Annotated in this window: 71 protein-coding genes and 2 riboswitches (1 of these 73 running past the window's edge); of the genes, 27 read left to right on the top strand and 44 right to left on the bottom strand. The window is 43.5% G+C overall.

Annotated elements, in window-relative coordinates:
• Together menD and CRO17_RS05270 are read right to left on the bottom strand one after the other, a co-directional pair.
• Positions 1–216 carry the 5' portion of a 2-succinyl-5-enolpyruvyl-6-hydroxy-3-cyclohexene-1-carboxylic-acid synthase gene (menD, locus tag CRO17_RS05275; protein ID WP_097039943.1) on the bottom strand. Its footprint begins 1,530 nt before the window's first position, so 216 of the gene's 1,746 nt are visible here — the first part of the coding sequence; its start codon is at positions 214–216; its stop codon lies beyond the left edge, outside the window.
• Complete coding sequence (locus tag CRO17_RS05270) at positions 213–1,565, bottom strand: isochorismate synthase (RefSeq protein ID WP_179636846.1); 1,353 nt, start codon at positions 1,563–1,565, stop codon at positions 213–215. Before CRO17_RS05270 ends, menD begins: the two co-directional genes overlap by 4 nt.
• A gap of 211 nt (positions 1,566–1,776) precedes the next feature.
• Between CRO17_RS05270 and CRO17_RS05265 the strand changes: the two genes are divergently transcribed.
• The 3 genes from CRO17_RS05265 (at position 1,777) to CRO17_RS05255 (ending at position 3,604) form a co-directional block, all read left to right on the top strand.
• The gene (locus CRO17_RS05265) at positions 1,777–2,724 is read left to right on the top strand and encodes a 1,4-dihydroxy-2-naphthoate polyprenyltransferase (RefSeq protein WP_097039939.1); all 948 of its coding nucleotides are present in this window, start codon (positions 1,777–1,779) and stop codon (positions 2,722–2,724) included.
• Between the two features lie 92 nt (positions 2,725–2,816).
• The gene (locus CRO17_RS05260) at positions 2,817–3,203 is read left to right on the top strand and encodes a hotdog fold thioesterase (protein ID WP_097039937.1); all 387 of its coding nucleotides are present in this window, start codon (positions 2,817–2,819) and stop codon (positions 3,201–3,203) included.
• Between the two features lie 17 nt (positions 3,204–3,220).
• Positions 3,221–3,604 (top strand): TraR/DksA C4-type zinc finger protein, encoded by a 384-nt coding sequence (locus CRO17_RS05255; RefSeq protein WP_245864618.1) that lies wholly within the window; start codon positions 3,221–3,223, stop codon positions 3,602–3,604.
• Positions 3,605–3,809: 205 nt separating this feature from the next.
• On the opposite strand, the gene CRO17_RS05250 is transcribed toward CRO17_RS05255, so the two are convergent.
• Together CRO17_RS05250 and CRO17_RS05245 are read right to left on the bottom strand one after the other, a co-directional pair.
• Positions 3,810–4,394 (bottom strand): ECF transporter S component, encoded by a 585-nt coding sequence (locus tag CRO17_RS05250; RefSeq protein WP_097039933.1) that lies wholly within the window; start codon positions 4,392–4,394, stop codon positions 3,810–3,812.
• A 192-nt stretch (positions 4,395–4,586) separates the two neighbouring features.
• Positions 4,587–4,733: riboswitch (FMN riboswitch) on the bottom strand.
• Positions 4,734–4,791: 58 nt separating this feature from the next.
• Positions 4,792–5,850, bottom strand: coding sequence for a M20/M25/M40 family metallo-hydrolase (locus CRO17_RS05245; RefSeq protein ID WP_097039931.1), 1,059 nt, complete (start codon positions 5,848–5,850; stop codon positions 4,792–4,794).
• Positions 5,851–5,960: 110 nt separating this feature from the next.
• On the opposite strand from CRO17_RS05245, the gene CRO17_RS05240 reads away from it, so the two are divergent.
• Positions 5,961–6,518: a thioredoxin family protein gene (locus CRO17_RS05240; protein WP_097039929.1), complete on the top strand. Its 558-nt coding sequence runs from the start codon at positions 5,961–5,963 to the stop codon at positions 6,516–6,518.
• A gap of 42 nt (positions 6,519–6,560) precedes the next feature.
• Here the strand turns inward: CRO17_RS05240 and CRO17_RS05235 are convergent, their stop codons facing one another.
• Positions 6,561–7,361, bottom strand: a complete 801-nt coding sequence (locus CRO17_RS05235; RefSeq protein ID WP_179636844.1) for a phosphotransferase — start codon at positions 7,359–7,361, stop codon at positions 6,561–6,563.
• 68 nt (positions 7,362–7,429) lie between these two features.
• Between CRO17_RS05235 and CRO17_RS05230 the strand changes: the two genes are divergently transcribed.
• Positions 7,430–8,431: a potassium channel family protein gene (locus CRO17_RS05230; RefSeq protein ID WP_097039924.1), complete on the top strand. Its 1,002-nt coding sequence runs from the start codon at positions 7,430–7,432 to the stop codon at positions 8,429–8,431.
• 41 nt (positions 8,432–8,472) lie between these two features.
• On the opposite strand, the gene CRO17_RS05225 is transcribed toward CRO17_RS05230, so the two are convergent.
• A complete protein-coding gene (locus tag CRO17_RS05225; protein WP_097039922.1) occupies positions 8,473–9,819 on the bottom strand; it encodes a glucose-6-phosphate isomerase in 1,347 nt (448 codons plus the stop codon).
• 144 nt (positions 9,820–9,963) lie between these two features.
• On the opposite strand from CRO17_RS05225, the gene CRO17_RS05220 reads away from it, so the two are divergent.
• Entirely contained in the window at positions 9,964–10,197 is a 234-nt protein-coding gene (locus CRO17_RS05220) for a DUF378 domain-containing protein (RefSeq protein WP_077307895.1), read from the top strand.
• Between the two features lie 52 nt (positions 10,198–10,249).
• Here the strand turns inward: CRO17_RS05220 and yugI are convergent, their stop codons facing one another.
• Positions 10,250–10,621 carry a S1 domain-containing post-transcriptional regulator GSP13 gene (gene yugI, locus CRO17_RS05215; protein WP_097039920.1) on the bottom strand — a complete coding sequence of 124 codons (372 nt, stop codon included), beginning with the start codon at positions 10,619–10,621 and terminating at the stop codon, positions 10,250–10,252.
• Positions 10,622–10,876: 255 nt separating this feature from the next.
• Here yugI and CRO17_RS05210 point away from each other — a divergent pair, with 255 nt between their 5' ends.
• The 3 genes from CRO17_RS05210 to kapB all read left to right on the top strand — a co-directional run bounded on the left by CRO17_RS05210 (position 10,877) and on the right by kapB (position 13,312).
• Positions 10,877–11,689, top strand: a complete 813-nt coding sequence (locus CRO17_RS05210; RefSeq protein WP_097039918.1) for an alpha/beta fold hydrolase — start codon at positions 10,877–10,879, stop codon at positions 11,687–11,689.
• A 70-nt stretch (positions 11,690–11,759) separates the two neighbouring features.
• A complete protein-coding gene (locus CRO17_RS05205; RefSeq protein WP_097039915.1) occupies positions 11,760–12,938 on the top strand; it encodes a MalY/PatB family protein in 1,179 nt (392 codons plus the stop codon).
• A complete protein-coding gene (kapB, locus tag CRO17_RS05200; protein ID WP_097039913.1) occupies positions 12,935–13,312 on the top strand; it encodes a kinase-associated lipoprotein KapB in 378 nt (125 codons plus the stop codon). Before CRO17_RS05205 ends, kapB begins: the two co-directional genes overlap by 4 nt.
• A 142-nt stretch (positions 13,313–13,454) precedes the next feature.
• Here the strand turns inward: kapB and CRO17_RS05195 are convergent, their stop codons facing one another.
• Positions 13,455–13,715: a phosphocarrier protein HPr gene (locus CRO17_RS05195; protein ID WP_097039911.1), complete on the bottom strand. Its 261-nt coding sequence runs from the start codon at positions 13,713–13,715 to the stop codon at positions 13,455–13,457.
• A gap of 193 nt (positions 13,716–13,908) precedes the next feature.
• On the opposite strand from CRO17_RS05195, the gene deoD reads away from it, so the two are divergent.
• The 3 genes from deoD to CRO17_RS05180 all read left to right on the top strand — a co-directional run bounded on the left by deoD (position 13,909) and on the right by CRO17_RS05180 (position 15,867).
• Positions 13,909–14,619, top strand: a complete 711-nt coding sequence (gene deoD / locus CRO17_RS05190; RefSeq protein WP_097039909.1) for a purine-nucleoside phosphorylase — start codon at positions 13,909–13,911, stop codon at positions 14,617–14,619.
• A gap of 107 nt (positions 14,620–14,726) precedes the next feature.
• Positions 14,727–15,317 (top strand): biotin transporter BioY, encoded by a 591-nt coding sequence (locus CRO17_RS05185; protein WP_097039907.1) that lies wholly within the window; start codon positions 14,727–14,729, stop codon positions 15,315–15,317.
• 76 nt (positions 15,318–15,393) lie between these two features.
• Positions 15,394–15,867, top strand: coding sequence for a divergent PAP2 family protein (locus tag CRO17_RS05180; protein ID WP_097039905.1), 474 nt, complete (start codon positions 15,394–15,396; stop codon positions 15,865–15,867).
• 297 nt (positions 15,868–16,164) lie between these two features.
• Here CRO17_RS05180 and CRO17_RS05175 read toward each other — a convergent pair whose 3' ends face one another.
• Positions 16,165–16,563 (bottom strand): hypothetical protein, encoded by a 399-nt coding sequence (locus tag CRO17_RS05175; RefSeq protein WP_245864616.1) that lies wholly within the window; start codon positions 16,561–16,563, stop codon positions 16,165–16,167.
• A gap of 180 nt (positions 16,564–16,743) precedes the next feature.
• The gene (locus tag CRO17_RS05170; RefSeq protein ID WP_097039903.1) at positions 16,744–17,961 is read right to left on the bottom strand and encodes an NAD(P)/FAD-dependent oxidoreductase; all 1,218 of its coding nucleotides are present in this window, start codon (positions 17,959–17,961) and stop codon (positions 16,744–16,746) included.
• Positions 17,962–18,260: 299 nt separating this feature from the next.
• On the opposite strand from CRO17_RS05170, the gene CRO17_RS05165 reads away from it, so the two are divergent.
• Both CRO17_RS05165 and CRO17_RS05160 read left to right on the top strand, forming a co-directional pair.
• Positions 18,261–19,244 carry an NAD(P)/FAD-dependent oxidoreductase gene (locus CRO17_RS05165; protein ID WP_097039901.1) on the top strand — a complete coding sequence of 328 codons (984 nt, stop codon included), beginning with the start codon at positions 18,261–18,263 and terminating at the stop codon, positions 19,242–19,244.
• A gap of 102 nt (positions 19,245–19,346) precedes the next feature.
• Positions 19,347–20,144, top strand: a complete 798-nt coding sequence (locus CRO17_RS05160; protein WP_097039898.1) for an MBL fold metallo-hydrolase — start codon at positions 19,347–19,349, stop codon at positions 20,142–20,144.
• Between the two features lie 25 nt (positions 20,145–20,169).
• Here the strand turns inward: CRO17_RS05160 and CRO17_RS05155 are convergent, their stop codons facing one another.
• The gene (locus CRO17_RS05155; protein WP_097039897.1) at positions 20,170–20,643 is read right to left on the bottom strand and encodes a GNAT family N-acetyltransferase; all 474 of its coding nucleotides are present in this window, start codon (positions 20,641–20,643) and stop codon (positions 20,170–20,172) included.
• Between the two features lie 198 nt (positions 20,644–20,841).
• On the opposite strand from CRO17_RS05155, the gene CRO17_RS05150 reads away from it, so the two are divergent.
• The gene (locus CRO17_RS05150; RefSeq protein WP_097039895.1) at positions 20,842–21,447 is read left to right on the top strand and encodes an esterase/lipase family protein; all 606 of its coding nucleotides are present in this window, start codon (positions 20,842–20,844) and stop codon (positions 21,445–21,447) included.
• A 101-nt stretch (positions 21,448–21,548) separates the two neighbouring features.
• Here the strand turns inward: CRO17_RS05150 and CRO17_RS05145 are convergent, their stop codons facing one another.
• The 4 genes from CRO17_RS05145 to CRO17_RS05130 form a co-directional block, all read right to left on the bottom strand.
• Positions 21,549–21,908, bottom strand: coding sequence for a HesB/IscA family protein (locus tag CRO17_RS05145; protein ID WP_097039892.1), 360 nt, complete (start codon positions 21,906–21,908; stop codon positions 21,549–21,551).
• Between the two features lie 57 nt (positions 21,909–21,965).
• Positions 21,966–22,829: a diaminopimelate epimerase gene (gene dapF, locus CRO17_RS05140; RefSeq protein WP_097039891.1), complete on the bottom strand. Its 864-nt coding sequence runs from the start codon at positions 22,827–22,829 to the stop codon at positions 21,966–21,968.
• Between the two features lie 68 nt (positions 22,830–22,897).
• Complete coding sequence (locus tag CRO17_RS05135; protein WP_097039889.1) at positions 22,898–23,134, bottom strand: YuzB family protein; 237 nt, start codon at positions 23,132–23,134, stop codon at positions 22,898–22,900.
• 72 nt (positions 23,135–23,206) lie between these two features.
• Positions 23,207–23,521, bottom strand: a complete 315-nt coding sequence (locus tag CRO17_RS05130; RefSeq protein WP_097039887.1) for a YuzD family protein — start codon at positions 23,519–23,521, stop codon at positions 23,207–23,209.
• A 157-nt stretch (positions 23,522–23,678) separates the two neighbouring features.
• Between CRO17_RS05130 and CRO17_RS05125 the strand changes: the two genes are divergently transcribed.
• Positions 23,679–23,903, top strand: a complete 225-nt coding sequence (locus tag CRO17_RS05125) for a NifU family protein (RefSeq protein WP_038564952.1) — start codon at positions 23,679–23,681, stop codon at positions 23,901–23,903.
• Between the two features lie 103 nt (positions 23,904–24,006).
• Here CRO17_RS05125 and thrB read toward each other — a convergent pair whose 3' ends face one another.
• From thrB to CRO17_RS05105, 4 genes are all read right to left on the bottom strand, one after another.
• Positions 24,007–24,909: a homoserine kinase gene (gene thrB / locus CRO17_RS05120; protein ID WP_097039886.1), complete on the bottom strand. Its 903-nt coding sequence runs from the start codon at positions 24,907–24,909 to the stop codon at positions 24,007–24,009.
• On the bottom strand, positions 24,910–25,965 hold the full coding sequence (thrC, locus tag CRO17_RS05115) for a threonine synthase (protein WP_097039884.1): 1,056 nt from the start codon (positions 25,963–25,965) through the stop codon (positions 24,910–24,912).
• 5 nt (positions 25,966–25,970) lie between these two features.
• Entirely contained in the window at positions 25,971–27,266 is a 1,296-nt protein-coding gene (locus CRO17_RS05110) for a homoserine dehydrogenase (protein ID WP_097040115.1), read from the bottom strand.
• Positions 27,267–27,353: 87 nt separating this feature from the next.
• Positions 27,354–28,313 (bottom strand): protein kinase family protein, encoded by a 960-nt coding sequence (locus tag CRO17_RS05105; RefSeq protein WP_097039881.1) that lies wholly within the window; start codon positions 28,311–28,313, stop codon positions 27,354–27,356.
• Positions 28,314–28,437: 124 nt separating this feature from the next.
• Here CRO17_RS05105 and CRO17_RS05100 point away from each other — a divergent pair, with 124 nt between their 5' ends.
• Together CRO17_RS05100 and CRO17_RS05095 are read left to right on the top strand one after the other, a co-directional pair.
• Positions 28,438–28,935 carry a phosphatidylglycerophosphatase A family protein gene (locus tag CRO17_RS05100; RefSeq protein WP_077307851.1) on the top strand — a complete coding sequence of 166 codons (498 nt, stop codon included), beginning with the start codon at positions 28,438–28,440 and terminating at the stop codon, positions 28,933–28,935.
• Positions 28,936–29,066: 131 nt separating this feature from the next.
• A complete protein-coding gene (locus CRO17_RS05095; RefSeq protein ID WP_245864613.1) occupies positions 29,067–29,570 on the top strand; it encodes a spore coat protein in 504 nt (167 codons plus the stop codon).
• A gap of 50 nt (positions 29,571–29,620) precedes the next feature.
• Here the strand turns inward: CRO17_RS05095 and CRO17_RS05090 are convergent, their stop codons facing one another.
• From CRO17_RS05090 to CRO17_RS05080, 3 genes are read right to left on the bottom strand one after another with little or no spacing between them, the layout of a single operon-like run.
• Positions 29,621–30,388 (bottom strand): TIGR01457 family HAD-type hydrolase, encoded by a 768-nt coding sequence (locus tag CRO17_RS05090; protein WP_097039880.1) that lies wholly within the window; start codon positions 30,386–30,388, stop codon positions 29,621–29,623.
• A complete protein-coding gene (locus CRO17_RS05085; protein WP_097039878.1) occupies positions 30,388–30,831 on the bottom strand; it encodes a DUF86 domain-containing protein in 444 nt (147 codons plus the stop codon). The genes CRO17_RS05090 and CRO17_RS05085 overlap by 1 nt, the downstream gene beginning before the upstream one ends.
• Positions 30,832–30,856: 25 nt before the next feature.
• A complete protein-coding gene (locus CRO17_RS05080; RefSeq protein ID WP_245864611.1) occupies positions 30,857–31,138 on the bottom strand; it encodes a YutD family protein in 282 nt (93 codons plus the stop codon).
• 146 nt (positions 31,139–31,284) lie between these two features.
• On the opposite strand from CRO17_RS05080, the gene CRO17_RS05075 reads away from it, so the two are divergent.
• Positions 31,285–32,277 carry a M23 family metallopeptidase gene (locus CRO17_RS05075; RefSeq protein WP_179636842.1) on the top strand — a complete coding sequence of 331 codons (993 nt, stop codon included), beginning with the start codon at positions 31,285–31,287 and terminating at the stop codon, positions 32,275–32,277.
• A gap of 1 nt (position 32,278) precedes the next feature.
• Here CRO17_RS05075 and yunB read toward each other — a convergent pair whose 3' ends face one another.
• The 22 genes from yunB to CRO17_RS04965 all read right to left on the bottom strand — a co-directional run bounded on the left by yunB (position 32,279) and on the right by CRO17_RS04965 (position 49,967).
• Positions 32,279–33,064, bottom strand: coding sequence for a sporulation protein YunB (gene yunB, locus CRO17_RS05070; RefSeq protein WP_097039875.1), 786 nt, complete (start codon positions 33,062–33,064; stop codon positions 32,279–32,281).
• Between the two features lie 55 nt (positions 33,065–33,119).
• On the bottom strand, positions 33,120–34,211 hold the full coding sequence (locus CRO17_RS05065; RefSeq protein WP_097039873.1) for an HD-GYP domain-containing protein: 1,092 nt from the start codon (positions 34,209–34,211) through the stop codon (positions 33,120–33,122).
• A 99-nt stretch (positions 34,212–34,310) separates the two neighbouring features.
• Complete coding sequence (locus CRO17_RS05060; RefSeq protein ID WP_425444404.1) at positions 34,311–34,610, bottom strand: YunC family protein; 300 nt, start codon at positions 34,608–34,610, stop codon at positions 34,311–34,313.
• Between the two features lie 52 nt (positions 34,611–34,662).
• Entirely contained in the window at positions 34,663–36,054 is a 1,392-nt protein-coding gene (locus CRO17_RS05055; protein ID WP_097039868.1) for a bifunctional metallophosphatase/5'-nucleotidase, read from the bottom strand.
• 14 nt (positions 36,055–36,068) lie between these two features.
• Positions 36,069–36,884: a sulfite exporter TauE/SafE family protein gene (locus CRO17_RS05050; protein WP_097039866.1), complete on the bottom strand. Its 816-nt coding sequence runs from the start codon at positions 36,882–36,884 to the stop codon at positions 36,069–36,071.
• 74 nt (positions 36,885–36,958) lie between these two features.
• On the bottom strand, positions 36,959–37,750 hold the full coding sequence (locus tag CRO17_RS05045; protein WP_097039864.1) for an SDR family NAD(P)-dependent oxidoreductase: 792 nt from the start codon (positions 37,748–37,750) through the stop codon (positions 36,959–36,961).
• A 78-nt stretch (positions 37,751–37,828) separates the two neighbouring features.
• Positions 37,829–38,656, bottom strand: coding sequence for a DUF817 domain-containing protein (locus CRO17_RS05040; protein ID WP_097040107.1), 828 nt, complete (start codon positions 38,654–38,656; stop codon positions 37,829–37,831).
• A gap of 85 nt (positions 38,657–38,741) precedes the next feature.
• Positions 38,742–38,966, bottom strand: coding sequence for a helix-turn-helix domain-containing protein (locus CRO17_RS05035; protein WP_097039862.1), 225 nt, complete (start codon positions 38,964–38,966; stop codon positions 38,742–38,744).
• A 10-nt stretch (positions 38,967–38,976) separates the two neighbouring features.
• Positions 38,977–39,456, bottom strand: coding sequence for a DUF2975 domain-containing protein (locus CRO17_RS05030; RefSeq protein ID WP_097039859.1), 480 nt, complete (start codon positions 39,454–39,456; stop codon positions 38,977–38,979).
• A 231-nt stretch (positions 39,457–39,687) separates the two neighbouring features.
• The gene (gene sufB / locus CRO17_RS05025) at positions 39,688–41,085 is read right to left on the bottom strand and encodes a Fe-S cluster assembly protein SufB (RefSeq protein ID WP_097039856.1); all 1,398 of its coding nucleotides are present in this window, start codon (positions 41,083–41,085) and stop codon (positions 39,688–39,690) included.
• A gap of 52 nt (positions 41,086–41,137) precedes the next feature.
• Positions 41,138–41,572 (bottom strand): Fe-S cluster assembly sulfur transfer protein SufU, encoded by a 435-nt coding sequence (gene sufU, locus CRO17_RS05020; RefSeq protein WP_097039854.1) that lies wholly within the window; start codon positions 41,570–41,572, stop codon positions 41,138–41,140.
• Entirely contained in the window at positions 41,562–42,788 is a 1,227-nt protein-coding gene (locus CRO17_RS05015) for a cysteine desulfurase (protein WP_097039851.1), read from the bottom strand. Before CRO17_RS05015 ends, sufU begins: the two co-directional genes overlap by 11 nt.
• On the bottom strand, positions 42,788–44,092 hold the full coding sequence (sufD, locus tag CRO17_RS05010; RefSeq protein ID WP_097039849.1) for a Fe-S cluster assembly protein SufD: 1,305 nt from the start codon (positions 44,090–44,092) through the stop codon (positions 42,788–42,790). Before sufD ends, CRO17_RS05015 begins: the two co-directional genes overlap by 1 nt.
• Before the next feature lie 17 nt (positions 44,093–44,109).
• Positions 44,110–44,889 carry a Fe-S cluster assembly ATPase SufC gene (sufC, locus tag CRO17_RS05005; protein WP_097039847.1) on the bottom strand — a complete coding sequence of 260 codons (780 nt, stop codon included), beginning with the start codon at positions 44,887–44,889 and terminating at the stop codon, positions 44,110–44,112.
• 223 nt (positions 44,890–45,112) lie between these two features.
• Positions 45,113–45,955, bottom strand: coding sequence for a MetQ/NlpA family ABC transporter substrate-binding protein (locus CRO17_RS05000; RefSeq protein ID WP_245864608.1), 843 nt, complete (start codon positions 45,953–45,955; stop codon positions 45,113–45,115).
• A gap of 14 nt (positions 45,956–45,969) precedes the next feature.
• Entirely contained in the window at positions 45,970–46,638 is a 669-nt protein-coding gene (locus CRO17_RS04995) for a methionine ABC transporter permease (RefSeq protein WP_179636840.1), read from the bottom strand.
• A complete protein-coding gene (locus CRO17_RS04990) occupies positions 46,631–47,653 on the bottom strand; it encodes a methionine ABC transporter ATP-binding protein (protein WP_097039845.1) in 1,023 nt (340 codons plus the stop codon). Before CRO17_RS04990 ends, CRO17_RS04995 begins: the two co-directional genes overlap by 8 nt.
• A gap of 94 nt (positions 47,654–47,747) precedes the next feature.
• Positions 47,748–47,849, bottom strand: a riboswitch (SAM riboswitch).
• Between the two features lie 59 nt (positions 47,850–47,908).
• Positions 47,909–48,238: a hypothetical protein gene (locus CRO17_RS04985; RefSeq protein ID WP_097039843.1), complete on the bottom strand. Its 330-nt coding sequence runs from the start codon at positions 48,236–48,238 to the stop codon at positions 47,909–47,911.
• A gap of 85 nt (positions 48,239–48,323) precedes the next feature.
• Entirely contained in the window at positions 48,324–48,590 is a 267-nt protein-coding gene (locus tag CRO17_RS04980; protein WP_342748961.1) for a thioredoxin family protein, read from the bottom strand.
• A 51-nt stretch (positions 48,591–48,641) separates the two neighbouring features.
• On the bottom strand, positions 48,642–48,992 hold the full coding sequence (locus tag CRO17_RS04975; RefSeq protein WP_097039838.1) for a ribonuclease M5: 351 nt from the start codon (positions 48,990–48,992) through the stop codon (positions 48,642–48,644).
• Between the two features lie 142 nt (positions 48,993–49,134).
• Positions 49,135–49,524, bottom strand: a complete 390-nt coding sequence (gene gcvH, locus CRO17_RS04970) for a glycine cleavage system protein GcvH (RefSeq protein ID WP_097039836.1) — start codon at positions 49,522–49,524, stop codon at positions 49,135–49,137.
• An 83-nt stretch (positions 49,525–49,607) separates the two neighbouring features.
• The gene (locus CRO17_RS04965; RefSeq protein WP_097039834.1) at positions 49,608–49,967 is read right to left on the bottom strand and encodes an arsenate reductase family protein; all 360 of its coding nucleotides are present in this window, start codon (positions 49,965–49,967) and stop codon (positions 49,608–49,610) included.
• A gap of 111 nt (positions 49,968–50,078) precedes the next feature.
• On the opposite strand from CRO17_RS04965, the gene CRO17_RS04960 reads away from it, so the two are divergent.
• The 8 genes from CRO17_RS04960 to CRO17_RS04925 all read left to right on the top strand — a co-directional run bounded on the left by CRO17_RS04960 (position 50,079) and on the right by CRO17_RS04925 (position 54,736).
• Positions 50,079–50,318, top strand: a complete 240-nt coding sequence (locus CRO17_RS04960; protein ID WP_425444397.1) for a hypothetical protein — start codon at positions 50,079–50,081, stop codon at positions 50,316–50,318.
• A gap of 12 nt (positions 50,319–50,330) precedes the next feature.
• A complete protein-coding gene (locus CRO17_RS04955) occupies positions 50,331–50,654 on the top strand; it encodes a spore coat protein (RefSeq protein ID WP_097039832.1) in 324 nt (107 codons plus the stop codon).
• Between the two features lie 135 nt (positions 50,655–50,789).
• Complete coding sequence (locus tag CRO17_RS04950; RefSeq protein ID WP_097039830.1) at positions 50,790–51,212, top strand: MarR family winged helix-turn-helix transcriptional regulator; 423 nt, start codon at positions 50,790–50,792, stop codon at positions 51,210–51,212.
• A 54-nt stretch (positions 51,213–51,266) separates the two neighbouring features.
• Positions 51,267–52,334, top strand: coding sequence for a YhgE/Pip domain-containing protein (locus CRO17_RS04945; RefSeq protein ID WP_097039827.1), 1,068 nt, complete (start codon positions 51,267–51,269; stop codon positions 52,332–52,334).
• 201 nt (positions 52,335–52,535) lie between these two features.
• Positions 52,536–53,264, top strand: coding sequence for a metal ABC transporter ATP-binding protein (locus CRO17_RS04940; RefSeq protein WP_097039825.1), 729 nt, complete (start codon positions 52,536–52,538; stop codon positions 53,262–53,264).
• Entirely contained in the window at positions 53,261–54,127 is an 867-nt protein-coding gene (locus CRO17_RS04935; RefSeq protein ID WP_097039823.1) for a metal ABC transporter permease, read from the top strand. Before CRO17_RS04940 ends, CRO17_RS04935 begins: the two co-directional genes overlap by 4 nt.
• Positions 54,127–54,543 carry a Fur family transcriptional regulator gene (locus tag CRO17_RS04930; RefSeq protein ID WP_097039821.1) on the top strand — a complete coding sequence of 139 codons (417 nt, stop codon included), beginning with the start codon at positions 54,127–54,129 and terminating at the stop codon, positions 54,541–54,543. Before CRO17_RS04935 ends, CRO17_RS04930 begins: the two co-directional genes overlap by 1 nt.
• A gap of 13 nt (positions 54,544–54,556) precedes the next feature.
• Entirely contained in the window at positions 54,557–54,736 is a 180-nt protein-coding gene (locus tag CRO17_RS04925; RefSeq protein ID WP_245864606.1) for a 2-hydroxymuconate tautomerase, read from the top strand.
• Positions 54,737–54,957: the final 221 nt, after the last annotated feature.

Below are 54,957 nucleotides of genomic sequence, written 5' to 3'. Positions count from 1 at the left end.
CGGCTTTTGGCTTTCCTTTGCCAAGCCGAGCGCAAAGAACGCAGCGGAACGCTCATCCAGGTTTACCCACTGCTTCATATGCGGATGCTCTGTCATTAACAAAGCAAGCGGCGTCGATCTGGAGCCCGGCGAAATGACAACCTGCTCGACTCCGCTTCGCCAAAGAGCATCCACAAAATGACCGACATATTTGGTTAACGTTTGAATATGACTCATTCAGTTACCTCCAGTGCTTCCAGCATCGGACGGAATTTTATTGCAGTTTCTTCAAATTCCAGTTCAGGATCGGAATCTTTTACGACGCCGCACCCTGCAAACAGGACAGCTTGCTTGCCGTCCAGCAATCCAGAACGAATCGCAACTGCTGTATCACCATTTTGATAGCTGTCCATCCAGCCAATGGGTGCACCGTACCAGCCGCGCTCCAGCGGTTCTCTGTCCGCGATAAAAGCAAGTGCTTTTTCCTTTGGCAGCCCGCCTAAAGCTGGTGTTGGATGCAGCTCTTGCACAATTTGCTGCATTGAAGCCCCGTTTCGTATATCTGCCGAAACAGGCGTATATAAATGCTGGAGCTGACGCAACTTCATCAATTCCGGTCCAGCAGGAAGCTGTAAATTATCCGTATATTTTCGAATGACACCTGTAATCATCTCGACCACATATTGATGCTCTTCACGGTTTTTACTGTCTTCAAGCAACGCTTTTCCGATCTCTGCGTCCGAAACAGCATCTTTTCCGCGCGGCGCCGTGCCCGCGACACAGCTTGTGTACAATGTTCCTGCTTCAACACGAACGAGCCGCTCTGGTGTAGCCCCAATGAAGCATGCCGAACCATTTTCCACAGCAAAAATGAAACTATCTTGCTGACTATTCATTAAGTTTCGAAGTACAGCAGCTGCTTGCAGTTTCTCTGCAAATTCCAGTTTCATTGCTCGCGCTAACACGACTTTATCCAAATCTGTCACTCTTATTGTGTTCGTTGCTTCCTTGATTAATTGTTTCCACACTTGCGGTTCCAGCTCTTGCTTATTTGTCAGCTGCATCGGGGAAGCTGTTAATGTGCGATCAGCCATCAGCGTCTCAAGCTGTTCTAAAATAACTGTAACAGCATCGTTTACATGAGCGCTATCCACCAGCTGGTTAATTGTTATATAATAGTTTGCCTTTGTTTTGGTCAAAGTAAAAGCAGGAATTCGATATTGCGCGGAAGGAAAATCCTTCCACAACTGCCGCAGCTGCTCTGTTTGAAAGTTGTTTCCGCAAAAGGCGACTGGCCCTGTTCCGGGTACCGCTGAAAGATTGTGAACTATTGCACTTTCTATAACATGCTCCCATTCATGAGACGAACGCATGTCCATAATGGTTGGTCCTGCACCAACCAAATAAAAATCATCTTTCTGGCTATACCAGAAATGACGCTCTCCTTCTAAAGAAGAGCCATTGGCGAAGAAAAGGAGCGGATCTATACCACTGATCTTTTCTGTCCAGCTTACTAGTGTTTGCCGCCCTGGTACGGCAGCGTTACGAAGAAAAGACTCGAAGTCTGTCATATATTGTTGAATCATTTTTTCCGACCTCCACATTACTGCAAGGACAAGTTTGTTCGTTAGCGTACATTTCAGATGTCCTTCCCTATTCTATTCCCTTTTTCACTGATTAACAAGGACTAGGACTTGATTACTTATCTTAAGTAAGTAATTTACGTTGACAGGCTTTGTCTGTTTCCCTAAAATTAATATGATATAATGCTCTGCATTTATAAGGAGAGAAAGTACTATGCAATCTATCGGAAACGATAATGTGCGCCAAGCACTGAATGAGCGCGATGGCTTTCAGGTGTGGTGGCGTCTTATGCGTCCACATACATTGACAGCGTCCTTCGTGCCTGTTTTCATCGGAACGATGCTTGCTGCATTAGATGGATCAATTAACTGGCTGCTTTTCGGAGCCATGCTGCTTGCTTGTATCCTCATCCAATGTGCAACAAATATGTTCAATGAATACTATGATTTTGTCCGCGGACTGGATAATGAACAGTCTGTCGGAATCGGCGGTACAATTGTACGCGATGGTATCAAGCCGAAAACTATTTTGACACTTGCGCTGGTCTTTTATGCCATCAGCATGCTGTTAGGCATCTATATTTGTATAGAGTCCAGCTGGTATATCGCTTTGATTGGGCTTGCATGTATGCTGTGCGGCTATTTGTACACAGGCGGTCCCTACCCTATTTCTTATACACCGTTTGGCGAATTAACATCCGGCGTATTCATGGGTGCTATTATCATTTGCATCACGTATTACATCCAGACCCTGACATTGACTGGAAGTGTCGTACTGATCAGCATTCCGACTACCATTTTCATTTCTTGCATCAATTTCGCTAATAACTTGCGAGATCATGATGGAGATAAAGCAAATGGCAGACGAACTGTTGCCATCTTACTCGGCCGTCCAAAAGGGGTTGCCTTTATGGGCATCTGCTTTATTGTCTGCTATGTCATCACAGCTGTGTTCATCGCAGTCGGATTGCTGCCAATCTGGGCAGTCATCACGTTCCTATCTATTAAGAAAGCGCGTGACGCTTACCGAGGTTTTATTGGTAAAACGCAGCCGCTGGAAATGATGCCGGCTATGAAAGCAACTGGACAAACGAATACGATTTATGGTTTATTGCTTGTGATTGCACTCCTGATCCAGCAATTTGTACCATTTTCATTCTAATGAAGAAGCGGGCAGCCTGCCCGCTTCTTTTCTATAGGTTTAATGTTGAAACGGACGGGAAATATATTACATACAGAAAGCAGGTTGTAACAATGGATTTTTCAAACACAATGATGGAGCAGCTGCACATGCGAGTTATTGAAGCAAAGCCAGAGCAAGTGGTCATGGAGATGCCAGTTGGTCCGCATAATCGGCAGCCGATGGGCTACTTACATGGCGGCGCAAGTGTTGCATTGGCTGAAACAGCAGCAAGTATCGGCGGCAATCTGCATGCTGATCCAGCCACGCAGGCTGTCTTCGGTTTAGAGATTAATGCTAATCATATTCGCAGCGTCCGATCAGGGATCGTGACAGCCATCGCCACCCCGATTCATATCGGTAGAACAACAATGATTTGGCAAATTAACATCTCGGATGAGAACAACGACCTGCTCTCTATCGCACGCTGCACGCTAGCTGTAAAAACGAAACGGCAGTAAAGGAGATGGAAGAGATAATGGATAAAAATAAATTAGAAAATTACCGCGAGCAATTGCTTGCTATGAAGGAAGAAGCAGAAGGACAAATTGAGGGTAATGACAGTTATAACAGCGCAAAAGAGTTCCCAAATGACTCAATCGGTGAAATGTCCACCGTTGCAAACCACCCTGGTGACCTTGGCACGGAGCTGCATGACCGAGAGACCGCGCAAACATTAAAAGAATCCGCACGTGAACGCTTACGCGATATCGAGGATGCATTGGACCGAATTGAAGAAGGCACATATGGAGTGAGCGAAAAATCCGGCAAGCCGATTCCGGAAGAACGTTTGCAGGCAGAACCGACAGCACGTTTACTAGTCGAAGAACAAGCAGAAGAGGAAGAAGCAAGAAGAACTTAATAAAAATGAGCATAAGAAAAGGCACCCTCGCAGGGTGCCTTTGTTAATTGCGGCGTGTAAAGCCATGTGGCCACATCCACACGTGTCTAAGACGTGCTTTACCGACTTATGCAATTCAGCTCATCGCTAGACTATTGTAGCACGGACAAGTATCAGTTGCAACAACTATTTCATTTAATAAAAGAAGCTCCCAATTGGGAGCTTTTTATGCTGCTGTGGAACCAGAACGTTTCCGTTTCGCGAACCATGGCTTCAGTTTTGCAAATAGCGGTACAAACACGATTGCAATAATGATACCTTTAATAAGGTTGAATGGAACAATACCAGCAGTGACTGCTAGCCATTTCGCTTCCGGACCCATGGACGGGTAACCTGCGAACATGATATAAAGCGGCAAAATGACAAAATAATTCAGTAATCCCATTCCAATTGCCATGACCACTGTTCCGGTTGCTAGACCTGAAACGAGTGTACGTTTGCTCGCTTTGAATTTATGATAAAAATACGCGACCGGCAAGACAAACATCATGCCTGCCAGGAAGTTAGCTACAACACCTACAGGATCACCTGCACCTGTAAAGATAAGATATAATAAGTTCTTAATTGCCTCGACTGCAACACCGGCAATCGGTGAAAATAGCAATGCGGCTAGTAACACCGGCACTTCACTAAAGTCAATCTTCAAATAAGCCGGCAGCAACGGAAGCGGAAAATTGAGAAGCATGAGCACCATGCTAATCGCTCCCATTAGAGCAATTGTGATTGTTTTTGTTAAATTGGATGAACGCATATTCGTTCTCCTCCTTCATCATATTCATCGATTCTAACTCTTGATGAAGGGGAAGCAGCAGCTTATCTACGTTAAAAAGCCCCGGAGCATAACGCTCTGGGGCCTGGAATATACGCAAATAAGCGGAAGACGTTTCACATACGGAACCCGTACGGAAAGCAAGGATAGCCAAGTTGGCATCCCTCTTCTGCTTCGTATCTTCTCCCATCCAGACTTTCACTGTCGGTCCCGGACTTGCACCGGATCAGCCGCAGAACAATTGCCCTGCGGGTCACGGACTTCAGCAGATATTCTGCTGTCACCGTCGGTCGGGAATTACACCCTGCCCCGAAGATAGAATCGATATGGATTTGTTATTTTATTATACTTGCTTTCAGCAGATTTGCAACCCCTTTGCTTACAAGTCTAATGGATTCAGACTTTCTCCACCAGAGAGATTTGTCAGGAATTTTACCAGCAAATCAATTTCCTGCTGAATCACGTGCAGGCTGACCGTTTCAACTGGAGAATGCATATAGCGTAATGGAAGCGAAACAAGTGCGGTTGAAACACCTTTGCCGGCATAACGCATTTTATCCGCATCCGTGCCTGTATGACGAGGTGTTAGTTCGTATTGCAGCGGCATAGCCAGCTCTTTGGCAGCTTGCTCTAGCAGCTGGTTTGCTTTTCGATTGATAGGCGCTCCCTTAGCCAGAACTGGTCCGCCATCTAAGCTGACATCAACGACCTTTCGTTTGTTCACGCCAGGATGGTCCGTCGCAAATGTTACATCACAAGCAATGGCAAGGTCGGGCTGAATACCCGCAGCTGCAAAATAAGCACCACCCATGTTCGTTTCTTCGTTCACCGTACTCACCGCATAAACACCAACATTTACTTTTTCTTCTTTCAATCTGCGCATTACTTCACCGACAATAAAAGAACCGGTGCGGTTATCGAGTCCGCGTCCTGTAAGATAGCGATCCATTAGGACGGATGGCTGGCGCTGATACACAATCAAATCGCCTACTTGTACGTATTGCTCGATTTCCTGCTTGGAAACTGCTCCACAATCAATATACAAATCCGGAAGCTCGAAATCTCCTTTTACTCCGCCAAGATGCATGGCATTCACACCAACAACGCCTGGAATGGTCTTGTTAAAGCCGAGCACTTGCACGGTCATTCCCAATGCTGATTTAGCGTTAAAACGCCCCATCTCGTCAATGCGCAAGAACCCATTCTCGTCAATGCCTGTCACGACCATCGCTATTTCATCACAATGACCTGCAAGAAGCACTTTAAAATCTGCATCGGGATTCTTTACTGCAATGGCATTTCCCGATACATCCGTACGCATTTCATCTGCGAAAGGTGCATATTTATTTATCCATTTTTTCTGTATTTCCATCTCATAGCTGGATGGCGATGCTGTTCGTAATAATTCCATTAGGAAATCTTGATTATCTAGCTGCATATCTATCCGCCTTTATTATGTAGTCTGCTTACACTGTAGCATAAGTGAAGCTTATTTGTTTAGTTTAGCCGACTCCTCGGGTAAACTAAACAGCAGAAAGGATGAGAAATATGACGACATTGAATGAATGGTTTGATAAGGGAATAAACATTGATGCGTACTTGGACGCGATGCAAACACATAAAGAAAATGCAATGTACATTTATGATCACTATGAACTGCCAGCAGATACGGATTTCTTCAACACACTTCGCACCCAGAAACTGCGGGCTATCATACTTACGGAAGACTGGTGCGGTGATGCAATGCTGAACTTACCGATCTTCTACCATATCGCCCAAGCTGGCGCAATTGAAGTCAGCATTCTCTACCGTGATAAAAATCTGAAATTGATGGATCAGTATTTGACGAATGGAAAAAGCCGTTCGATTCCGATTATTATCTTTATTAACCAGAATGGGGATGAAGTAGCAAGATGGGGGCCGCGTGCACCCGAGCTGCAAGTGTACATCGATGAATCATTCAGCAGTCTACCTGACAAAGATGCACCCGAATATGAGGAAAAACGTGATCAGATGCTTACATTTATCACCAAATCTTATCGTGATAACGAAGACTTCTGGCACCGTGTGTATGCAAGCATGAAAAGAGGCTTGCTGGAAGCATAAAAACATCCATTACGGATGTTTTTTTGTTTGCACACTTTTATTTCAAGTGGTTATTTGTCTCTCCAGTTCAGCCAGTACATAACTAGCCGGTCCTCTTTCTAGCAGCTGATAATACAAACTCAGCTTGGAAAGCATAGTAACCCTTTGTCGAATCACATTCTTTTCTTCGCCTTTGTAGTTCTCTAACACTAACTCCATAAATTCTTTACTCACCTGTGCTGTTCCAGCAAAATCAATTGCTGGATCACCGATATGCATGTCACTGAAATCCAATACACCTAGTTTTCGGAAGGGTTGTTCTACCAATAGATGGGCAGGTCGCAAGTCACCGTGAACAACCGTACTGCAAACTGGCTGATAGTTGTTAAACAATTGCTCCGTATAGTCAGCCGCTCCCGCTGGCAGCTTAGGATAGAAGGTTCTGATCTGATTTAAGAAACGGTCATAGTATGTTTTATCTCGTCTTGGCAGTTTATATGTGACAGTTACACGATGCAGCTCGGTAAGAAAGCTGCCCAGCTGGCGAGCAGCTTGCTTTAAATCTGATTCTGACATCCTTGCATGAATAGGACGACCTGGTATGTACGGATAAAGCATCCCCTCCCGCCCGTCTGCTGTTGTACAAACACGCCATGTCGGCAGTGCGACCGTTGTTTTTGCCAGCAAATCCTTCAGCAGCTTGCCCTCTTCTTTTGGAATCCTTCGCTTATTTCTAGGCACCCGCAGTATCCATCGCTGGTTAATTATATAAACTTGGTGATCCCATCCTGTATCATTTGTTTCTATATGTTTAATCGGTTCCTCCACATATACCTCCAGCCAGCTTAGATTGTTTACATCCATGCTATCCTGCCCCTTTTGTTTAAAGCTATTTATTATACATATACTAACAAACATCAAGGAGGGGTAGCATGGTCATCCAATTTCTGCGGCGCTTTTATTTCCGGCTCCCTATATTTATCCGGCTCATATCTACAGTGCTGCTTGTTATGGTAGTGTTTGGTGTTTGTATGCGCCATATTGAGCCTGAACAGTTCCCGACTTATTTTGATGGTATATGGTGGGCTTTTGTCACTGCTTCAACCGTTGGCTATGGCGATTTAATCCCGGAAACGCTGAACGGAAAAATTCTCGCTGTCATTCTTATTCTTTCAGGTGCAGGCCTTGTTAGTATCTATTTATCAACGATTGCTGCGTCAACGGTACAGTACACCCAGAACTTATCAAAAGGATTGACAGCATTTAAAGGTACCAACCATATCATTATTGTTGGCTGGAACGAGCGTGCAAGAAGCCTACTGAAACGACTGGGAGACAAACATCCAGAACTGCCGGTCGTGCTGATTGATCGAACATTGACCAGCCTTCCTTACAAAAAACATGCCCTTCATTTCATCCGCGGAGATGCATCAGAAGATAAAACGTTAGAGAAGGCGAATATCCAACACGCAAAAGCGGCCATTATAACGGCAAACACAGGAAATAACGAAAAGCAAAGTGATTATATGACAATCATGACCACCATTGCGATGCGAGGCAATAACACAGAGCTAACTATCATTGCAGAAGTATTAACAGAAAGTCAAAAGGAGAACGTGCGGCGTGCTGGCGCTGATACCGTCATCCGGTCTAATGACTTTGTTAGTACATTGTTTTATCACGAATTGTTCCACAAAGAAACGAAAAGTCATTTAGAACTGCTATTACATTTTTTGCAGGAGCAGGAAATCAGAATGAGTCCGCTGCCTCAGGAATTAGTGGATGCAAGTTTTTTCGAAGTTACACGCTATTTCGCACGTAAGGACAAAACTGCGATTGGCTTTATGCGGGGAGATACGATTGATATGAGTCCTGATTTTCAAGAACCAATGCAAGCAGAAGACAGTATCATCACTTTACAGCATATCAAATAAAAAATCCCTTCCGCTGCATGGCGAGAAGGGATTTTATCATTTTATAGTCTTTTTTCTAATGCTGCTTTTTCTTCCTCAAACCCAGGCTTGCCAAGAAGCGCAAACATGTTCTTTTTGTAAGCTTCCACTCCTGGCTGATCAAATGGATTAACACCGAGCAAGTATCCGCTGATGGCACATGCTTTCTCGAAGAAATATACAAGATACCCGAAGCTGAATGGATCCAATGCAGGCACTTCGACAACTAAGTTCGGCACATCACCATCTGTATGCGCCAGTAGTGTTCCTTGGAAGGCTTTACGGTTCACTTGGTCAACAGTTTGTCCGGCAAGGTAGTTCAAACCATCAAGGTCTTCCTCTTCTGCTTCGATTGTAACATCAGAAACAGGCTGTTTTACTTGTACAACTGTTTCAAACAAATCGCGGCGGCCTTCTTGTACGTATTGACCAAGCGAATGCAAATCGGTTGAGAAATTAGCGGATGCCGGGAACAATCCTTTCAGATCTTTGCCTTCACTTTCACCGAACAATTGCTTCCACCATTCACTGAAATATTGCAATGCCGGCTCATAGTTGACGAGCAATTCAATTGTTTTTCCTTTATTGTAAAGTACATTACGGACAGCAGCGTATTGATATGCTGGATTCTCCTGTACATTCGGATTCAATAGCTCTTCCTGTGCCTGTTTTGCTCCAGACATGATGCTGTCGATGTCCACACCAGCTGCAGCAATAGGCAAAAGACCAACTGCAGTCAGTACAGAGAAACGTCCGCCTACATCATCAGGAATAACGAATGACGTATAGCCTTCTTTTGATGCGAGTGTCTTCAACGCGCCTTTTTCTTTATCTGTCGTTGCATAAATGCGCTTGCGTGCTTCTTCTGCACCATACTTTTCTTCTAGATATTTCTTGAAGATACGGAAAGCAATTGCCGGTTCCGTTGTGGTACCGCTTTTTGAGATCACATTTACACTGACGTCTTTCCCTTTGATTGCATCCATCAGCTGGTTCAAATACGGCGCACTGATGCTATTGCCGACAAAGAATACTTGCGGTGCTTGGCGATCTTCTTTTGAGAGCACATTGAAAAAGCTGTGTGTTAATGCCTCAATCGCTGCACGAGCACCAAGGTAAGATCCGCCGATACCAACTACTAGCAAAACATCGGAATCCGATTTAATCTTTTCCGCTGCTTGTTTGATACGCGCGAATTCTTCTTTGTCGTAATCTGTCGGAAGGTTCAGCCAACCTAAATAATCATTGCCTGCGCCTGTCTTATTATGTAATTGATCGTGCGCAGCTTGTACGAGCGGCGCCAAATAGTTTACTTCCTGTTCGCCGATATAGGGCATTGCTTTTTTATAATCAAATCCGATGTGTGTCATAATCATCCTCCTTGAAACTGCTTTCTTATTTCACTTTACCGAATCTCCCAATGTTTAGCAAGAATTGTTACAGGAATAAAATCCGCTAAACAAAGCATGCTAATAAAGATTTATCATCCGCTTCACGAAATGGAGGTTATGCAGTTGAATTTAGTTACACGTATTGCTCTCGTTCTTGTCATCATCGGTGCAATTAACTGGGGACTAGTCGGTTTATTCAACTACGACTTGGTAGCAGGTATCTTCGGTAATGGCAGTCAAGCTGCTGCTTTCCCGCGGATTATTTACAGCCTAGTCGGCTTGGCTGGTCTCGTGTCGATCTCCGCTTTGTTCCTAGAGCGTAAAGAAGTCGAGCAAGCATCAACAAACAAGGCATAAACGATAAATCAAAAAAAGACCCCCTGCCATGAGCAGGGGGTCTGTTTCTGTCTTAGTTGCGTTTGTCTTCTGTTTGTTTGATCCAATCCTGCAACTTGTCTTTCAACGTGTTGAAACCAGCTGGTGCCTCTTGGGAAGCAGCTACAGCTTGTTTTTGATTGTTTTGCGGCTTAGCTGGTGCTTCTTCTGTAGCACGGATAGATAGGGAATATTTACCGCTATCTTCATTGATATCTAAAATTTTAACTTTAACTTCGTCACCAACAGAAAGGTGCTCGCTGATATCTTTTACGAAACCATGTGTTACTTCTGAAATGTGAACCAAACCTTGAACTTGCTCATCCAATGCAACAAACGCACCGTAAGGCTGAATACCTGTTACTTTTCCTGTCAATACTTGTCCTTGTTCGAACTTCTCTGCCATACTAAACAACTCCTGATATTTTCTACTTTAGTCGCAATAAACAATTTTATCATAGTCAGTCCGATTCGGCAAAATTTATCAAGAATTTCACAAATTAGGTTTACGTTTTCTTCATTATGGCAATACATATTACTGTAAGACTTTCTCGTATTCCCCCTGTAGGCAAAGCGATACGCATCGCTTTGCTTTTTTTATGCATATAAAGACTGAATCGAGCGAGACTATACCTAATTGCAGGTAAAGGGGCAGCGCAAAATGTCTTGTTCAACAAGTATTTTCAATTTCAACGGTGTTGCGGTCGATTATAAAACATATTCTTCATACAATACTGGAACCTCCAAAACGATCCTTCTTCTTCATGGTTTTCTCGCTTCCCAATATTGTTTTCATCACCTGATTCCAGAGCTGCGGCGCAGTTACCGTGTTCTCACCTTAGATTTCCCTCCTTTTGGTCAAAGCAGCAAACATGAAGAAACGGTTTTTTCGTATGATGATTATACCCGCCTGCTTGCTGCTCTCTTAACGCATTTAGGTATCAGCCGACTGGATATTGCAGGTCACTCCATGGGTGGTCAAATTGCAATGCGGTTCTCTTATCACTTTCCAAAGATGGTTAATCAATTATATTTATTTGCGCCATCCAGCTACATGCTGCCGACAGATGCTTTTAGCAGCCTTGTTGCTTCGCGTCATTTCTTTCCCAGTTTTATGAGATTAATTTTTGAGGCCGGCAGCGTCGTCCGCTTTTTGCAGCATCTTGTTGCCAATCCGCACAGCATTTCGCTTCGCATGGTAGTTGCATACAGTATTCCATTTATGAACCAGCATTTTTTCACTTCCCTGGCCACCTTTATTCAGCACCGGGGCGGTGACTTGCCAAATGACTGCATTCAGCAAATACAAACTCCTACGACCATATTCTGGGGCAGTAAAGATCCATTACTGCCTCCATCGATTGGCTACAGGCTGCTAGCTGAAATGCCGAGAGCAACACTGCACGTTTTTCCAGATGCAGGACATCTGCTGCCGGAAGAAATACCCGACACACTGATGGCTTATATGACGTGATCATTCATTTCGCTTTTGGAAACGACCTAGCCTATAATGAGGGGTAGAAGTGAAGAAAGGAGTGCGGAATATGCATAATTTTGAAATCGTCCATGACAGACGGAAAACTCGTTCTGTAAAATGGGATAACTTACAGGCATTATATGGCGGAGAAGATGTTCTGCCAATGTGGGTTGCAGATATGGATTTTCAATCTCCGCGCGCAGTAATTGATGCACTGAAAGAAAGAGCAGAGCATGGTATTTATGGATATACAATGACAGACGCCAGCATTTCGAAAATCGTCAGCAGATGGGTAGAAAAGCGCCATGGCTGGAGAATCAAACCGAGCTGGCTTCTATACAGCCCCGGTGTTGTGACAAGCCTGCATATGGCGATTCAGACTTTTACCTCCCCAGGTGACCAAGTTGTCATTCAAACTCCTGTGTACGCTCCTTTCTATAGTGTCGTTACACAGCATGATCGGAAATTAGTGGAAAATCTGCTTCATGAAAACAACGGTGTCTATACCATGGATTTGGAACAATTGGAGACATGCTTCCAAAATGGTGCGAAAGCAATGATTCTATGCAATCCTCATAACCCTGTTGGACGTGTTTGGACGAAGCAAGAACTGGAGCAGCTGGCTGCCCTGTGTCAAACATATGATGTGTTACTTTTATCAGATGAGATTCATGCTGATTTGATTCATAGCGGCCATCAGCATGTGCCAATTGCATCTTTATCGGAAGACATGAGCAAACGGACAATGACATTCTTATCTCCTTCGAAAACATTCAACCTTGCTGGGCTGCAAGTTTCTTATGCAGTTATACAGGAAGAAGAAAAGCGCCAGCAGCTGCAGGAAACATTTTCGAAACAAGGCATTCACATGCTGAATACAATGGCTGTGGCGGCTCTGGAAGCTGCTTATACGGAAGGCGAAGAATGGCTGACAGGTTTGCTCGATATTTTAGCTGTGAACAAAAAGCTGGCAGAAGAGGCTTTAGCAGATAATCCGCTAATAAAGCCTATTCCATTGGAAGGAACGTATTTAATTTGGCTGGACTGCCGTAAAATGAAGCTGAACCAAGAAGACTTAATGGATTTCTTTGCGAAAAAAGCAAAATTAGGGTTTAACGGCGGTGAACAATTCGGAGACGCTGGAACAGGATACGTACGCATGAATATAGCATGCCCGCCAGGAACAATGCGTGATGCCTTACAGCGTCTGACGAACAGCTTAAAAGGATTTGAGGTGTCACCATGATTACGATTGGCAGTGTCGTGAAAGCACGTTATAAAACAGGCAGCTATATAGGGAAGGTAAAAGAAGAACGCGGGAAGTTCTTCCTAGTGGAAATTCTTGCTGTCCTTAAACATCCGCAGCAAGGAGACTTGCACAACCCGAAACAAACAGAAGATGTTTTCTTCCACGAACGCCGAGCACTCGCTCACCACGAAAAAGCAAATATACAAAAGACAGCTGTATCTCTATACGAAGAAGATGTACCCGATTATTCTGATTCGCTGCAGACAGCACTCGAGCAGCTTCAGCAAACGTTACATAACGAACCTGCTTCCCCCTATCAGCAGCTGGCGCTTGCCAATTTGGCTTCATTGAAGAAAGACTACTTTGGATAAACAGAAAAGGCAGAAGCATATGCTCCTGCCTTTTTCTTTTGCTGCGAACGCAGATCAAGGTGCTCCAATCAACTAGCAAAGCAGTGTGCGCACCTGCTTGAAATAGAAGAAAAAAAGCCGGAGAATATCTCCAGCTTTTCCGTCAGCTCAAATGGTTTTCCAGCACTTCTTGAATGCCTGCCATTGCGTCTTGCTCATCTTGTCCGTCAATTGTAATCAGAACCTCTCCGCCTTGTGGAACGCCTAATGACATCACACCCATGATGGATTTAAGATTCACTTTTTTCTGCTTATATGTAAGCTCAATTTCGGAATTGAATTGGCTAGCTTTATTAACGAGCAATGTTGCAGGGCGTGCGTGAATTCCAGTCTCGCTCGTAACCGTAAATGTTTTTTCTTGCATTGTGTTTCCCTCCAAAGCAAATTACACATGTAGGATAATGTGAATGATGTAACATTACTATTATAAGAGAAAAGAAAGCGGTTTTAAATGCAACAGACACTTTTTTAAGTTTAAAAACAGCTTTTTACCAGAACATTGAGTTTCTATGGCTTTTGTGGTAATTTTGACACATCTAGAAAAGAGGAGTGCTGTCATGAGTGTACATATAAACGCGGAAGCTGGTCAGATTGCAGACAAAATTCTGCTTCCAGGTGACCCGCTGCGTGCGAAATATATCGCAGAAACATTTTTGGAAGATGCTGAACTTTATAATGATGTAAGAGGCATGTATGGGTACACAGGTACATACAAAGGAGAAAGGATTTCCGTACAAGGTACAGGCATGGGTGTTCCTTCTATCAGCATCTACGTTAATGAACTTATTCAAAGCTATGGTGTGAAGAAATTGATTCGTGTCGGTACTTGCGGTGCCATTCAAAAAGACGTAAACGTGCGTGACGTGATCCTCGCTTCTACCTCCAGCTCTGATTCTCAAATGAACAGACAGGAATTCGGCTCCGTAGATTTTGCTCCTACGGCTGACTTTAACCTCTTGTTGAAAGCATATGAAGCTGGTAAGGCAAAAGGTCTTAATCTTCGTGTAGGTAATGTATTTACAAGCGATCGCTTCTACCGTGACAACACGTTAGAATTTTACGGAAAACTTGCTGATTATAATGTATTGGCTGTAGAGATGGAAACAACAGCACTTTACACACTTGCTGCCAAATACGATTGCCAAGCATTGTCTGTGCTAACTGTAAGCGATCATATTCTGACTGGCGAGGAAACAACGTCAGAGGAACGTCAAACAACATTTAGTGATATGATGGAAATTGCATTAGATGCTGCTATCCAGGCGTAGAAGAAGGCTTCTGCGCCTTTTTCTATGTTCTCATTGTAAACCTAAATAAAATTTAAGTTGACAATTTAGGACTTCTTGTTTACTATTTTGCCAAGGAGCTGATATGGATGAATCGAACTGGAAGATTGACTGCAAGTGCTATGTTTGTCGGACTGATGACAGTGGGCGCGAATATATCAGTATGGCTGCCATTTCTAGCCGTGCCTATTGGCGGGCAAACAGTACCACTTTCGCTGCAGCCATTTTTCGCAATTCTGGCAGGTCTCTTGTTAGGATATAAATGGGGAGCTTACAGCATGGGCTGTTATGTGCTGCTCGGGCTGACTGGATTGCCGATTTTTGCCGACCTTTCCGGGGGTTTCGGTGTGTTTGCAGGACCAACTGGCGGTTTTCTGCTATCTTTTATCGCCATTGCGTTTTTCGCTGGATTTATTATGGAGAAAACTGCTTTTCGCAACCGCGTATTTGCGGCAGCATTTGCCGGACTGCTCGTGAATTACCTGTTGGGCGTGACTTATATGTACGGCGCCATGCACCTTTGGCTTGGGGTTGCTATCAGCTATAAAACTGCTTGGATCAGTATGCTCCCCTTCCTCGTCAAAGACTTCTGCTTCAGCATGCTGGCAGCCTTTTTCTTTTCAAAAGTCGCCTATGCTTTCGGAAAAAGTAAAGTGTCTTATAATACTTCGTTTAAATGACATTTTCTCAGGGAAGTTTAGTTATAATGATTACATCACCCATTATAGCTTATTCACTGAAAGGATGTAGCTCTGCATGTCATTATTACAAAATATGCCTTTATTGAGCGCACTTATTGCCATTATTGTAGCGCAGGTAATCAAAGTACCGATTCGCGCCATTACAGAAAAGCAGGTGCAGCCAGATTTGGCATTTAGTACAGGCGGAATGCCCAGCAGCCACTCCGCAGCAGTAGCTGCCTTGACGACCTCAATTGGCTTTGAGACCGGTCTAAGTTCCCCCGTTTTTGCTGCTTCCTTTGTTTTCAGTATCATCATTATGTTTGATGCTTCTGGTGTGAGAAGAGCAGCTGGAGAACAAGCAATTCTGCTTAACTTACTGCTGAAAGATTTCCAGCGATTTGTTGACGAAGCGAAAAACTGGGGAAGCAAGCAGGAGTTCGAAAAAAACCGCGAAATTAGAGAAATGCTCGGTCATCAGCCGATTGAAGTATTTGTCGGCGCTTTAACCGGGATTGCTATTTCCCTCATCATTTACTTGCTGTTTTGATCGAAGATGCACTTCTTTTAAAACTAGTTTCTTTACCTGTACGGGCTGCTGTTCATATGTGATCACATCCTGTACAGTCAAATTAGTAAGCTGGCTCCACGTTACATACATAGCTGTACACAGCAGCATACACAGGATAATTCTTTTACACCAACGGATCATGTCCTCTCACCTCTTCCTACAGCTTCGACAAATGAAAAAATTCTTATACTGTAAGCTGACAAGAGAAATGACGAGATTTGTGAATATAAAAAAGTGTCGAATCGATTTGATTTGACACTTTTTTTGTTTCCAGGCTTAAAACAGATCCGGCCACCATACAACCGCCATACACAGGCAAAAAGTCACAGAAGGAACTGCCAAACTTTTGACCGCTTGCCTCCACCGATACTCATAATGACGGTATTTCAAGATTCTATCCGTTATAAAGAATAGTACGGAAGCACCTAAACTAAACCAAAAAAGAATAAGACCAAAAACAACGTGCATTGCTCCTGAAACAATTATTTCTGCCTTTTTGTCTTGTGTCTTTGCTGCTATAGCCTCTCCCGTTTTCTCACTAATAACAGAAGTGACTATCCCATAAAGTATAATTACCGGAAAGCTATAGATGATATATACCGGCATAATCGTAATGGATGAAAACAGATAATTACTGAATTGGCTGAGATTTTCTTCTCGGAAAGGATCTGGCATCAAAAATCCTAGAATGACAGCAAATAAAGTTCCCGATATGGAAGCACTTATGATTTTTCTAGCAAATATAATAACCCCTCCAATTGATAAAAAACAGATAACAAAAACGGTCAGTGACTTATGCACTGGCCGTTATTGTCTACAGGTTTGTTATACCTGCTAGCTTGCTAGATTTCGCGATTAGCTGAAAATATTAAATTTCCCTTTTTTCAACACAAGTCCAACGCCGCCAAGCTGATACAGATAGCGGTTGTCGGATGCTTTCTTCATAACGTCTGCCGGCTTTCCGTAAAGTTTCTTGCCCATAACGGTACCCATGGCATCGCCTCCGCCCAAGGAAGCAAGTGTACCTTTCAAGTCTGGTACGAATTTCTGTGTGTTGCTTTCCTTACGAATAAGGGCTTTGAGATTTTGCGCACAGTTGAAACCCATTTGCGTTGCAATCTGCGCTGTCGGCGGGTACGGCTTGCCTGTCTCTTCGTTCATAACAGCTGCACAATCACCAACAATAAAGATATCATCATGATCGGGATCACGCAGATCTTCTGTAACCATTACTTTGTTACGCTTTACATTAAAACCGGATTTTTCTAAGACAGAGCTGCCTTGTACACCAGCTGCCCAAACGGTTGTATTTGTTTTGATCGTGTGTTTTTCTTCGGCTTTCTCATAAACAATGCTATCAGCCGATACTTCCTTGAGGAAGGCATTCGTCTGGAATTCGATTCCGCGGGACTCCAAAGAGTTCAAGGCATATTCCACAAGCTGCGGATCAAATCCCATCATGACAGATGGTCCTGCTTCGATAACGGTAACGCGGACTTTGTCACGGTCAATATCATATTCTTTGCACAGCTCTGGAATACGTTCCGCTAGTTCACCAGCGAATTCGATTCCTGTAAAACCGCCACCGCCGATAACGATATTCAAACGCTCTTCTTTCTTTTCACTTTCATTATTGTACATAGCGAAATTATGTTCGATATGCTCTCGGATTAAACGGGAAGAATTAATGCTGCGGATATTGTAAGCGTGATCCAGCAATCCTTCAATTCCGAAATTGGCAGGCTCAAAGCCCAATCCGATGACAAGATAATCATAAGAAATCTGGCCATTTTCCATCGTAACTTTTTTCGCTTCGGGATCAATTTTTGTCACTGTATCTTGGACGAAGTTTACTTTTCTCGGATCAATTACATCTTTAATCGCAATTCTTGTTTGATCATGGTGTCTTGTACCGGCCGCATTTTCATGAAGCCACGTTGTTTGATAATGATAGTCGTGCTTGTTAATGAGTGTAATACTTGCTTCTTCCGTTCCAATTAGTTTTTGCAGTTTGACTGTCGTGATTAGGCCGCCATAACCAGCACCTGCAATTACGATTTTCGGTTTGTTCATCTTTGATCACATCCATTAATATAGTTTGGTCTTTCAACAGCTGCATAACCTAACAACACATTAATTTTTTTGTTTGTGATTCTATTCACTTTATAAGGCAGATGAAAACATAAAACTGTCATAAAACTGTCATCATTATTATGGTAATCGTTTTAATTCCTTTTATCAAACAAAAAGGGAAGCGTTCTCATCGTTAAGGGCATACTGCGAAGCGATGAAAAATCCTTCTTCTTACTCATATTTCAGTATCTATGATAAAATACCACATGTTACGTTTAAAAATATTAGGAGGAACCGGTATGTCAGATCAAATTTATGATGTGACCATCATCGGTGCAGGTCCAGTCGGACTTTTCACTGCGTTCTATGGTGGGATGCGTCAGCAAAGTGTCAAAATCATTGAAAGTCTTCCCCATGTTGGCGGACAGCTTTCTGCTTTATACCCAGAAAAATTCATTTACGATATAGCAGGCTTCCCTAGTATCCGCGCTCAGGAATTAGTGGACAACCTGATGGAACAGCTAAACCGCTTCGACCCTTCCATTGCGCTTGGCGAGTCAGTTGATAAGGTCGAGCGCTTAGAAGATAATACATTCCGCATTGAAACAGACAAGGATGTACATTACACGAAAACAATTATCATTACAGCTGGTAATGGTGCGTTTCAGCCGCGCCGTTTAACAGTAGAGCGCTGCGATGAGTTTGAGGGTGTCAACTTAAATTATTACGTAGACAATATGCAGAAATATGCTGGCAAGCGCGTGCTGTTAGCAGGCGGCGGCGATTCTGCTGTTGACTGGGCACTCATGCTAGAGCCGATTGCGAAGGAAGTTATCCTTGTTCACCGCCGGGACCAATTCCGTGCACACGAACATAGTGTGGAGCGCTTGATGCAGTCAAACGTTAAAATTATGACGCCATATGTACCAGTTGAAATGCTAGGTACAGATCGAATTGAACAAGTTGTTCTGCAAAAAGTAAAAAGTGAAGAAACAGAAACAATCGATGTTGACGAAGTTTTGGTAAACTACGGCTTCATCTCTTCTCTAGGTCCAATTAAGCAATGGGATTTGGAGATCGAGAAAAACAGCATTGTTGTGAATACGAAGCAAGAAACAAATATTGCAGGCATCTATGCTGCAGGTGATATTTGCACTTACCCAGGGAAAGTCAACTTGATTGCCTCAGGTTTCGGCGAAGGCCCTACAGCTATCAATAACGCCAAAACGTACATTGATCCAGATGCACGCGTTCAGCCAAAGCACTCTACAAGCATGTTTTAATACAAACACCGGATTCCTTTACGGAGGCCGGTGTTTTTTTATATGCTCTTTGTATAAGGACGTACTTCTTTCACACACTAGTAGCGATAAAGGAGGAGCTGTATGGAAAACGAATTCGAACATCACTTGATGCCTTTAGCCTCTATGAAGAGCGGCAAAGAAACAACTGTCTCTCCAACTGTCCACGGCTACCTTGACCAAATTGTAAATGTGTTTTTCATTGAAAATCCTGCCGAAAAAGAATGGGTGCTCGTCGATGCTGGCATGCCTGATACAGCTAAAAAGATTAAACAAGCTGCCGCCCATTTGTTTGGCGAAGAATCAAAACCTGCTTGTATCATCCTGACGCATGGTCATTTTGACCATGTTGGGAGTATCGTCGAATTAGTAAAAGAGTGGAATGTGCCCGTTTACGCCCACGAATTGGAACTGCCTTATCTCACCGGACAGCAGAACTATCCGGAAGCAGATACCAAAGCTGGCGGCGGTATGATTACAAAGCTTTCTAAGTCATTTCCGAATACCGGAATCGACTTGAGCGAACATGTACGGCTCATTCCGCTGGATCATAAAGTGCCGCACCTGCCAGGCTGGGAATGGATCCACACTCCAGGTCATACACCGGGACATATTAGCCTCTTCCACTCAGAAGACAAAGTACTGGTTGCCGGAGATGCATTTACAACGGTCCAGCAGGAATCTTTACACAAAGTATTAACGCAGCAAAAAGAATTCAACGGCCCTCCCCGCTACTTTACGATGGACGAACCAGCTGCCTTTTGCTCCATTCGTAAACTGCAAGAGCTGCACCCACAAGCAGCCGGCACTGGCCACGGTATGCCCGCGTTTGCAGATGAATTAGCAGCAGGGCTGAAAAAACTTACGGAAACAATGAAATAGGAGAGAGGGTAAACCCTTCTCCTATTTATCCATTTAGTTCCTTCGTCATGAAGGCTGTTTCTACCCTTGTTCCATTTAGCTTACTTACTGTTTTTCTGTCGGTTAAGCAAAATCCATTCTGCGTGTATAGTGCTATATTTTTAGTCACCGACACTCTTACCTGACATTGAAGCTTAAAAAGTTTCCGAGAAGCTGCATAAACCTCTAATGCAGCTAACAATTGCCTGGCTATTCCCCGCCCTCTCTCTTCTGGACGTACAGATAAGCGAAAAAAATATAACAGTTCTTCCTGCTCTCGAAACCGGACAGCTCCAACAACTTTCTTTTCCTTCCAGAACAAAAAGGCTTTTTCTTCTCCATTTTTTAAAGCCGTTCTAATCGTGTTCGGCGTTTCCTCCAATGCACTTGATGGCGTATTACTAGATCGGTATTCTTCAAATGCCGCCATCATCGTGCCGTGAATTTCCTCAGCATGAGAAACTTCAGCTAATAGAATCATGTTATCCCTCCAGCTATCATTAGTTGATATAGGTTTTGCGATTCCTTTATTAAACGAAGTTGTCCAAATAAGGGAAAGTGATTGTCAGATGACCTAACAAAATGTACTATCCCCGAGGTTCTTTTCCCAATACCAAAATCTATTAAAATATACTATAATTTACTAGAATTACATACCGCATTTTAGGAGGAATAAGTAATGAAAAACAGTAAATGGATGAAACTTCTGTTTGTTGGATTGGCTGTTGTATTATCACTGACTTTTTCGTTCCAACCATCAAAAGCAGAAGCAGCAACCAACAATACACCCGTTGTATTTGTACATGGTCTGGGCGGTTCCGATACGAATTTCTACTTTATTGAAAGATATTTGCAGAGGCAAGGTTGGTCCAGTGACGAGCTTTATGCCATTGATCTTCCTAGTAAACAAGGACAGCAGCAATTGAACGCTGCCGCAATCTCACGTTTTGTTGACAATGTACGAGCGGAAACAGGCAGTGATAAAGTAAACATCGTGGCGCACAGCATGGGTGGTGCAAACAGCCTTTACTATATCCTGAACTATGGCGGAAATGATAAAGTAGACAAACTTGTTACATTAGGCGGCGCTAACCGTCTTACTACAAGTAGCGCTCCTGCTGGCATTGATACTACTTCTATCTACTCTACAAGCGACACGATTGTAAGCTCCTATCTTTCTATCCTTTCAGGTGCAAACAATATTCGTCTTTATGGCATTTCCCATATTGGGCTGTTAAATAGCTACCAAGTAGATGGTCATATTAAAGAAGCACTTCTAAACTAATATATAACCTAAAAAGGGGCGATTCCTAGGAATCACCCCTTTTTTAGTAAAAGAACCTGATGCCTGTTAAAACACCACATCAGGTTCTTCCTATTTTAGCGTTAGCAGTTCTCCGGTGTACCTTCTCGGTCTTTTGCCTTAAAGGATGAACCGCAGCCACATGAAACGATGGCATTTGGATTATCGATGGTAAACCCGCCGCCCATCATGTTTTGTTTGAAATCAATCGTTGTACCTTCAATAACCGGAATATCCATGGAACGGATAATGACCGGGATATCGTTGTTCACTTCATATGTGTCTAGTTCTTCATTCTTCTCGTATTCAAAGCCAAGGCTGTAAGATAAGCCGCTGCAGCCGCCGCCTTTCACACCAAAGCGCAAGAAAACTGTTTCGGCGTCTTCTTCTTTCAGCATCTCTTTAATTTGAAGGCTGGCACTGTCTGTTATATTTAAGACCATTTCGGTTTACCTCCCATTTTAATCTTACTCTTAGTATACGCTCCTATTGGAGGATGCTCAAGCACCGTGCTCCCAATGGAATGTACCAGATACTGTCTTTTCGGCAGCACCGCGCATCCAAACTGATCCATCTTTCTCCCAGCGAATGAATAAATCTCCGCCGCTAAGATGTACTGTCACTTCTTCTCCATAAGGGGATTTTTTGTTCAGAATAGCTGCGACAACAGCCGCACAAGCTCCTGTCCCGCATGCCTGTGTCACGCCAGAACCACGTTCCCACACGCGGAAATGCATCTCTTTTTCAGACACCATTTCAATGAACTCGACGTTCACTCCCTCTGGGAAACGAGAATCATTCGTAATCACAGGTCCCGCTGTATACAGCGGAGCATTGTCAATGTTATCAACAAAGAATACCGCATGCGGGTTGCCCATGCTTACTGCGGTAACCCGGAGCTGTTCTTCTCCTGCGTCAAAAGCTTCGTCTGCAACTTGCTGACCTTCTTCCCCTAGCATCGGAATCAGCTCGCGCTGCAGAATAGGCGCTCCCATGTCGACTGTCACTTCGTGTACATGCTTTCGTGTACCATGCACTTGTGCTTCGACTTGGCCGGCTTTTGTTTGAATGGTAAACGTGTCAGCGTCCACCAAATTGTTTTCAAAAGCATATTTGGCAACACAGCGAAGTCCATTTCCGCAATTCATCGCCTCTGAACCGTCCAAGTTAAAGATGCGCATGCCGACATCGCAAGTCTCGCTCGGATGAATTAAAATTAAACCGTCCGAGCCTATACCTGTGTTACGATCGGCTATGTCTATCGCAAGCGGTGCCAGCATTTCCTCCTCTAGTTGAAACTGAAATAAATCCACAAAGATATAGCTGTTTTTCAAGCCATGCAGTTTTACAAATGGTATATCCATTCTCTTACTCGTCTCCTCTACTATGTATGAAAAAAGCCATGGTCTGCGCTTGGCAGACACATAGCCTATTAAAACAATGGATTTTCTTCAATGAACTTGTAAACATTTTTGACAAGCTCATCGGCTGTCTCTGCTGTCACCGGCTCTCCGTTTACTAACGCAAACAGATGCTGGGCGCATATGCCGCAAAAGCTTGTACAGCCATATTCTATTACATCAAGACCAGGATCACTGTCGAGCTTTTCAAAAGCCTCCTGTGAACCGGTGGCCAGATTGTTTACGCAAAATTCAATGATCGGATTCATCCCGCTCACTCCTATTCTAGGATGTAACACTATCAAAAGATAATGCTACCACACTGCAGGATAGGAGCACAACTAGCTTGCGCTGACGGCCTTCTCGACAGCCTTTGCAACAGCTTTCAGTGAAATCATACCTTCTCCGGCTATTTCACCATCGACAAGGACAACTGGATAAAACAAATCTTCCTCTATTACTTTGTCGGCAAACTGCTTGTGTTCTGCTTCTCCAGAGGGTTCGTGGATATCAATGTATTCAAATTCAAACTGATTGTCTTTAAACTTTCGTGCTAATGCTGCCTGCAGCCACTCATACGTATCCTTTGAGCTTGGTGCATTCACACAGCTTGCACAAATGATTTCGGCCCCATAAACGCTAATTTTTGTTGCCATCTGATCCGCCCTTTCGTCTGCTAGTAGCTTCAGTTTACCGTAACAAACAGCATGTTGGAATGGAAATTTTTAATTGATAAAATTTCTCAGTTGGCTAGCGTGGATTTTTTATCAGAAACGATTTATAATAGATATATAATCGTAAGGGGGATAATGGATGATGGAAAACCAAGTACAAGAAGTATTGAACAAATTACGTCCATTCTTGCTGCGTGACGGCGGTGACGTCGAACTAGTCGATGTTGATGAAGGTATCGTGCGCCTGCGTCTAATGGGAGCATGCGGTAACTGCCCAAGCTCTACGATCACATTAAAAGCTGGTATTGAACGTGCCTTGATGGCAGAAGTACCTGGCGTGCGTGAGATCGAGCAAGTATTTTAATAGAATGAACAGACCCGCGCGGAAACATCACTTTCCCCGCGGGTTTTTATTTTGCGTATAAATACAAAACCCACAGAAATCCTCCAAATTTCTGCGGGTCTTATCATGCTTCAACAGCTAGCTCTTCTGTACAGATTCCTTGTTTGGCACAAGACAGCAATACCCATTCAAACGCCGGATACTTCTTTTGATATTGCGCGTGTACAGATGCAGCTTGTGCTTCATCGACTACGGCTATCATTGTAGGTCCAGCACCGCTCAAATAAACACCATAAGCTGCTTCTTGCAAGGAGCTTGCAACTTCTTCGTAATGCGGAATCATCGCTTGTCGGTATGGCTGGTGGAAAAGATCTTTTTTCATCATTTCTCCAAGCTGCTTCCAATTTTGCTGGAGCAGAGCGGCTACAGCTACATTGGCGACACCGCTCGCTTGCACCGCTTCTTTATATGCTAATTGATCTGGAAGTACAGCTCTGGCAGCTGATGTAGCCAGCTCAAACGGCGGAATGACAGCTAAAAAACGCACATGATCAATTGGCGTGTGGACATAATGGACGCTGCCATCATAATAACCAATCACACAGCCGCCTAAAATTGATGGCGCAGCATTATCTGGATGGCCTTCGAGACTGACAGCAAGATCAAGTTTCTCTGCATCACTGAGCTCTAATGATAGCAGGCAGTCTGCCAGCTCAATTCCTGCGACAAGTGCTGTTGCACTGCTTCCGAGTCCTCTGGCGAGCGGGATCTCGCTCGTCATCCGAACGGAGCAAGCTGGCAAATCCTCAAAGTCATACTGCTTGGCAACATAAAGTGCTGTTTCATAGATCATGTTATCTTTTCCAGATGGAAGACCTTGTACAGCATCTGATGCTGCAATGAATTCCCATTCTGCAGCAGGCTGCACTTCCAGCTCCAAGTACAAATCCAATGCAATGCCAATTGAATCAAAGCCTGGTCCTATATTAGCTGTACTTGCAGGTACACGTATTTGCCAGCGTTTCATTTACATCCGCTCCTTGATTGCTTGGGCAATCACCTGCTCTTCGTTAGGAAGAACGACCGGCTTGATTGTGCTGTATTCGATAGCGGTATGCGGATCCTTCAGTCCATTGCCAGTTAACACACAAGTTACGGTAGCACCTTTTGCTACTTCTCCTTGTTCCAAAGCTTTCAGCAGACCTGCAAAGGAAGCACAGGATCCTGGTTCAGCAAATATACCTTCCTCACGGGCGATTTTTTGATAAGCAGCAATAATCTGTTCATCTGTTACTTCATCAATCGTTCCGCCTGATTCGTCTCTTGCTGCAGTTGCTTTTTGCCAGCTGGCCGGGTTTCCGATACGGATAGCAGTGCCCACTGTTTCTGGATTTTCAAACACACGGTCGTGGACAATTGGTGCCGCTCCGCTAGCTTGATAACCTTTTAAGACAGGCAGACTGTAGCCTTTTTCCTGTTCATACTCTTTAAAGCCTTTCCAGTATGCACTAATGTTACCTGCATTTCCGACAGGAATGAAAAGATAATCAGGTGCTTGTCCTAATTGCTCACATAGCTCGAAAGCTGCCGTCTTTTGTCCTTCGAGTCGGTAAGGATTGACGGAGTTCACTAGTGCTACTGGCTCGGTTTCACTCAAATTGCGGACAACTCGCAATGCATCGTCAAAATTGCCTGCAATTGAAAATATTTCCGCACCGTACATGACGGCTTGTGCCAGCTTGCCTTGGGCAATCTTTCCTTCCGGGATTACGACGAAGCAGCGCATACCTGCTCGGGCAGCATATGCGGCAGCGGAGGCTGAGGTATTACCCGTCGAAGCACAGATAACCGCTTTCGCTCCTGCTTCCTTTGCTTTCGCTATCGCCATGACCATTCCGCGGTCTTTAAAGCTGCCGGTCGGATTCGCTCCCTCTATCTTGGCATAGGCATGAATCCCATAGGCAGCCGATATTTTTTCCAGTTTTACAAGCGGTGTGTTTCCTTCTCCTAAACTTACTGCTGGTGTTTCATCCGAAACAGGTAAATGCGCTTTGTATGCTTCCAAAAGTCCCTGCCATACCATCTTGATCAATCCTCTCCGTCTACGCGATAACAGCTGATGACACGTTTCACGACATTTAACTTTTCCAGCAGCTGTATGCTGTTTTCGATTTGTTGTTTGCTATGTTTGTGTGTCACCATTACAACTTCTGCCGTTTTGGAGTTTGCATGCGGCAATTGAAGAATTTTTGCAAACGACACATTTTCACCGGCGAATACATTTGTCACCGCATGGAAAGCACCTGTCTGGTCCTCTGCTTCAACTCGGACAAAGTACTTCGCATGTTTCTGTGTATTGTCTTTCAATGCTTTCTTGTATTGCGGTGTCACATAAGCTTTCCCGCTGACCCCCAGGCGGACATTTTTGACAACTTCCATCAAATCCGATACGACTGCAGTAGCTGTTGGCAATCCGCCTGCGCCCGGACCGTAAAACATTGTTTCGCCGACTGCTTGCCCGTATACGTAAACCGCATTATACTCATTTTTTACTTGTGCCAGCGGATGTGCTGTCGGCAGCAAAGTAGGCTCCACACTTACTTCGACTTTGCCATCATCCATTGCTGCAATACCAATCAATTTCATTTGGTAGCCTAATCTGCCGGCAAAATCAATGTCTTCCTGCGTTATGGAGGTGATTCCAGAAACTTCGACATCTTCATAGGCGACAGGCATCTTAAATGCCAAATTCGCTAATAACGTCATCTTGCGCGCTGCATCCAAACCTTCGACATCCGAAGTCGGATCTGCTTCTGCGAATCCAAGTGCCTGCGCTTCCTGCAATACTGGTTCAAAAGAAAGATTCTCATCGGTCATCTTCGTCAAAATAAAGTTTGTAGTACCATTAACAATTCCCATTACTTTTTGAATTTTATCGGAAGCGAGTCCGTCACTTAAGGTTCTGAGTATGGGAATACCACCTGCTACACTCGCTTCGTAATAAATGTCGGTATTATATTCCTGAGACAATGCAAACAGCTTATCGCCTTGTTCGGCCATCAAGTCTTTGTTAGCCGTCACAATATGCTTGCGATTGCGGATGCTGCGTTCGAGCAGCTGATATGTATCATCCATGCCGCCCATTACTTCGACCACAATATCAATAGCAGGATTATCGGTAATATCTGCCGGTTCTGTTGTCAGAATGCCAGCATCCCCGATGTATTCCCGCTTCTTTTCTTTGTTTTTCACGAGCACTTTAGCCACTTCGACTTCACAGCCAAGCTTGTAGCGGATTTGTTCTTGATGATCCTGTAAAATCTGTACGACTCCGCTTCCGACAGTTCCTAGTCCGCATAAGCCGATTTGAATCTTTTGTTTCATCTCGCCCATCTCCTGTCCACCTGAAATAAACAATTGTTTTTATATAAAGGACATTATAACCCTATGAATCTATTACCGCAACCACATTTACAAATAATTTTCCAACACAGGTATCTCGAGGGAACGAGTATCCACTTGCATATATTGAAACAAGCCGGCCAAACGCTGCTCATACGTATGCTGCTGCATGATAAGTGTTTCATATGCTGCTCCTGCTGTTCCGGTTAACCCTTGCTCCATTTGATTAAATATGTGCAAAGGCATAATGAGGCGCCCATACAATAGACGCATGCCAAAAACAGACAGCGGGCGTGCCTGCATATAAGCAGGAAGAAATTCTTTTATGTCTCCCTCTTCTTCTTTTCCAAATGCAATTCGGACATATTCTGCCAAATCACGTGCTGGATGATCATAAATAATCTGGTGCGGCAGGACATACGTTTCTTTTAATTCAGATTGATATTTCATAAAAACAGTCGTAGCCTGGTCGGCCTCCGTGAAACGGAACTCGCCATTCGACTCATTCACATATTGAATAGCCAGTTCTGATCTGCCAATTACATAAGGAAAAGTATCGATAAAAAATCGTTCCCCATGCGTTAGCGGACGTTTTTGATAAATCTCAGCATACAGCTTTTCGCCCTGCGCTAAGCGAGCCGTCCACAACTCACTCCACTTACCGTAACTGGACAAAGTGTCTGGAGCGAAAGGACAAGCAGCACCAAGTTCGTGAAAGGCTGCTAATTCTGCCCCGTGAGCACCTAGTCGCACAGGATAGGGAGGCGGCATCTCCACGACAAGATAAGGGGTATTTTCATACACAGTAATAATCTGACCTTCTGTCGTGATCATCGGCTGCGCAATGCGCGGAAAACCGTTTTCCTGCATATATGCCGTTATCGCTGCCAATTCATAATAGCTGTCTTGTTCCGTCCGAGCTGGTATAATAACATAAAGCCGCTCCATTGTCTGATAAGCGTGATAATTCCGGTAAGAGACGGGTTTGCCGGTGAATCCAGGTATATATTGCTGCATCAGCTGTAGCACACAAACACCTCCTGCTACATTTTATGAAACAACTCGAAGAATCATGTTCCAAACTAGAGGGTTGACGCATAGGCTAACAGGGTATACTGCTAACCGAATCATACATAGAAAGTGACGTGATCATATGACAGCAGAATTAGAGAAAAAAGCACGCGAATGGCTGATTGAACGAGGTGTACAAGTAGAGGATATCGCAGAATTGGTCCATTACCTGCAGGAAAAATACTACCCTGGTCTGACAATGGACCGGTGTATTTATAATGTAGAGCGTGTATTATCCAAAAGAGAAGTTCAAAATGCCATCCTGACTGGTATCCAGCTGGATGTTCTCGCAGAACAGGGAAAACTGGAACAGCCATTGCAGGATACGCTGGAGCGTGATGAAAGCTTGTACGGAATTGATGAAGTGATCGCACTATCTATCATCAACCTCTATGGATCCATCGGATTTACAAATTATGGATATATTGATAAGCAAAAACCAGGTATTTTGGAAAAGCTTAATGATAAGAGCAGCGGGGAATGCCACACTTTCCTGGATGATATCGTCGGAGCCATCGCAGCAGCTGCTGCCAGCAGACTCGCACACAGCCAGAATGAAGAAGAAAATATTGACGGATGAACAGAGAGCAGCCTTGCATGAGAAGGCTGCTTTTCTTGCATACAAAGCGAATTTATTTATATTCTTGTGTAGCCAAAACTGGGCTTCCTTCATATAGTGTAAACGTCTGATACACACGAGGAGGAAATTACTTGGAAAACACAAACCCGAGCTACCCTAATCACTTGGCATGGCATGAAACACTTGAATTACATGAACTAGTCGCTTCCCAAGCTGTTGTCTTAATGAAGCTGAAACGATTTATTGGAAATGTTAATGATGGAGAACTGCGCTCTATTTATGACCAGACAATTAAAGGCCTGGAGACCAATTTAAATGAATTGCTGGCTTTCTACCCTTCCGCACCCAGCTTGCAAGATCAAGCAGAAACACGAAATACAGATACTGCCTTTTATGCTGGTGACTTGCTCGTCTTTGCTAAAACTTCTGTTCGCAACTATGCAATTGCCATCACAGAAACAGCCACTCCTGTACTGAGAGAAACACTGCGAAAACAATTGCAGCGCGCAATTGATACGCACGCGAAGGTTTTTGCCTTTATGTACAGCCGCGGACTTTATCCATCCTATAATTTAGAACGCCTGCTGCAAAGTGACATTCAAAATGCCAGCAAAGCGTTAAAGATGGGATATTAACTGCTATCTAGACGCAGAAAAGGAGCTGCCTAACTTCTTAGGCATGCTCCTTATTTAATTTCCCATTCATCTAACGAATCAATTGTATAGGTTGGCTTTGGATGCAGCTTTGGCAACTCTTCTCGCTTTGTGAAACCTGTGCAAACCATGAGTGTGTCCATGCCTGCTCGAATGCCAGCTGTAATATCGGTTAGATAATTATCTCCGACCATGACAACCTGCTCTGTACCCAGCTCTAATAGCTTTCTAGCCTGCTCCATCATGATGCTTTCCGGTTTACCGATATAGATTGGCTCTACTCCTGTGCTGACTGAAACAACAGCTGTTAACGAGCCATTTCCTGGCATCAACCCTGCTTCAGTTGGAAGTGCTTTGTCACTGTTCGTAGAAAGGAACGTGGCACCTGCCCGAACTAATAAGCATGCTTTAGCCAGCTTTTCATAAGTAATAGCTGTATCCAGTCCAATAACGACGTAATCACAATTTTCATCAGCAACGGTAAGTTCTTCTTTCGCCAAAGCATCGAACAAGCCTTCCTCCCCTATGGCATAAACACGGGCAGCTGGTTTTTGTTCACGGATATACGCTGCCGTCGCCATACTGGTTGTAAAAACATCTTCAGGATCAGCTTCAATATCCATTTGGCGCAGCTTGGCTGCTACTTGCTCTTGTGTGCGTGTCGAGTTATTCGTCACAAACAAATGCTTCCTGCCAGCCTGCCTTAGTCTGTGAATAAATCCCGGAGCAGCATCAATTCGTTTGCTGCCAAGATACATAGTTCCATCTAAGTCGATTAAATAGCCATCATACGCTTTCATTAGTCTTGATCGCTCCTTGCAAAGGCGGAAGCTGTCCGCGTTTCATTCACTAGATAAGCTCTGACCCATTTCACGTATTGTGCAAGAAGTGCTTGGTGCTTGTCCATCGTGTCTGCCAGCATTTGATGGTTTACATGCAAATAGTCCCCCGTAAGCATTTTACGCAGTGCAATAATTTCCTTAAAATCTGGGGCTGTGTTTTCGGTGATTACCTGCTCATCGGCAAGAATATCGATAATATCATCATAGCTGCCCGGATCACGCATAATGAATCCATCAATCACACTATTGCCCGTATCCAATATAGCTTCAATGAGCAGCTGTGCCCGACGTTCCATCGCAAGCTTGCCTGTGAACTCTTCCGCTGACTTTATATCAGCCGCAAGCAGCTCTTCCATATATGTAAGTATTCCTTCAATCTTTTGTTTATCCACAAAGTACATCGTATTAGCCCCTCTCTTTACACGTTCACTTTGCCGCTAATTTTTTCACAACAAAGTACGCGCAGCCAAAATTACAATACTCATACAGATAATCTTCCAATGTGCTTATTTTTGTATCGAAGGTGGATTTTGGATTTTCGTCGTCAAAGAAGCCTTTTAAACGCAGCTGCTCATAACCCCAATCACCTACAATATAATCATATTTCGTCAGGATTTCGCTGTAGCGATCGTGAAATGCCTGTTCTTGAAAGGCATTCTTTACATCCTGTACCACTTCGTACTGTTTGCCTTGTATGGTAGTTTTCACCAGCTATCGACTCCCCTATCTTGTTTCTAGTGTAGCATATTTTGGCTGTAATTTCGCTCCTCTTCCATCTATCTGCTAATAGCAGTTATGAAATTCCAAACACTGTACAAACTAACGGCAAACACGTAAAGAAAGGTGAGCAGCATATGAAAAAATTGCATCTTATCATACTGCTAGTTGTCCTGCTGAGCAGCTGTCCATTGCCTGCTTCCGCGAAGCAAGCAGACAAAGAAAGTGAAGCAAAACATGAGCGCATGGCCCTCTATAAGAAGACAGCAGCTGCAACAGGGCTGCCGTGGTACTATTTAGCTGCCATCGATCAATACGAACATAATCTGCCAGCTGCATCAAAATCAGAAGCAGAAAAACTGATTGCTATCACGATTCCTGAGGAAAAATGGTTTGGTATAACAGAACATAAAAAAGCTGCCGCGAATGAATCCACTATTTCTTGGTTCCAAGGACTTGGGCGCGATGGCAATGGCGATTCTTTAGCTGATCCGGATAATCCAGAGGATGTACTTTTTACGATCGCTTCCTTTATTCAGCGCACTGGCACGACTAAAAACGATATTAAAATCGCCCTTTGGAATTATTACGAGCGCGATTTAACTGTCCAAACGATTATGAATACCGCTAAGCTGTACGAGCAATTTGGTACAATTGAGCTGGACAAGCGTTCCTTCCCGCTGCCGCTTCATCATAACTACAGCTATCGAAATACTTGGGGAGATGCTCGCGGTTTCGGGGGACGACGCATTCATGAAGGCACTGATATATTCGCTAACTACGGTGTTCCTGTGTATGCAACGACTTATGGCGTTGTTGAATTAAAAGGCTGGAACTTGTATGGCGGATGGCGCATCGGTCTCCGTGACAGCAATAATATTTACCATTATTACGCGCATCTGAATGGCTTTGAAAAGGGCGTATCTGTCGGAAATGTCGTCAAACCTGGTGATGTGATTGGCTATGTCGGTGCAAGCGGATATGGTCCGCCTGGCACGTCTGGCAAATTTCCTCCTCATTTGCATTATGGTATGTACAAGGATAACGGCCGTTCTGAATTTTCATTTGATCCATATCCGTACTTACGTATATGGGAACAGAAATCAAAACAGCAAAAAAAGGAAGGCTGATTTATTCGCCTTCCTTTTGCATTGGAATAGAAAAAGATGGTGAAGACCCAGATTCCCCTCCGCCACTATAAAATTCAGGCACCTGCCCTTGGATGACGGTACTCCCTAGCAGCACATCCTGCGTCACTGTTGTTGTCTTGGTAGAGAAAGGAATAATTATCCGTACATTTGCCTTAATTTCGACCATGAACACAAACATAGCGTTATTAATGCCATATTCCTCTACCTTCACATCTACACCTGACTCCACATAACCAATCATTTCAAATTTTACTGGAATCTTCGGACCAAAATTAGCTAGCAATGCATTATTGCTTGCTTGGCCGAGCGGAATGTCAACGAGCGTTGGATCTTCTTTCAGCTGCTCTTGAATAACATCAGCCGCTGCTTCCTCAGCAAGCTGTTCCTCACTTACTGCAGGCATTTTGCCATCTTCCATAAGACGAAGATAATGTTGCACCCGGAAAGTTACTTTGCGCAGCACTTCGTTAACCGTTGCTGCATCCCAGCTCGCATGAGTGACATTTCCATTTGTATCTTTCTCTACTTGTACGAATGCATTCAAGTCCAAATCTGCTTCCTTTTCCGCCTGCACCGCCTGGTTAATTGCCTGTTTAGCAAATTGCTCTGTTTTTGTTTCCGCAATTGCCATTAAAGTTGGCTCAAGTCCTTTGTTTACCAGCCATAAACTCAACGATATAAATAATGCAAAAAGAAAGAGACTCATGAAAAGCACATGACGAAAGGAAGGTGGTGCTTTAGAAGCTCTGCGCTGCCATGGACGCATGGAAAAAACCCCCTTGGTCAAGCATATGCTTGACCAAGGGGGCTTAGAATAGGAACTAATTTGACTCTGCAGCTGTCGAACAAGCCACAACCGTTATATTCAGATGCTCATATAAATTGACCTCGTAAGGATCAGGTTCTGTCCCATCTGCTTCCTCTAAAATCCGGACAATCGGTCTCGTGTTGATATCCTCATTCTGCCGGATAACAATACCTGCCCGCCCATCACTCAGACGGACAGTTAAACCAGTCGGATAAATAGCCACACTTCGTTTAAAAGCTTCCACCATTTCCATATCAAACAACTCTCCCGCACCAGCAAATAATATTTCCAGGCCTTCGTGCGGCAGCATTGCATCCCGGTAGACACGGTTGCTTGTTACAGCATCAAATACATCGGCAATTCCAATAATCTTCCCGTATAAATGAATATCTGAACCTTGAATGCCGCGCGGATAACCGGATCCGTTCATTCGTTCATGATGCTGATAAGCACAATGTGCAATTACAAGCGGAATGTTATTCATTTTACGTAAATAATGGAACCCTTTTGTTGTGTGCTCCTTGATTTTCTCAAATTCTTCATTATTCAATTTCCCAGTCTTTTGCAGTACTTCCTGTGGTACAAACATTTTCCCAACATCATGCAAAATGGCTCCAAAACCAATTTCTTCTACAACCGAAACCGGCAGCTTCATCTCATTGGCGATGGCCATCGCATATAGTGCAACATTGACCGAATGTGAAAAAATATAATCATCGAATATGAGCATATCGGAAAGAATCGTCAGCGTCTGACGTTTAGGCCGCAGATTACTCACCATCTCTTGAATCGATGTTGTAATCTTCTCTGTCATCTTTTCCGTCAAATACTTCCCGTTGTCACTCTGTTTAATTTCCTGGAAGGATTTATGAATGACCTGCATCGCTTTAAGCCGTTCTTCGCTGGAAGTGGAGAATTCAAGCTCGACGTCTTGAAGCCGGTCATCCCGTATATAAACATAGGTATATCGCAGTGCCTTCAAACGATTAATCATCTTTTTCGTCAGTTCCATATCTTTTTGGACCAAAATGCTTCCCTTATCGTTGTATACAGGCTGCGCAAGCTTGCTGCCGGGTTTTACTGATTTTGTCGCAACTAGTCTCATTGTTGCACTCCTAACCTCTCCAACATTCCATTCTGATAAAATAGTACCAGAAAAACGGGAAACAATCTAGATTGAAGAAGGCAAGATTCGACAATTTTTTTACGAAATTAACAATAACGCTTCCTTACCAATCAATCCAGCTCGCCATCCATACGCAGCGGAAGCGTCTGTTACTTTTTCCAGCGGTGCATCCAGCAGCTGCTGGATTGTTTTGACTCCAACTGCTCTGCCGGAAATAATGTTGCGATCAGCGAGCTTCTCATTAAGTAAATCCACATCCAGGGCGCCGCACATAATATAGCCAACGTCATTTGATACTACAAGCAATGTTGTTTTAGGTAATTTCACGGTAACAGCTGTAAACGGCTTGCCTTCTATAAACATCGGTTCAACAGTCATCAATTGAAAACACCTCCGCTATATCCTATGTTGGATGAACGGAGGTGTTAGCTCATTTTTCAAATTCTTGCAAAGCACCGAGAAGTAAATCGCGAAGCATTTCAGGCATAAAGTATTTTTTGCCTTCTGCTTGCTTAATACCCGGAAGCAGATTGCCGAATGTGAAGGTGTCTGCCATCGCTGCCGAATAAACCTTTTTCCGATCCAGCGGTTCTCCTGCTATTTTCAGGTTTACTGCTTGCGGTTTTTCAGCTGTTCCTGCAATGTCGAATGTCAACTCACTATAAACCATTTTCCCAATCACTTCACCGCGGAAGCCAAATCCTTTGAGCGGGAAAGTAACAAAGTCAGGCTGCAGGGCAGCGGTGACAATTTGTTCTATGACATTTCCCGTTAGCGGAACAGTCGCCGGATTAATTGGGTGGGGACAAATTCGATGGATATCCATGTAAGAAACACTCCCCGCCGGAAAACTTTCCAACAGTACACCTGCATTCAGAAAAGCTAGATCTGCTTTTGTCCAGCGTCGCATATAGTCTGTTAAAAAATCCATTACCCGTGAATCTTCATAGGGAGATGCTGGAAGCGGCGACGATAAAACTGCAGCTGCCTGCTGCATCGCTTTTGCCGCATTTTCTTCGTAAGCTGCAACATGCTCTCTTGCAGCTTCATCTTCTCTCAAGTCAGCAACCGAAATCACACGCGCCTGCTTATCTGACAAACAGCCAAGTTCTGTATCCCATGTCATTTCGACTTCACCAAAATAAAAACCTTGCTTGCCCGCAGTTGTTATTAAGCACTGATTCACATATTCGCTCTCCTGGAGCAAATGATGTGTATGTCCGCCAATGATGACATCAATTTCATCAAAAGCAGCAGCAATGTCTCTATCTGCATATAACCCGAGATGCGAAAGAAGAATGAGTACATCACAGGAATCGCGAAGGGTATGAATTTTTTGTTCTAGAATTTCCATTGGGTCTTGAACATCCCAACCGATTAGGTTATAGAAATCCGGGAACGGTGCAGTAAGCCCAATCATTCCTACCTTTACGCCGCTTGCTGTTTCAACGACCCAAGATGGTTCCATCCAATCCGGATCTTTATCTTGCTTTGAATGAAGATTCGCAACCGCCACGCGAAATTCCGCCTCATCATAAAGATGATACAAATCATCGTAATCAAGGGTGATGCCTTCATTATTTCCGATTGTAGCAAAATCATAGCCTGCTTCGTTCATTAAGCTGATATTGGCTTTCCCGCGAAAGGCTTCTGCAATCGGCCGGGAACGATCCACATGATCGCCAATATCAATCAGCCAGCACGTCTCCCCGGCATCGTTCAGCCTTTGCTTATTCTCTTTTAAATAGCCGACAATCTTCGGCCAATTTTCGAAATAGCTATGCAAATCGTTTGTGTAGTTGATCGTCAGCTTTTTCTGCATCCTTCTCTACTCCTTTATGACGACAAGCCATCCCAGATTAAACGGATGGCAACTAATATGAGCATAATACGTAATATCCAAACCACTGTATTGCCTTTTAGCAGCTGGTTAATCTTCGCCCCAAGAATGCCGCCTAGAATCGCGCCTGGTATAAAGGCAAACACATAAACCCATTCCACGTGGCCGAGCGAAATATGCGTAATCGTACTGACAACACTAAGGAAAAACACCATAAACATACTCGTCGCTACAGCAACGTGAGCCGGGAATCCAAACAACAGAATCATCGCCGGCACCATAAAACTGCCCCCGCCAATTCCAAACATACCCGAAAGCAACCCAACGAATAGCGACAATAAGAAGGCTGCAAGAAAGCGGAAACTGTACGTGTATGTGTTTCCATCCAGTTCCTTTGTGACAATGATCCCTTTCAAGTTCGTTTTCTCCTGCTCTTTGCGTTTTACAAAGAACATAAAAAAGACAATTAATACTAGTATACCAAAATAAAGCGAGAAACCGTCTCCCGATACAAATCGGTTCAGAAATGAGCCAAGGATTGCTCCCGGCACTCCGCCCGCTAAGAAAATGAGGCCGCTTTTGTAATCGACTCTTCCGCTTTTCATATAGGTTAGTGTAGATGATAAAGCAGTAAATATCATGACGATAACAGAAACACCAACAATTGTTTGCGGTGTCGCCCAGCTGAATTCATCCCAAAAACTGCTTAAAATTAACAGCAGCGGGACGAGGATAATGCCTCCTCCTAAACCTACCAAACTGCCCAATGCGGCAGCAAGAAGCCCTATTAGTAAACTTACGGCAAAGACCATCGTTATCCCTTCCATCTTTTATGTAATTTAAAAAGGCGTGACTGTATAGCACAGTCACACCATTATAACAGAAATTATTTATATTTGACCGACCCGCCGTTCACTGGAAATTCAGCTCCATTGACATAAGATGCTTTGTCCGAAGCGAGAAAGACAATAACATTAGCAATCTCTTCAGGCTGTCCAATCTCCCCGCGCGGTATCTGCCGGACTTCTTTCGCAAAATAGCTGACAGCCTCTTCGCCTTCTCTGTCAAACTTATCAGACAGCATGTCGACCATGCCGCCCGGCTTATTCCACAGCGTTGTTCGAGTTGGACCAGGCGATATGACATTCACCCGAATATCTCTGCCAAATTCATCCGCTAATGCTTGTGTCAAATTCAACACTGCTGCTTTGCTGCCGCTATAGTCAATCGCAAATGAATCTGGTACGTGTCCGCTTTCGGAAGCAATATTTACAATACTCGCTCCCGGCTGCTTCTTAAGCTCCGGTATGGCCGCTTTTGTCAGCGCCACCACCGAAAACAAATTGGTTTCAAACGTTTCTTTCCAAATATCCATCGTTACATCCAGAAAGCTGTCTTTATAAATAGCAATCCCAGCCACATTGGCCAAAATATCGAGTTTCCCGAAATGAGAGACAGCTGTCTCGACTACCTTCTCCGCAGCACCTTCATCAGTTAAATCAATTTCGAGCGGCAAGAAGGAAGAACTATCTGAGACATCCTTTTCCACATAACTGGTCGTCAAACTTACACCGACAACTTTCACACCCTCTTCAAGAAAAGCTCGCACTGCAGCCAGCCCAATTCCGTCGTTGGCACCAGTTACAATGGCTACTTTATCCTTCAGATTATAGCTCATGGATTCATCTCCTTTATCTTTCACACAAAAGAAATGTTCCCATTATATGAAAGAGCCAAACATCTGGATGATTTCAATCTATTGCTTAGGCTCGTCTATACTTTTTTGCGGCAGCTTCTCTTTATACAGTTTTAGCGTCGCTACAATGAGGAAGCTGACAATGACTAATAAAAGCCATGAACTTACTTTGCCAAGATGCACGAGACTCCATGCCTCCGCTTGATTGGGATATTCCCAAGCGCCAAAGAATGTGGCAATATTCTCGGCAATCCAGATAAAAAAGCCGATAAGAACAAAGGACAGTGCAAGCGGCATTCGGTAACGAACTTGATTCACTTCATATGTAACCCAAGCTCTCCAGAATACGATAATAACGAGTCCTGATAATATCCATCTTATATCTATCCAATAATGATGCATAAAGAAGTTCAAATAGATTGCAGCTGCAAGAGGAACAACAGCTAGAAAAGGCGGCCAATCTACTAAGTTCACCTTTAATCTTCTCCAAGCTTGGCAAAGATAGCTTGCTACACTTGCATACATGAATCCGCTGTAAAGCGGCACTCCAAAAATTTTCGAATACCCTTCGTCAGGATAAGCCCAGGAGCCCATATGGACTTTGAAGAGTTCCAAAGCAAGTCCGATTATATGAAACAGCGTAATGACTTTCAACTCATCCTTTGTTTCAAGCCCCGCACGCACCATCACTATTTGCATCAGCAAGCAGATAACTAAAAGCCAATCATAGCGTGGTAAGAAGGGAAGCGGAAAGATTTGTGTCAGTGCCAATGATGCAAAAATGACAACCGGAAATAAGCAAGATAGTGCCTGGCCCCAGCCAAAATAAATCAGCTGCTTTACTGCTCGAAGCACCTTTATTTCCCATGTGCTCTTTTTAAGTGTCATCGTGCTCTGATTTTCGTACATTTTGTTCTTCTCCATCACTTCCCATCCTCCCTGTATCATGTATTAGTTTTACGGACTAGGAGACTTACTCGCTATGATTATCTTCGTCAGCTTGATATTCTAGAATATCACCAGGCTGACAGTCTAAGGCCTTACAAATCGCATCTAAAGTTGAAACACGAATCGCTTTTGCTTTTCCGTTTTTTAATATAGAAAGATTGGCCATTGTGATGCCAACCCGCTCTGATAGTACGGTTACACTCATTTTTCTTTTTGCCAGCATTACATCAATATTTATAATAATCGCCATGTTGTTCACCTCAGACCGTCAAGTCATTTTCTGATTTTATATCAATGGCATTTTTCAGCAGCTTTTGCAGAACAGCAGCGAAGATTGCCACAACTAACGGTCCGAATATAAGCGCCATTCCTACCAAAATAAGACCGGGGGCATCATCTCTCTCGGCCACAACATAGATAAGCGGCAGAAGTATAACGTAAACAATACTGATAGTTAGCGCACAAAGTTTAATATTCTTTAATGCCTTCACAGACAAATCAGAAAAAGCTACATTTTTATCAATATAACCAAGCAGGCGGAAAGATTGGTAAAGAGCTAGAAAATATGCCAATGCTGTTACATACAAGCAAACAAAAGCCGGATATTTTAAAAATTCAACTTCCGGATAATAATCTGCTGATCCAAAAGCTATATTCGGAATTGCAAAAATACATAATGCAAGAACCGGCAAAGCCATGAATAATAAAGCAGCCTTTAAAAAGAGTGTTTCTCGTTTCATATTAAGCACCTCATTTCGTTTCTATAAATGATTCTAATCTATTATTTATCGTTTTACAATAAATAATTGTTAAAATATGATGTTTTTTTGCTGTTTTGATTGCAAACAAAAAAGCATCACCAGTCAGGAGTGCTTTAATTGGCTAGTCATAAAATCCTAATGTAACTATTACTTGATTAGTAAAAATAAAAAACGGAGTCCGTCTTATCAGACGTGACTCCGTTCAATTTATTAACCGATAGAACCTTCCATTTCAAACTTAATCAAACGGTTCATTTCTACGGCATATTCCATTGGAAGTTCTTTCGTGAATGGCTCGATGAAGCCCATTACGATCATTTCAGTTGCTTCTTCTTCAGAGATACCACGGCTCATCAAGTAGAACAATTGCTCTTCGGAAACTTTGGAAACTTTCGCTTCGTGCTCCAAAGAGATGTTCTCGTTGAAGATCTCGTTGTAAGGAATCGTATCGGAAGTGGATTTGTTATCCATAATCAGTGTGTCACACTCGATATTAGAGCGTGCACCGTCTGCCTTCTTACCGAAATGAACGATACCGCGATACGTCACTTTACCACCTTGTTTAGAGATGGATTTAGAAACAATCGTTGAAGAAGTATTTGGTGCCAAGTGCAGCATTTTTGCACCGGCATCCTGGTGCTGGCCTTTACCAGCTAGGGCGATGGACAATGTCATACCGCGAGCGCCTTCTCCTTTAAGGATAACAGCAGGGTATTTCATTGTAAGTTTAGAACCGATGTTTCCATCAATCCATTCCATCGTACCGTTAGCATCAACTGTCGCACGTTTTGTAACCAAGTTATAGACGTTATTTGCCCAGTTTTGAATTGTTGTATAACGGCAGTAAGCATCTTTCTTAACGAAGATCTCTACAACCGCACTATGCAAGGAATTCGTTGTATAGACAGGAGCTGTACAACCTTCTACATAATGCACAGAAGCGCCTTCATCTACAATAATAAGTGTACGCTCGAACTGACCCATGTTCTCGGAGTTGATCCGGAAGTAGGCTTGCAATGGTGTATCCGTTTTAACGCCCTTCGGTACATAAATGAAGGAACCCCCGGACCATACAGCAGAGTTCAGTGCAGCAAACTTGTTATCAGATGGCGGAATCAATTTACCGAAATGCTCGCGGAAAAGATCTTCATTTTCTTTAAGCGCTGTATCTGTATCCTTGAAGACGATACCCATTTCTTCCAGGTCTTCTTTCAAGTTATGATAAACAACCTCTGATTCGTACTGTGCAGAAACACCTGCAAGATATTTTTGTTCTGCTTCTGGAATACCAAGTTTATCAAATGTGTTTTTGATTTCTTCTGGTACTTCATCCCAAGAGCGTTCGGAACGCTCAGAAGGTTTTACATAATACGTGATTTCATCAAAGTCAAGCTCAGCAAGGTCTCCGCCCCACTGCGGCATTGGCTTCTTGTAGAACTGCTCCAACGATTTAAGACGGAAGTCCAGCATCCATTGTGGTTCTTCTTTTAATTTAGAGATTTCTTCAACAATCTTCGGTGTAAGACCTTTTTCCGTACGGAAAATGGACACATCACGATCGCTGAAGCCATATTGGTAATCTCCAATTTCAGGCGCTTTTTTAGCCATGGTAAAGCCTCCTTCAGGATTTATCTATTCTACACACGACAGTGTTCACAATTTATTTCTTTTCGACGCCTTGCTCCATCGCCTTCCAGGCGAGTGTCGCACATTTGATGCGGGCTGGGAATTTCGCAACTCCTTGCAGTGCCTCGATATCACCGAGCTCTAAATCACCAGAATCAATCTCTTTCCCTAACATCATATCAGAAAACAGCTCTGACATCCGAAGCGCATCTTCTACACGTTTTCCTTTGACAGCTTGTGTCATCATGGAAGCAGAAGACATGCTGATTGAACAGCCTTCTCCATCAAACTTTGCATCTTTTACCTTGCCATCTTCTACCTCAAGATGAAGCTGGATACGGTCACCGCATGTCGGATTGTTCATGTCGACTACAAGTGCGTCTCCTTCCAGCTTACCACGATTGCGAGGATGTTTATAGTGATCCATGATCACTTGACGGTACAGTGTATCTAAATTATCAAAAGACATTGCCGAAAAACTCCTTCGTTCTTGTCAGACCGCTGACAAGTTGGTCGATATCGTCTTCGGTATTATAGACGTACATGCTTGCTCGGGCAGTCGCTGTTGCGTTCAGCCAGCGCATAAGCGGCTGTGCACAATGATGACCGGCACGCACTGCAATTCCCATACTGTCAAGAGCAGTAGCCGTATCATGCGGATGTACACCATTGATATTGAAAGTAACAACTGCGGATCGTTTGTCTGCTGCAGGTCCGTAAATCTCCAGACCTTCAATCTCACGCATGCGCTTCATTGCGTAATTTGTCAGCTTCTGATCATGTGCTTCAATCTCATCCATGCCGATTTGATTGAGAAAATCAATCGCAGCACCAAGACCAATGGCACCAGCAATAATCGGAGTTCCTCCTTCAAACTTCCAAGGAAGCTCTTTCCATGTGGAATCGTATAAATGTACGAAATCAATCATTTCGCCGCCGAATTCCACTGGCTCCATTTCTTCCAGCAATTCTTGCTTTCCGTAAAGGATTCCGATACCTGTTGGGCCGCACATTTTGTGACCGCTGAAGCAATAAAAATCACAATCGATTTCCTGCACATCTACTTTCAGATGGGGAGCCCCTTGTGCACCGTCTACTAGTACAACAGCATTTTGCCGATGAGCAAGTTCGACGATTTCTTTTATTGGATTGATTGTACCTAGAACATTGGATACATGTGTCAAAGCTACGATCTTTGTTTGCGGACCAATCGATTTTTTCACATCTTCCATGTTCAGTGTACCATCATCATGTAATTCAAAGTATTTTAATGTAGCGCCAGTCGCTTTTACTGCTTGCTGCCAAGGAATGATGTTGCTGTGATGCTCCATCGGTGTAATGATCACTTCATCACCAGGTTCCAAGTTTGCACGTGCATAACTATGCGCAACCGTGTTGATTGCAGTCGTTGTACCACGTGTGAAAATGACTTCCTTTGTGCTTCTAGCGTTGATGAACTGCTGCACCTTTTCCCTGGCACCTTCATATTTATCCGTAGCCCGGGTTCCCAGCGTATGCACACCGCGATGTACATTGCTGTTATCGTTCCGGTAATAAGCATCAACAGCTTCCAAAACCGCGAGCGGTTTATGGGAAGTTGCTGAAGAGTCCAAGTAGACCAGCGGATGTCCGTTGACCTCTTGATTCAGAATCGGGAACTGTTCACGGATAGAGCGGGCATCCATTAGTTTACTTTCCCTTCAATTACCTGTGTCAGCTGATTTTTTACTGTTTCAATCGGCAGCTGGTTTACAACAGGTGCAAGGAATCCATGGATAATCAAACGTTCTGCTTCATGCTTGGTGATTCCGCGGCTCATCAAGTAATAAAGCTGCAGCGGATCGACACGGCCTACTGAAGCTGCGTGTCCGGCAACTACATCATCTTCATCAATTAATAGAATCGGGTTGGCATCACCACGTGCACCTTGGCTAAGCATCAAGACACGTGTTTCTTGGGTAGCGTCTGATTTGCTGGCACCATGCTCGATTTTGCCGATACCGTTGAATACAGAGCTTGCCTGTTCTTTCATAACACCATGAGACAAGATGTTTCCGACAGAATTCTTACCAAAGTGAATGATGTTCGTCGTGAAGTTTTGGATTTGTTTTCCGCGTCCGACAACAACACTTTTTGCTTCTGAACCAGAGTTATCTCCGACCAAGTGTGTGATGTGTTCACTAATTGTGTTTCCGTCATTCATTTGACCGATTGCCCAATCAATACGTGCATCACGATAAGCAACACCGCGGCGTTTCGCGTAAACAGTCGTACCTGCAGCAAAGTTATCTACTGCGCCATAAGATACATTCGCATTGTCTTCTGCAATTACTTCTGTTACAACGTTAGCAAACGTTGCTGTATCTGCATTATGAGAAATGCTGTTTTCTACATACGTTACCGAGCTGTTCGCTTCTGCAACAATTAAGATATGGTTAAAGGAAGCAACACTATCATCTTCCTGCCAGAAGATTGTTTGAAGCGGCTCATCTACTACGACATTTTTCGGAACATAGACGAACACTCCGCCGTTCATTAGAGCTGCGTGTAAAGCAGTCAAACGGTCTTCATCTGCACTTACTGCATCCTTCATGTAATAACGCTTCACAAGGTCAGCATGCTGCTTCAAAGCAGTGAAGATGTCTGTAAAGATAACACCTTGCTTGCTCCATTTTTCATCAAGTGCAAGGTATGCAGCACTATTATTGCGCTGAATGTACAAGTTAGGTGCATTGTCTGCATCAATTAAAGCAGCAACACTTGCTGGCAGCTTGTCCAATGCATCAATTTTGCTGCCTTCTGCTTCATGCACATACGTATCAAAGTCCCAGTTTTTAATCCCAGTCTTATCGGGTTTTGGCATTTCCAAAGATTCCGATTGAGAAAGAGCTTGCTGACGAAGATCCTTCATCCATTCAGGCTCATTGCGGGAACTGGAAAAACGGCTGATATATTCATCGTTATATGGTTGCTTCGTTTCAACAGTCATAAGATCCCTCCTCCAGTTTACGCGTTAATTGTTTCGTCTTCGATGTTAAGCTCTTGTTTAATCCAGTCATATCCTTCCGCTTCCAAACGTTTAGAAAGCTCAGAACCGCCGGATTTAACGACACGGCCTTGCATCATAACGTGTACGAAGTCAGGCTCAATGTAGTTTAGCAAACGCTGATAATGGGTAATAATTAGGCATCCGAAGTTTTCGTCACGCAATCTGTTAATACCTTTTGCAACAACTTTCAGCGCATCGATATCAAGACCGGAATCGATTTCATCAAGAATACCGATTTCAGCTTTCATCATAAGAAGCTGAAGAATTTCATTACGCTTCTTCTCACCGCCGGAGAAACCTTCATTCAAATAACGCTGTGCCATGTTTTTATCCATCTCAAGGAAGTCCATTGCTTCGTCCATTTCTTTGATGAACTTCATCAATGGAATTTCGTCTCCTTCTTCACGGCGTGCATTAATAGAAGAACGCAAGAAGTCAGAGTTTGTTACACCGCTGATTTCACTTGGGTACTGCATAGCAAGGAATAGACCGGCACGAGCACGCTCGTCCACTTCCATTTCCAATACATCTTCGCCGTCAAGCGTGATGCTTCCGCTTGTTACTTCATATTTTGGATGGCCCATGATTGCGGATGCCAATGTGGATTTACCAGTACCGTTTGGTCCCATTACCGCATGGAATTCCCCGCTTTTTATTGTAAGGTTTACACCTTTAAGTATTTCCTTATCTTCAATCGAAACATGTAGGTCTTTAATCTCTAAAACTGAACCTGCCATTATTAACCCTCCGATAGCTGCTATTTTATAGATTTTGATAATGTTTATTTAAACACATTATCAATTTATTCTCATTATAATCTTAAAGCATTGTACAACCTTTATCAACTTTTTTACCAGATAAAAACACGCTTTTAACATGTTCGTCTTCTATTGTAACACATTTCTATTTTCGACAAAAAATAATGCCCTTGTTGAGAATCCAACAAAGGGCATGAGAATGTTATTCTGTTGTATCTACAGGCAGGATAGCACCTTTGTATTCTTCTTCAATGAATTGTTTGATTTCATCAGAATGAAGAACATCCATTAATTTTTGCAGCGCCTCGTTCTCTTTGTCTTCCGGACGTGCCGCAATAATGTTGCCGTAAACAGAGTCTGTTCCTTCAAGAATCAGTGCATCTTCAGACGGTGTCAAATCAGCTTCCAAAGCATAGTTTGTGTTGATAACAACAAGCTGATTTTCTTCTCTTTCGTATGTTTCAGGTAGAATCGCGGGATCTACTTCCATGCTGAATTTCAAGTTTTTAGGGTTCTCGTCAATATCTTCAAAAGTAGCCTCCACAGGTTTGACGCCATCTTTAATTGTGATAAGTCCTTCTTCTGCGAAGATGGATAGCACGCGGCCTTGCTCCGCTGGGTTACGTCCCATCAATACTTCTGTTCCATCTTTAATATCATCAACTTTTTTAATGTTTTTAGAATAAACACCCATTGGCTCAAGATGCACAGCACCAAGACTGATAAGATCTTTGTCTTCGCCTTCTGTTTCTTGATTATAATTATCTAGATACGGAATGTGCTGGTAGTAGTTCGCATCAAGGTCCCCGTTTGCCAAGTCTTGGTTCGGGAAAATATAGTCCTGGTACTCTTCAATTTGAAGATCAATACCTTCATCTTCCAACAGCGGTTGTGCTGCTTCAAGGATTTCTGCGTGCGGTGTACTAGAGGCACCAACTTTAATTGTTTTGTCGTCTGAGCTGCTGTCTGAAGAATCAGAAGAACCGCAGGCAGCCAGGAAGATCATACATGCAGCGGATAAAATAACTAATAATGACTTTTTCAAAGTAAATCGCTCCTTTAACGTTTATCTAGTTTGTTGGAAATAAAGTCACCTATAAACTGGATGACAAATACCAATATGATAATTAAGACAGTACACAGAATAACTACATCTGTCTGACGGCGCTGGAATCCATAGAAGTAGGCAAAGTCACCTAATCCGCCAGCTCCAATCACACCTGCTACTGCCGTGGAACCGATAAGTGCAATTGCTGTAACTGTGAGTCCCGAAACCAAAGCTGGAATTGATTCTCTCAGCAATACTTTCACCATAATAGTTGAGTGCTTCGCTCCCATTGCTTTTGCTGCTTCTACTACACCGTGATCAACTTCTTTAAGTGCAATCTCTACCAGTCTTGCATAAAATGGTGCTGAACCAATAATCAAAGCCGGCAGAGCTGCCGATGGGCCGCGAATGGTACCCATTAGGAAATCGGCAAAAGGCAGCAGCAGCACAATGAGGATAATAAACGGAATTGCCCGGAAAACGTTCACGACTGCTGCTACAATTCCATAAACAATCTTGTTCTCCCAAAGTTTCCCTTTACTCGTCAGGTAAAGCAATAATCCAAGAATAATACCAATAATAAATGTACCAATCAATGAAAGAATGGTCATATAGAATGTCTCATAGATGGCTGTGTTCAAATCTGCAATATCTACATTAGGGAACCATTTCTCAAACAAGCTCCTGCACCTCCGCTTTTACATTTGCACTGCGGATGAAGTCCAGTGCTTTCTCCACTTCTGTTTCACTGCCTACCAGCTGTAAAAATAAGCTGCCGACTGCACCGCTTTGTGTCTGAAGGACGTTACCTTGCAGAATGTTGATGTCTACATTACATTGTTTCGCAGTCTGACTGACGATTGTCTGATTCACATTCTCGCCTGAGAAAGAAAGTTTAATAATTGTTCCTGTTCCCTCATTCAATACTGCTGAAGACAAGGACTCGTATTTTTCACTTCCGTCCAGCTGCTGCACAAAACGCTTCGTGACTGCCTGCTGCGGGTTCTGGAACACATGCACAGCATCCCCTTCTTCTACAACTTTACCCGTATCCATAACGGCTACACGGTGACAGATCTTACTGATTACGTTCATTTCATGTGTAATAAGGATGATTGTCAATCCTAGACGTTTGTTGATGTCTACTAACAGGTCTAAGATAGAATCAGTTGTTTCCGGATCTAGTGCAGATGTTGCTTCATCACAAAGCAGTACTTTCGGGTCGTTCGCAAGGGCGCGGGCTATACCGACGCGCTGCTTTTGACCGCCGCTCAGTTGAGATGGATAAGCATTTTCCCGGCCTTTCAATCCAACTAACTCGATTAAATGGTCTACTTTCGCTTTTCGTTCCTTCTTCGGCACTCCAGCAATTTCCAATGGAAAAGCAATATTCTGGTGCACGGTTCGGGACCAAAGCAAGTTAAAGTGCTGGAAAATCATTCCGATTTCTTGTCTGGCAAGCCGCAGTTCATTCTTTTTCTGTTTAACAATGTCTTTGCCATCAATAATTATTTCACCAGAAGTCGGTTCTTCGAGACGGTTCAGCAGGCGTACGAATGTACTTTTACCAGCACCGCTGTAGCCGATAACGCCGAAGATCTCACCTGAATCAATCGTCATATTGAGTTGATCGACTGCTGTAATATTCTGTTTTTTCGTGCGATATGTCTTGGAGAGGTTCTTGATTGTGATCAATTCCGCTCCTCCTTTCTACGTTGCTTCTAGGCATAAAAAAAAGCGTCTTTTTGTTTGAGAACAAAAAGACGCTTCCTACGTGTCAATAATTGTTCTCTCATCTGCACAGGTTTCCCTGCAGGAATTGGCACCATACAGGATTACCTGTGGTTGCCGGGCTTCATCGGGCCAGTCCCTCCGCCACTCTGGATAAGAGTTTCGTATATGATTGCTAAATTGGAGTTTAGCATTAGTCAATAATTCTGTCAATATATTTTACAGACTTTTCTCTGCACCAAGAAGCAGCAGCGCCTCCATTAGCAGAATATGCTGATAATCACCATCGACAGCTTGCTCGGTCCGGAGACTGCGCAGTTTTTTCGTACCCATAAGCAGTTGCTGCACCGTCTGTTCATCCGTTCGGATATGCAGCAAATCATAAGGCTTTGGAGCAGGCGTTGTGAGGCTGCTTCGATCAATATACAAATCGTAATGGTTATGACCCCAGTCAATGAAGACCTTCAGCCGTTTATCATTGCATAACGGCAGTAAATCTTCCCTCTCTTCAATTTGCCGTTTTAGCTTCGTCAAATGTTCAATGATCATCCTGCATCCCTCCTCCACCTGTATTTGGCTCTTTACACCCTATTTTCCTGCAAGAAAAAACAGCTTTCCGCAATAGAAAGCTGTTTTATTCGCTGATTGTCTTTGCCAGCATATGCTGTACAGACTGAAAGGCATATGTCTTATCTTTTACTTGGCCATCTTGGAAAGTAATGAGACAGGGTACACTTTCAATTTGATGCTGCTGCATAAAGTCCGGGAACAAAGAGGCGTTAAGTTTATGATAATATTCCATTTTCATGACCGCCTCTACTGCCAGCAGCATTCTTTCAGCCAGCTGGCAGGTGCCGCAAAATGGCGTATGCACGAAGATCCTTGCCTGTCCCTCTTGGATTATGGACTGGACATCTGTTTCGACAATATTAATAATTCATCCCTTCTTTCTTCAGACGAGGAAGAATGGATGCACCATGATACTTCTGCTAAGCAGGGCTGTGGCCAATTCGGGGGCCGGGGTAGCCGCTACCTCTCGATAGGTTCTGTCTACGTAAATATGCTGGGCATGCGGCAGCTCTCGGGCTAACTGTTTTCGCAGCTTCTGACCGGCGCTATCCTCATCCACCATAATATATACTTCCTTGTGATCTAAGTCATAGTCATACAACAGCTGCTCCAGCCGCTCGATTCCCAACGTGCCATTGGTGCAGATAATTGTCACTTCCTCATCGATGATCTTCCTTATCTGCTCTTTATCCGAACGTCCTTCTACGATAATGACTTTTTCCTCATCACCCATTTTGGCATCACCTATTCTGATCGATATTTAATTGCTTCTTTGCCCGCGCTCCGAATAAAGGCAGCTTAGCAATGACGCTTGCCATATTATATGAACAGAAACCGCCGCCCTTGCCAACAGATATCAACAAGGGCTCCAAAAATTAATCTTCTTTGATTTTTGCCTCATATTCTTCAGTGGAAAGAAGACGCTCAAAGGCTGCTTCATCGTCTGCTTCTATTACAATCATCCATGCTTTCTCATATGGGGATTCATTTACGAATTCTGGGCTGTTGTCCAAGTCCTCATTGACAGATACGACTTTACCGCTGAGCGGGGCATACAGTTCAGAAACTGTTTTGACAGATTCCACGCTGCCAAATGGCTCATCCGCTTTTAATTCGTCACCAACCGACGGAAGCTCGACGAATACGATGTCGCCTAGTTCATCTTGAGCGAAGTCAGTAATACCAATGCGGTACTGGCTGCCTTCTTCTTTTTTGATCCATTCATGTTCATCTGTATAACGAAGATCTTTCGGTAAGTTGCTCATAATAATTCCTCCACCTATTTTCTACAAGAATAGCTAACATATTTACTATAAAAGCTAATAACTAAAATTACCACCGTTTCAGCTTAATTTGCTGCTGTCACAGACGTATATACCTCTGGTTTAAAGCCGACAGCTGCTTGACTTTCCCCGATGAGGAGCGGACGTTTGATTAGCATGCCATTCTCAGATAGCCAAGCTTTTAACTGCGCATCATCCGCTTCTTTGATTTTGTCTTTGTAGCCGCCTTCGCGGTACACTTTGCCACTTGTATTAAATAATTTCGTCAATGGCAGGCCGCTTTTATCCGCTGCTTTCTGCAGCTCTTCCGGACTTGGCGGCGTTTCTGCAATATGTATTGCTTCATAAGGGACTTGGTTCTCCTCGAGCCACTTTTTCGCGTTTTTGCATGTACTGCAATTTGGATACCAATAAAATCGGAACATACAGATCTCCTTCCTCTTAATACTGCTATTTTAGCATAGTCCTCTGCTGCATGGGTGCAGAATAATCAGCAGGAAATCGGGAACGATAAATAGGAAAAAGGAGGGGTTTTCGTGCCATTAGATAATAAGCAAGATGTGATGCTCCAGCCGCCGGAAATGATTTCAGGAAAAGATTTGCTGTATTTAAGTGATATGCTCAATTGGAACTTGAATGCAGCTAAAAAAGCGCAGCACGCTGCCAGTGAATTGCAGCTGACAGATGCGCAGGAAGCATTGCACACTGTTGGTCAAATGCATCAGCGTCATTACGATATGCTGCTGGAGCATTTAAAAACCAAACCGCTCAATTAAGGAGGTAACAAGATGTCAGAGAGCCAAAAGGTCCAGAATACCCAAACACCTGTACCGACGACACAAGACATGAACGACCGTGATCATATTACCGATTTGCTGGCCACAGAGAAATACATGACAGCATCTTATAGTACCGCGTTAAACGAAATGAGCAATCAGTCATTGTATGAGACAGTTGCTCGCATATTTAAGGAAACCCAGGATGCGCAGCGCAATCTGTACAATCTCATGTTTCAGCATGGCTGGTACAGCTTAGAAGAAGCCCCTCAGCAAAAAGTAGAGCAAGCTTACCAGCAGTTCAGCCAAACGCGTCAAGAACTGCCGTATACATGAAAAGCGAACGGACAATCTGTCATGGTTGTCCGTTCTTGCTGCTTGTGCATCAAAAGATTTTGTTGACGAAATAACTTCAACCTAGTAATATACTTGCATGTGCAACTTTATGGAGCTATCTGAAAGGAGCAGACCATGAACACGAGAAATGACGAGTTGGGTCTTCTTTTATCACGAACTTATTTGTCCTTAAAGCGGGAAACATCACGCATGCTTCAGCAATTCGAACTGACACCTGAACAATTCTCTCTTGTTGCTGAATTGGACAAACAAGATGATGTCACGCAGAAAGAACTTGCTGATGTGACCGAAAGAGAGCAAACGACTGTTACCAAAATAGTTGATAAGCTAGTCAAGAAAGGCCTCGTCAGCCGCAGGCATGATCCACACGACCGGAGAGCTATCCGCTTGCTGATTACAGACGCAGGACGGCAATTGGTTTGCGAGATCATTCCAAAGGTAGACGAAATTGAAACGAACGCGTATCAAGGTTTTCATCAAGAAGATATAAAAACGCTGCATACTCTGATTCGAAAACTGCATCAGAATTTGCAGTGATTTTTTTCGCTAAATACATGCACATGCACTTAAATTATAGTTAGGAGTTTTATTTTGCGTTTACAACCTTTACGGGAAATGATGAAAATCCCGAATACAAAAGTAGGAATCGCTTTTGCTATTATTGTCCCTTTACTATTTGCTATTATTTGGCTGACTGGCTATCACAATGCTACGACTCACTTCGACCGCCTGAAAGTCGCTGTAGTAAATGAGGACGGCAGTCAGGCTGATTCAGTTGCAGAACAAATGACGGCAAATTTACCGTTTTCTGCGGAAGTTATCTCCTATAAGGATGCACGAGAACAGCTGGATGCGAATGACATCACCATGATGATCGTTATCCCGGAAGCATTCACGAAGCACTTAGCCGCACAAGAGGATACTTCTCTGGAATTTCATATGAACAGTGCCGATTCACAGGTTGCTTTATCAGCAGCTGAAAGTGCAGCTCGACAGATGACTGCCTCTATCGGCGGTTCCCATGTACAAGCAGATATTATTAAAGAAAATTCCATTCGTAACTTTGCTACGTCCATGGTACCAATGATGTTAGGTTTCATCGTATTCATTGCTTTCATGACAATGAACATCCAATTTAATATCGTCACACAAATTTTGAACCGCAAATTCGGCAAGTGGCAAGTCTTCTGGAATAAACAGCTGCTTCTGGCTATTATCGGTGTTGTTGTACCAACAATTATTGTTACCATTCATGCCCTTGCGAATGATACAGCTGCCTCTTACATGCAATTATGGGGATTTGAGCTGCTTGTAGCGTTTGCTTGCATCAGTTTCACACAGATGAGCTTTGCTATCTTCGGCAATGCCGGTGCTTTGTTCAACGTTGCTATGATTCCGTTCATGCTAATGACTGCCGGCAATATTATTCCTGTAGACATGCTATCTCCTGTGTTTCATGTTATAGGAAATATTCTCCCTGCATCAAACGGGGTACAAGGATTTGCACAGCTTATCTATAATGGAGAAGGTGCAGCTGCAAACATTCTTCACCTTCTATTCATTTTGATTATTACATTTGCATTAACTTGTGCAGCAGTTATGCTGAAGAAACAGCAAGTACAATATGTTGCAAGAGACAAAAAATCTGCAGAAGTGTAAGCGTCATAGAAAAGTCCAATCTTTATGAGATTGGACTTTTTTATTTCATTAAAGAATCCCCCACGCCTTACCGCATCACCAATTGCTAGCAATACATCACTTCCCATGACACAAATCGAAACGATTATGATTTACAAATCGAAATGATTACGATAGAATAGTCTCTTGTGAACAAGTACGGAATTAGAAAGGTGATAGAAAATGGAATCTATCCTTCATATAAACAATATTAATTTCTCTTATGAAAATAAAGCTGCTCTGCGTGATGTTTCACTTGATGTAAAAAGCGGCGACTTCCTTGGTTTGATTGGACCAAACGGCGGCGGAAAAACAACATTGATAAAATTGGCGCTTGGACTTTTACAGCCAAACAAAGGCACTATCGAGCTCTTCGGCGAGTCGGTATCTTCCTTTAAAGATTGGAATAAAGTCAGTTTCGTTTCCCAAAAGGCGACCTCCTTTAATAAAGCCTTTCCTGCAACAGTATTTGAGGTTGTCTCAATGGGTCTTACGCCAAAGATCGGTTATTTTAAACGATTCACTGCAAAACATCGGGCAGCAGTAAAGCAAGCAGTAGCGCAAGTGGACATGTCAGATTACTTGCACCAGAACATTAGCAGCTTGTCTGGCGGACAGCAGCAGCGTGTGTTTATCGCACGATCGCTTGTTAGCCAGCCCGAATTAATTATTCTGGATGAACCAACTGTCGGGATCGACCATGCCAATGTCAAAGGTTTTTACGAATTGCTGCATCGCTTGAATAAAGAGACGGGGCTTACATTAGTCATGATTACCCATGATCTTGCCGGCATTGCACAGCATGCTTCCAAGCTCGTTTATTTGGATCAGCAAGTTCAATACGAAGGCAGTCCCGAGCACTTCACGCTTCCTGAAACCGATTTCCATGTATTGCGGGGTATTCGAGCATGATTGCTGATTTTCTTCAATTCGAGTTTTTACGTAATACATTATATACTGGCTTGCTAATCGGCTTAATTGCTCCGCTTTTAGGATGCTTTATCGTTGTTCGCAGGCTTTCCCTTATCGCTGATGCTTTATCACATGTTACTTTGGCTGGTATTGCATTTGGTTTGCTGCTTGAGAAGAAGATGGCAACACCTGTGCTGTCACCGTTTTATGCAGGACTCGGTTTCTCTGTTCTGGCTTCCTTACTTATTGAGAAGCTTCGGAATATGTTTCGTAACTTCGAGGAAATCGCCATTCCGATTATTCTTTCCGGAGGGGTCGGACTGAGTGTTATATTTATTTCCTTGGCAAATGGGTTCACGACTGACTTATTCTCTTATTTGTTTGGCTCTGTATCAGCTGTGAGCAGCGAAGATTTACGCGTCATCTTGGTCATCAGCGTGATTGTACTGCTTGTCATCGGTATCTTGTATAAACAGCTGCTTGTCCTCTCCTTTGACGAAGAGCATGCTCGTGTGAGCGGCTTACATGCACGTGTGATCCACTTTATCTTCATGCTGCTGACTGCTTTAGTAATAGCTGCCAGCATCCGTATCGTCGGCGTGTTACTTGTCTCAGCGATGATGACTATTCCAGTAGCAGCTGCTATCCGTTTGGCAAAAGGCTTTAAGCAGACAATTATCTTATCTATTCTTTTCGGTGAAACATCCGTTATTGCCGGCTTGTTTTCTGGTTATTATTTCGAAATTCCGCCCGGAGGTACGATTGTTGTAGTGTCCATTTTGATTCTTCTGTTCAGTTTTCTGGCACAAAAGATCATGCTGATCACAAAACGGAATCGTGCATTTCAGAAAGGGGTATCTTGATGCAAGTGGATGAAGGTATTGCTATTTTAAAGAAGAACGGTCACAAGTACACCGACAAACGTGCAGACATTCTTTCCTATTTTGTCCATGCCAAAGGGTATCGCAGTGCGAAAGCGCTTCTTGCATTTATGGAGACAAGCTATCAAGGCATCAGCCTGGATACAATTTACCGAAACCTCCGGCTGTTTGAGCAGCTGGAATTGTTGGAGTCACGGGAAAAGAACGGCGAAAAACTGTTCAAAATTGCTTGTAAAAGCGGCACCCATCATCATCATTTTGTCTGCGAAAGCTGCGGGCTGACCAAACCGCTCGATAAATGCCCGCTGCCAGTTTACACAGAAGAACTCGCAGATTATCATATTCATACACACGCTTTCGAGCTTTATGGACTATGCCCGACGTGTCATCATTCGTAAGGAGTCGATCAAAATGCCAATTATTACAGTGAAAATGCTGGAAGGCCGTACCGATGAACAAAAAGAACAAATGATAAAAAAAATGACAGAAGTTATGGTTGAAACAACAGGCGCTCGCACAGAAGCAGTGACAGTAGTGATTGAAGAAATGAATAAAGCGAACTATGGCCACGCAGGAAAACGATTATCTTAAAAAGCAGTATGCCGACAGGGCATACTGCTTTTTTAAGATATAATTATTCCGTACATTCCGATTGTCTTTATTTTGCTTGTCTCTCATTAGTTACAAATACAGCCTCTTCCTATTATCCAACAAAAATGTACCTTAAATGCTACGATTAACTTTTCTTTTTATGTTTCATTAATTACTTCCCATTATAATCGTCAAAAATAATCCGAACGTTGGTAGAAAAT

The sequence above is a fragment of the Terribacillus aidingensis genome, from assembly GCF_900215625.1.
In the GTDB taxonomy this organism is placed as follows: Bacteria; Bacillota; Bacilli; order Bacillales; family Amphibacillaceae; genus Terribacillus; species Terribacillus aidingensis.
The sequence above is the reverse complement of the archived record's forward strand: the minus strand, read 5'-3'. Positions and strand labels throughout refer to the sequence as shown.

Coding starts and splice junctions, on each gene's coding strand:
- CRO17_RS05270 (WP_179636846.1), bottom strand. CDS start 1,565: ATGATTCAACAATATATGACAGACTTCGAGTCTTTTCTTCGTAACGCT.
- CRO17_RS05265 (WP_097039939.1), top strand. CDS start 1,777: ATGCAATCTATCGGAAACGATAATGTGCGCCAAGCACTGAATGAGCGC.
- CRO17_RS05260 (WP_097039937.1), top strand. CDS start 2,817: ATGGATTTTTCAAACACAATGATGGAGCAGCTGCACATGCGAGTTATT.
- CRO17_RS05255 (WP_245864618.1), top strand. CDS start 3,221: ATGGATAAAAATAAATTAGAAAATTACCGCGAGCAATTGCTTGCTATG.
- CRO17_RS05250 (WP_097039933.1), bottom strand. CDS start 4,394: ATGCGTTCATCCAATTTAACAAAAACAATCACAATTGCTCTAATGGGA.
- CRO17_RS05245 (WP_097039931.1), bottom strand. CDS start 5,850: ATGCAGCTAGATAATCAAGATTTCCTAATGGAATTATTACGAACAGCA.
- CRO17_RS05240 (WP_097039929.1), top strand. CDS start 5,961: ATGACGACATTGAATGAATGGTTTGATAAGGGAATAAACATTGATGCG.
- CRO17_RS05235 (WP_179636844.1), bottom strand. CDS start 7,361: ATGGATGTAAACAATCTAAGCTGGCTGGAGGTATATGTGGAGGAACCG.
- CRO17_RS05230 (WP_097039924.1), top strand. CDS start 7,430: ATGGTCATCCAATTTCTGCGGCGCTTTTATTTCCGGCTCCCTATATTT.
- CRO17_RS05225 (WP_097039922.1), bottom strand. CDS start 9,819: ATGACACACATCGGATTTGATTATAAAAAAGCAATGCCCTATATCGGC.
- yugI (WP_097039920.1), bottom strand. CDS start 10,621: ATGGCAGAGAAGTTCGAACAAGGACAAGTATTGACAGGAAAAGTAACA.
- CRO17_RS05210 (WP_097039918.1), top strand. CDS start 10,877: ATGTCTTGTTCAACAAGTATTTTCAATTTCAACGGTGTTGCGGTCGAT.
- CRO17_RS05205 (WP_097039915.1), top strand. CDS start 11,760: ATGCATAATTTTGAAATCGTCCATGACAGACGGAAAACTCGTTCTGTA.
- kapB (WP_097039913.1), top strand. CDS start 12,935: ATGATTACGATTGGCAGTGTCGTGAAAGCACGTTATAAAACAGGCAGC.
- CRO17_RS05195 (WP_097039911.1), bottom strand. CDS start 13,715: ATGCAAGAAAAAACATTTACGGTTACGAGCGAGACTGGAATTCACGCA.
- deoD (WP_097039909.1), top strand. CDS start 13,909: ATGAGTGTACATATAAACGCGGAAGCTGGTCAGATTGCAGACAAAATT.
- CRO17_RS05185 (WP_097039907.1), top strand. CDS start 14,727: ATGAATCGAACTGGAAGATTGACTGCAAGTGCTATGTTTGTCGGACTG.
- CRO17_RS05180 (WP_097039905.1), top strand. CDS start 15,394: ATGTCATTATTACAAAATATGCCTTTATTGAGCGCACTTATTGCCATT.
- CRO17_RS05175 (WP_245864616.1), bottom strand. CDS start 16,563: ATGCCAGATCCTTTCCGAGAAGAAAATCTCAGCCAATTCAGTAATTAT.
- CRO17_RS05170 (WP_097039903.1), bottom strand. CDS start 17,961: ATGAACAAACCGAAAATCGTAATTGCAGGTGCTGGTTATGGCGGCCTA.
- CRO17_RS05165 (WP_097039901.1), top strand. CDS start 18,261: ATGTCAGATCAAATTTATGATGTGACCATCATCGGTGCAGGTCCAGTC.
- CRO17_RS05160 (WP_097039898.1), top strand. CDS start 19,347: ATGGAAAACGAATTCGAACATCACTTGATGCCTTTAGCCTCTATGAAG.
- CRO17_RS05155 (WP_097039897.1), bottom strand. CDS start 20,643: ATGATTCTATTAGCTGAAGTTTCTCATGCTGAGGAAATTCACGGCACG.
- CRO17_RS05150 (WP_097039895.1), top strand. CDS start 20,842: ATGAAAAACAGTAAATGGATGAAACTTCTGTTTGTTGGATTGGCTGTT.
- CRO17_RS05145 (WP_097039892.1), bottom strand. CDS start 21,908: ATGGTCTTAAATATAACAGACAGTGCCAGCCTTCAAATTAAAGAGATG.
- dapF (WP_097039891.1), bottom strand. CDS start 22,829: ATGGATATACCATTTGTAAAACTGCATGGCTTGAAAAACAGCTATATC.
- CRO17_RS05135 (WP_097039889.1), bottom strand. CDS start 23,134: ATGAATCCGATCATTGAATTTTGCGTAAACAATCTGGCCACCGGTTCA.
- CRO17_RS05130 (WP_097039887.1), bottom strand. CDS start 23,521: ATGGCAACAAAAATTAGCGTTTATGGGGCCGAAATCATTTGTGCAAGC.
- CRO17_RS05125 (WP_038564952.1), top strand. CDS start 23,679: ATGATGGAAAACCAAGTACAAGAAGTATTGAACAAATTACGTCCATTC.
- thrB (WP_097039886.1), bottom strand. CDS start 24,909: ATGAAACGCTGGCAAATACGTGTACCTGCAAGTACAGCTAATATAGGA.
- thrC (WP_097039884.1), bottom strand. CDS start 25,965: ATGGTATGGCAGGGACTTTTGGAAGCATACAAAGCGCATTTACCTGTT.
- CRO17_RS05110 (WP_097040115.1), bottom strand. CDS start 27,266: ATGAAACAAAAGATTCAAATCGGCTTATGCGGACTAGGAACTGTCGGA.
- CRO17_RS05100 (WP_077307851.1), top strand. CDS start 28,438: ATGACAGCAGAATTAGAGAAAAAAGCACGCGAATGGCTGATTGAACGA.
- CRO17_RS05090 (WP_097039880.1), bottom strand. CDS start 30,388: ATGAAAGCGTATGATGGCTATTTAATCGACTTAGATGGAACTATGTAT.
- CRO17_RS05085 (WP_097039878.1), bottom strand. CDS start 30,831: ATGTACTTTGTGGATAAACAAAAGATTGAAGGAATACTTACATATATG.
- CRO17_RS05075 (WP_179636842.1), top strand. CDS start 31,285: ATGAAAAAATTGCATCTTATCATACTGCTAGTTGTCCTGCTGAGCAGC.
- yunB (WP_097039875.1), bottom strand. CDS start 33,064: ATGCGTCCATGGCAGCGCAGAGCTTCTAAAGCACCACCTTCCTTTCGT.
- CRO17_RS05065 (WP_097039873.1), bottom strand. CDS start 34,211: ATGAGACTAGTTGCGACAAAATCAGTAAAACCCGGCAGCAAGCTTGCG.
- CRO17_RS05060 (WP_425444404.1), bottom strand. CDS start 34,610: ATGACTGTTGAACCGATGTTTATAGAAGGCAAGCCGTTTACAGCTGTT.
- CRO17_RS05055 (WP_097039868.1), bottom strand. CDS start 36,054: ATGCAGAAAAAGCTGACGATCAACTACACAAACGATTTGCATAGCTAT.
- CRO17_RS05050 (WP_097039866.1), bottom strand. CDS start 36,884: ATGGTCTTTGCCGTAAGTTTACTAATAGGGCTTCTTGCTGCCGCATTG.
- CRO17_RS05045 (WP_097039864.1), bottom strand. CDS start 37,750: ATGAGCTATAATCTGAAGGATAAAGTAGCCATTGTAACTGGTGCCAAC.
- CRO17_RS05040 (WP_097040107.1), bottom strand. CDS start 38,656: ATGACACTTAAAAAGAGCACATGGGAAATAAAGGTGCTTCGAGCAGTA.
- CRO17_RS05035 (WP_097039862.1), bottom strand. CDS start 38,966: ATGGCGATTATTATAAATATTGATGTAATGCTGGCAAAAAGAAAAATG.
- CRO17_RS05030 (WP_097039859.1), bottom strand. CDS start 39,456: ATGAAACGAGAAACACTCTTTTTAAAGGCTGCTTTATTATTCATGGCT.
- sufB (WP_097039856.1), bottom strand. CDS start 41,085: ATGGCTAAAAAAGCGCCTGAAATTGGAGATTACCAATATGGCTTCAGC.
- sufU (WP_097039854.1), bottom strand. CDS start 41,572: ATGTCTTTTGATAATTTAGATACACTGTACCGTCAAGTGATCATGGAT.
- CRO17_RS05015 (WP_097039851.1), bottom strand. CDS start 42,788: ATGGATGCCCGCTCTATCCGTGAACAGTTCCCGATTCTGAATCAAGAG.
- sufD (WP_097039849.1), bottom strand. CDS start 44,092: ATGACTGTTGAAACGAAGCAACCATATAACGATGAATATATCAGCCGT.
- sufC (WP_097039847.1), bottom strand. CDS start 44,889: ATGGCAGGTTCAGTTTTAGAGATTAAAGACCTACATGTTTCGATTGAA.
- CRO17_RS04985 (WP_097039843.1), bottom strand. CDS start 48,238: ATGATCATTGAACATTTGACGAAGCTAAAACGGCAAATTGAAGAGAGG.
- CRO17_RS04975 (WP_097039838.1), bottom strand. CDS start 48,992: ATGGGTGATGAGGAAAAAGTCATTATCGTAGAAGGACGTTCGGATAAA.
- gcvH (WP_097039836.1), bottom strand. CDS start 49,524: ATGAGCAACTTACCGAAAGATCTTCGTTATACAGATGAACATGAATGG.
- CRO17_RS04965 (WP_097039834.1), bottom strand. CDS start 49,967: ATGTTCCGATTTTATTGGTATCCAAATTGCAGTACATGCAAAAACGCG.
- CRO17_RS04955 (WP_097039832.1), top strand. CDS start 50,331: ATGTCAGAGAGCCAAAAGGTCCAGAATACCCAAACACCTGTACCGACG.
- CRO17_RS04950 (WP_097039830.1), top strand. CDS start 50,790: ATGAACACGAGAAATGACGAGTTGGGTCTTCTTTTATCACGAACTTAT.
- CRO17_RS04940 (WP_097039825.1), top strand. CDS start 52,536: ATGGAATCTATCCTTCATATAAACAATATTAATTTCTCTTATGAAAAT.
- CRO17_RS04935 (WP_097039823.1), top strand. CDS start 53,261: ATGATTGCTGATTTTCTTCAATTCGAGTTTTTACGTAATACATTATAT.
- CRO17_RS04930 (WP_097039821.1), top strand. CDS start 54,127: ATGCAAGTGGATGAAGGTATTGCTATTTTAAAGAAGAACGGTCACAAG.
- CRO17_RS04925 (WP_245864606.1), top strand. CDS start 54,557: ATGCCAATTATTACAGTGAAAATGCTGGAAGGCCGTACCGATGAACAA.